The sequence below is a fragment of the Nocardioides dokdonensis FR1436 genome (genome assembly GCF_001653335.1).
Taxonomy (GTDB): domain Bacteria; phylum Actinomycetota; class Actinomycetes; order Propionibacteriales; family Nocardioidaceae; genus Nocardioides; species Nocardioides dokdonensis.
In genome coordinates, this window is sequence record NZ_CP015079.1 from 1815758 (window position 1) to 1873428 (window position 57671).

Annotated in this window: 52 protein-coding genes and 1 pseudogene; 34 read left to right on the plus strand and 19 right to left on the minus strand. The window is 66.0% G+C overall.

Going from position 1 to position 57671, the window contains the following annotated elements; translation table 11 throughout:
• Positions 1-65 precede the first annotated feature (65 nt).
• From I601_RS08600 to I601_RS21355, 21 genes are all read left to right on the plus strand, one after another.
• On the plus strand, positions 66-563 hold the full coding sequence (locus I601_RS08600) for a DUF4395 domain-containing protein (RefSeq protein WP_068108253.1): 498 nt from the start codon (positions 66-68) through the stop codon (positions 561-563).
• A 66-nt stretch (positions 564-629) separates the two neighbouring features.
• Positions 630-1490, plus strand: coding sequence for a sulfurtransferase (locus I601_RS08605; RefSeq protein ID WP_068108254.1), 861 nt, complete (start codon positions 630-632; stop codon positions 1488-1490).
• Positions 1490-1786, plus strand: coding sequence for a DUF1416 domain-containing protein (locus I601_RS08610; protein ID WP_068108257.1), 297 nt, complete (start codon positions 1490-1492; stop codon positions 1784-1786). Before I601_RS08605 ends, I601_RS08610 begins: the two co-directional genes overlap by 1 nt.
• A 251-nt stretch (positions 1787-2037) precedes the next feature.
• Complete coding sequence (locus I601_RS08615; protein ID WP_068108258.1) at positions 2038-2598, plus strand: hypothetical protein; 561 nt, start codon at positions 2038-2040, stop codon at positions 2596-2598.
• Positions 2595-2903 carry a hypothetical protein gene (locus tag I601_RS08620; RefSeq protein WP_157519987.1) on the plus strand — a complete coding sequence of 103 codons (309 nt, stop codon included), beginning with the start codon at positions 2595-2597 and terminating at the stop codon, positions 2901-2903. Before I601_RS08615 ends, I601_RS08620 begins: the two co-directional genes overlap by 4 nt.
• The gene (locus I601_RS08625; RefSeq protein ID WP_068108262.1) at positions 2900-4660 is read left to right on the plus strand and encodes an alpha/beta hydrolase; all 1761 of its coding nucleotides are present in this window, start codon (positions 2900-2902) and stop codon (positions 4658-4660) included. Before I601_RS08620 ends, I601_RS08625 begins: the two co-directional genes overlap by 4 nt.
• Positions 4657-5211: a hypothetical protein gene (locus tag I601_RS08630; protein ID WP_068108269.1), complete on the plus strand. Its 555-nt coding sequence runs from the start codon at positions 4657-4659 to the stop codon at positions 5209-5211. The genes I601_RS08625 and I601_RS08630 overlap by 4 nt, the downstream gene beginning before the upstream one ends.
• A gap of 248 nt (positions 5212-5459) precedes the next feature.
• Positions 5460-5756, plus strand: a complete 297-nt coding sequence (locus tag I601_RS08635; RefSeq protein ID WP_068108272.1) for a GIY-YIG nuclease family protein — start codon at positions 5460-5462, stop codon at positions 5754-5756.
• Between the two features lie 558 nt (positions 5757-6314).
• Complete coding sequence (locus I601_RS08640; protein ID WP_068108275.1) at positions 6315-7601, plus strand: O-acetylhomoserine aminocarboxypropyltransferase/cysteine synthase family protein; 1287 nt, start codon at positions 6315-6317, stop codon at positions 7599-7601.
• Between the two features lie 20 nt (positions 7602-7621).
• Complete coding sequence (gene metX, locus I601_RS08645; protein WP_237089586.1) at positions 7622-8728, plus strand: homoserine O-acetyltransferase MetX; 1107 nt, start codon at positions 7622-7624, stop codon at positions 8726-8728.
• A gap of 337 nt (positions 8729-9065) precedes the next feature.
• The gene (locus tag I601_RS08650; RefSeq protein ID WP_068108283.1) at positions 9066-9464 is read left to right on the plus strand and encodes a hypothetical protein; all 399 of its coding nucleotides are present in this window, start codon (positions 9066-9068) and stop codon (positions 9462-9464) included.
• A gap of 448 nt (positions 9465-9912) precedes the next feature.
• Positions 9913-10311, plus strand: a complete 399-nt coding sequence (locus I601_RS08655; protein WP_068108286.1) for a hypothetical protein — start codon at positions 9913-9915, stop codon at positions 10309-10311.
• Between the two features lie 128 nt (positions 10312-10439).
• On the plus strand, positions 10440-12182 hold the full coding sequence (locus I601_RS08660) for a DUF4012 domain-containing protein (RefSeq protein WP_068108290.1): 1743 nt from the start codon (positions 10440-10442) through the stop codon (positions 12180-12182).
• Between the two features lie 85 nt (positions 12183-12267).
• Positions 12268-13284 (plus strand): polysaccharide biosynthesis protein, encoded by a 1017-nt coding sequence (locus tag I601_RS08665; protein WP_068108294.1) that lies wholly within the window; start codon positions 12268-12270, stop codon positions 13282-13284.
• Complete coding sequence (locus tag I601_RS08670) at positions 13284-14243, plus strand: MraY family glycosyltransferase (protein ID WP_157519989.1); 960 nt, start codon at positions 13284-13286, stop codon at positions 14241-14243. Before I601_RS08665 ends, I601_RS08670 begins: the two co-directional genes overlap by 1 nt.
• Positions 14240-15466 carry a glycosyltransferase family 4 protein gene (locus I601_RS08675; protein ID WP_068108299.1) on the plus strand — a complete coding sequence of 409 codons (1227 nt, stop codon included), beginning with the start codon at positions 14240-14242 and terminating at the stop codon, positions 15464-15466. The genes I601_RS08670 and I601_RS08675 overlap by 4 nt, the downstream gene beginning before the upstream one ends.
• An 11-nt stretch (positions 15467-15477) precedes the next feature.
• Positions 15478-16398 (plus strand): NAD-dependent epimerase/dehydratase family protein, encoded by a 921-nt coding sequence (locus I601_RS21970; protein WP_418303095.1) that lies wholly within the window; start codon positions 15478-15480, stop codon positions 16396-16398.
• Positions 16395-17513 (plus strand): polysaccharide biosynthesis C-terminal domain-containing protein, encoded by a 1119-nt coding sequence (locus I601_RS08685; protein WP_068108305.1) that lies wholly within the window; start codon positions 16395-16397, stop codon positions 17511-17513. The genes I601_RS21970 and I601_RS08685 overlap by 4 nt, the downstream gene beginning before the upstream one ends.
• Entirely contained in the window at positions 17510-18631 is a 1122-nt protein-coding gene (gene wecB, locus I601_RS08690; RefSeq protein WP_068108308.1) for a non-hydrolyzing UDP-N-acetylglucosamine 2-epimerase, read from the plus strand. Before I601_RS08685 ends, wecB begins: the two co-directional genes overlap by 4 nt.
• 383 nt (positions 18632-19014) lie before the next feature.
• Positions 19015-19884 carry an O-antigen ligase family protein gene (locus I601_RS20755; protein WP_169834677.1) on the plus strand — a complete coding sequence of 290 codons (870 nt, stop codon included), beginning with the start codon at positions 19015-19017 and terminating at the stop codon, positions 19882-19884.
• Positions 19885-21045: 1161 nt separating this feature from the next.
• Complete coding sequence (locus I601_RS21355; RefSeq protein WP_169834678.1) at positions 21046-21627, plus strand: glycosyltransferase; 582 nt, start codon at positions 21046-21048, stop codon at positions 21625-21627.
• 239 nt (positions 21628-21866) lie between these two features.
• Here I601_RS21355 and I601_RS08695 read toward each other — a convergent pair whose 3' ends face one another.
• The 12 genes and pseudogenes from I601_RS08695 to cysD form a co-directional block, all read right to left on the minus strand.
• Positions 21867-22883, minus strand: coding sequence for an IS3 family transposase (locus tag I601_RS08695; protein WP_084527363.1), 1017 nt, complete (start codon positions 22881-22883; stop codon positions 21867-21869).
• 66 nt (positions 22884-22949) lie between these two features.
• Positions 22950-23750 (minus strand): IS21-like element helper ATPase IstB, encoded by an 801-nt coding sequence (gene istB / locus I601_RS08700; protein WP_068108315.1) that lies wholly within the window; start codon positions 23748-23750, stop codon positions 22950-22952.
• On the minus strand, positions 23747-25072 hold the full coding sequence (istA, locus tag I601_RS08705; RefSeq protein WP_068108317.1) for an IS21 family transposase: 1326 nt from the start codon (positions 25070-25072) through the stop codon (positions 23747-23749). Before istA ends, istB begins: the two co-directional genes overlap by 4 nt.
• Positions 25073-25154: 82 nt before the next feature.
• Positions 25155-25308: pseudogene (locus tag I601_RS21975) on the minus strand (transposase); the annotation flags it as partial.
• Between the two features lie 992 nt (positions 25309-26300).
• Positions 26301-27545: a lipopolysaccharide biosynthesis protein gene (locus I601_RS20770; protein ID WP_084527367.1), complete on the minus strand. Its 1245-nt coding sequence runs from the start codon at positions 27543-27545 to the stop codon at positions 26301-26303.
• A 331-nt stretch (positions 27546-27876) separates the two neighbouring features.
• Positions 27877-29040 (minus strand): glycosyltransferase, encoded by a 1164-nt coding sequence (locus I601_RS20775; RefSeq protein WP_084527369.1) that lies wholly within the window; start codon positions 29038-29040, stop codon positions 27877-27879.
• Positions 29041-29268: 228 nt separating this feature from the next.
• On the minus strand, positions 29269-30555 hold the full coding sequence (locus I601_RS08715; protein ID WP_068108320.1) for a nucleotide sugar dehydrogenase: 1287 nt from the start codon (positions 30553-30555) through the stop codon (positions 29269-29271).
• Positions 30552-31565: a Gfo/Idh/MocA family protein gene (locus I601_RS08720; RefSeq protein WP_068108323.1), complete on the minus strand. Its 1014-nt coding sequence runs from the start codon at positions 31563-31565 to the stop codon at positions 30552-30554. Before I601_RS08720 ends, I601_RS08715 begins: the two co-directional genes overlap by 4 nt.
• A complete protein-coding gene (locus I601_RS08725) occupies positions 31565-32653 on the minus strand; it encodes a DegT/DnrJ/EryC1/StrS family aminotransferase (RefSeq protein ID WP_068108326.1) in 1089 nt (362 codons plus the stop codon). The genes I601_RS08720 and I601_RS08725 overlap by 1 nt, the downstream gene beginning before the upstream one ends.
• Positions 32654-32661: 8 nt before the next feature.
• Positions 32662-33258: an acyltransferase gene (locus I601_RS20780; protein WP_084527371.1), complete on the minus strand. Its 597-nt coding sequence runs from the start codon at positions 33256-33258 to the stop codon at positions 32662-32664.
• A gap of 423 nt (positions 33259-33681) precedes the next feature.
• Positions 33682-34932, minus strand: a complete 1251-nt coding sequence (locus tag I601_RS08730) for a sulfate adenylyltransferase subunit 1 (protein WP_068114610.1) — start codon at positions 34930-34932, stop codon at positions 33682-33684.
• 44 nt (positions 34933-34976) lie between these two features.
• Complete coding sequence (gene cysD, locus I601_RS08735; RefSeq protein WP_068108329.1) at positions 34977-35891, minus strand: sulfate adenylyltransferase subunit CysD; 915 nt, start codon at positions 35889-35891, stop codon at positions 34977-34979.
• A 255-nt stretch (positions 35892-36146) separates the two neighbouring features.
• Here cysD and I601_RS08740 point away from each other — a divergent pair, with 255 nt between their 5' ends.
• Positions 36147-37982 carry a polysaccharide biosynthesis protein gene (locus I601_RS08740; protein ID WP_068108332.1) on the plus strand — a complete coding sequence of 612 codons (1836 nt, stop codon included), beginning with the start codon at positions 36147-36149 and terminating at the stop codon, positions 37980-37982.
• Between the two features lie 579 nt (positions 37983-38561).
• On the opposite strand, the gene I601_RS08745 is transcribed toward I601_RS08740, so the two are convergent.
• From I601_RS08745 to I601_RS08755, 3 genes are all read right to left on the minus strand, one after another.
• Entirely contained in the window at positions 38562-40019 is a 1458-nt protein-coding gene (locus I601_RS08745) for a tyrosine-protein kinase domain-containing protein (protein ID WP_068108335.1), read from the minus strand.
• 93 nt (positions 40020-40112) lie between these two features.
• On the minus strand, positions 40113-40475 hold the full coding sequence (locus I601_RS08750; RefSeq protein WP_068108338.1) for a phosphomannose isomerase type II C-terminal cupin domain: 363 nt from the start codon (positions 40473-40475) through the stop codon (positions 40113-40115).
• 88 nt (positions 40476-40563) lie between these two features.
• Complete coding sequence (locus tag I601_RS08755; RefSeq protein ID WP_068108342.1) at positions 40564-40854, minus strand: DUF2516 family protein; 291 nt, start codon at positions 40852-40854, stop codon at positions 40564-40566.
• 300 nt (positions 40855-41154) lie between these two features.
• Between I601_RS08755 and I601_RS08760 the strand changes: the two genes are divergently transcribed.
• On the plus strand, positions 41155-42291 hold the full coding sequence (locus I601_RS08760) for an IS110 family RNA-guided transposase (RefSeq protein ID WP_237089559.1): 1137 nt from the start codon (positions 41155-41157) through the stop codon (positions 42289-42291).
• 128 nt (positions 42292-42419) lie between these two features.
• Here I601_RS08760 and I601_RS08765 read toward each other — a convergent pair whose 3' ends face one another.
• The gene (locus I601_RS08765; protein WP_237089588.1) at positions 42420-43358 is read right to left on the minus strand and encodes an asparaginase; all 939 of its coding nucleotides are present in this window, start codon (positions 43356-43358) and stop codon (positions 42420-42422) included.
• Between the two features lie 83 nt (positions 43359-43441).
• Between I601_RS08765 and cysC the strand changes: the two genes are divergently transcribed.
• On the plus strand, positions 43442-45301 hold the full coding sequence (gene cysC, locus I601_RS08770; protein ID WP_068108349.1) for an adenylyl-sulfate kinase: 1860 nt from the start codon (positions 43442-43444) through the stop codon (positions 45299-45301).
• On the plus strand, positions 45301-46344 hold the full coding sequence (locus I601_RS08775; protein WP_237089589.1) for a sulfite exporter TauE/SafE family protein: 1044 nt from the start codon (positions 45301-45303) through the stop codon (positions 46342-46344). The genes cysC and I601_RS08775 overlap by 1 nt, the downstream gene beginning before the upstream one ends.
• Here I601_RS08775 and gmd read toward each other — a convergent pair.
• Positions 46309-47364: a GDP-mannose 4,6-dehydratase gene (gene gmd / locus I601_RS08780; protein WP_068108352.1), complete on the minus strand. Its 1056-nt coding sequence runs from the start codon at positions 47362-47364 to the stop codon at positions 46309-46311. The genes I601_RS08775 and gmd overlap by 36 nt on opposite strands.
• Positions 47365-47525: 161 nt before the next feature.
• Here gmd and I601_RS08785 point away from each other — a divergent pair, with 161 nt between their 5' ends.
• Both I601_RS08785 and I601_RS08790 read left to right on the plus strand, forming a co-directional pair.
• Positions 47526-50123, plus strand: a complete 2598-nt coding sequence (locus I601_RS08785; RefSeq protein ID WP_068108357.1) for a reprolysin-like metallopeptidase — start codon at positions 47526-47528, stop codon at positions 50121-50123.
• 182 nt (positions 50124-50305) lie between these two features.
• Positions 50306-50896 (plus strand): rhomboid family intramembrane serine protease, encoded by a 591-nt coding sequence (locus I601_RS08790; protein ID WP_218917776.1) that lies wholly within the window; start codon positions 50306-50308, stop codon positions 50894-50896.
• Positions 50897-50902: 6 nt separating this feature from the next.
• Here I601_RS08790 and I601_RS08795 read toward each other — a convergent pair whose 3' ends face one another.
• Positions 50903-51364: a VanZ family protein gene (locus tag I601_RS08795; protein ID WP_084528070.1), complete on the minus strand. Its 462-nt coding sequence runs from the start codon at positions 51362-51364 to the stop codon at positions 50903-50905.
• A gap of 54 nt (positions 51365-51418) precedes the next feature.
• On the minus strand, positions 51419-51541 hold the full coding sequence (locus I601_RS21845; RefSeq protein ID WP_257735093.1) for a hypothetical protein: 123 nt from the start codon (positions 51539-51541) through the stop codon (positions 51419-51421).
• Between the two features lie 128 nt (positions 51542-51669).
• Here I601_RS21845 and I601_RS08805 point away from each other — a divergent pair, with 128 nt between their 5' ends.
• From I601_RS08805 to I601_RS08835, 7 genes are all read left to right on the plus strand, one after another.
• Positions 51670-52440: an enoyl-CoA hydratase-related protein gene (locus tag I601_RS08805; RefSeq protein WP_068114612.1), complete on the plus strand. Its 771-nt coding sequence runs from the start codon at positions 51670-51672 to the stop codon at positions 52438-52440.
• Between the two features lie 105 nt (positions 52441-52545).
• Complete coding sequence (locus tag I601_RS08810) at positions 52546-53235, plus strand: dihydrofolate reductase family protein (protein ID WP_068108369.1); 690 nt, start codon at positions 52546-52548, stop codon at positions 53233-53235.
• Between the two features lie 122 nt (positions 53236-53357).
• Positions 53358-53741 carry a hypothetical protein gene (locus tag I601_RS08815; protein WP_068108371.1) on the plus strand — a complete coding sequence of 128 codons (384 nt, stop codon included), beginning with the start codon at positions 53358-53360 and terminating at the stop codon, positions 53739-53741.
• 33 nt (positions 53742-53774) lie between these two features.
• Complete coding sequence (locus I601_RS08820; RefSeq protein WP_068114614.1) at positions 53775-54308, plus strand: class III extradiol ring-cleavage dioxygenase family protein; 534 nt, start codon at positions 53775-53777, stop codon at positions 54306-54308.
• Positions 54305-55240, plus strand: a complete 936-nt coding sequence (locus tag I601_RS08825; RefSeq protein WP_237089590.1) for a glucosyl-3-phosphoglycerate synthase — start codon at positions 54305-54307, stop codon at positions 55238-55240. Before I601_RS08820 ends, I601_RS08825 begins: the two co-directional genes overlap by 4 nt.
• Before the next feature lie 37 nt (positions 55241-55277).
• Positions 55278-56375 carry a PAS domain-containing sensor histidine kinase gene (locus I601_RS08830; RefSeq protein WP_084527376.1) on the plus strand — a complete coding sequence of 366 codons (1098 nt, stop codon included), beginning with the start codon at positions 55278-55280 and terminating at the stop codon, positions 56373-56375.
• A gap of 68 nt (positions 56376-56443) precedes the next feature.
• Complete coding sequence (locus I601_RS08835; protein WP_068108380.1) at positions 56444-57397, plus strand: esterase/lipase family protein; 954 nt, start codon at positions 56444-56446, stop codon at positions 57395-57397.
• Positions 57398-57671 lie beyond the last annotated feature (274 nt).

Here is a 57671-nt window from a genome sequence, read left to right on the forward strand (position 1 = left end):
GCCGTGGACCCGGTCGTGACTGACCGCTGTTCCCGCCCCCCGGCGCCGCCATCCTCAGGAGAGACATGTCCAGCACGCTCGCCCAGCACACCCCGGCCACCACCGCCCGCGCGACCAGCGCGCCGGCCGCCACCGCCGCTCCCCGCACCGGCATCGACCCGCGCGGCCCGCAGTTCGCCGCCGGCGCCACCGCCCTGGTGCTCATCGCCGTCCTCGGCCTGCCGCCCACCGCGGCGCTGGCCCTGACCGCCGTCCAGGCCGCTCTCTTCGCGCTCGGCGCCGCCCGCGGCGTACAGAAGACGCCGCACGCGTGGGCCTTCCGCCGCTTCATCCGGCCCCGGCTCGCCGCGCCGACCGAGCTCGAGGACCCGGCCCCGCCGCGCTTCGCGCAGAGCGTCGGGCTCCTCTTCACCGTCGTCGCCCTCGTCGGGTACGCCGCCGGCCTCACCGTCCTGGCCCAGGTCGCGATCGGCTTCGCGCTGGTCGCCGCCACCCTCAACGCCGTCTTCCGCTTCTGCCTGGGCTGCGAGCTGTTCCTGCTGGTCAAGCGCGCCACCGCCTGACCCACCCAGCAGCCAGCCCACCCGCTCCACCGACCGACTTCCTGCATGCCCACGAAAGGCCACACCATGACCCGCGAGACCAGCCTCGTCACCACCCAGTGGGTGGAGGAGCACGCCCACGACGCCGACGTCGTCCTCATCGAGGTCGACGAGGACACCACCGCCTACGACAAGGGCCACATCGCCGGCGCGATCAAGCTCGACTGGACCACCGACCTGCAGGACCAGGTGCGCCGCGACTTCGTCAACAAGCAGCAGTTCGAGACGCTGCTCAGCGAGAAGGGCGTCGGCAACGACCACACCGTGGTCCTCTACGGCGGCAACAACAACTGGTTCGCCGCCTACGCCTACTGGTACTTCACGCTCTACGGCCACAGCGACGTCAAGCTCATGGACGGCGGCCGCAAGAAGTGGGAGCTCGACTCGCGCCCGCTGACCGACGAGGTGCCGACCCGCGAGAAGACGTCGTACGTCGCGCAGGAGCAGGACCGCTCGATCCGCGCCTTCCGCGACGACGCGATCGCCGCGATCGGCGTGCAGAACCTGATCGACGTGCGCAGCCCCGACGAGTACGCCGGGCGCCTGCTCGCCCCCGCCCACCTGCCGCAGGAGCAGTCGCAGCGCGCCGGGCACGTGCCGACCTCGCTGAACGTGCCGTGGAGCAAGAACTGCAACGACGACGGCACCTTCAAGTCCGACGAGGACCTGAAGAAGCTCTACGCCGACGTCGGCATCGACGACTCCAAGGACACCATCGCGCTGTGCCGCATCGGGGAGCGCTCGTCGCTGACCTGGTTCGTGCTCAAGGAGCTCCTCGGCCACCAGAACGTGAAGAACTACGACGGCTCCTGGACCGAGTACGGCTCCCTGGTCGGCGTCCCGATCTCGCTCGGCGACGAGCCCGGGTCGGCCGAGGGTGACTCCTGATGTGCGGCGCCACTGAGGGCGGGCTCTCGCTCGACGGCGTGAACGTGGCCAAGGAGGCCGTGGTGCAGGGCCAGGTGCTGCGCGACGGTGAGCCGGTGGCCAGCGCCTACGTGCGCCTGCTCGACCGCACCGGCGAGTTCACCGCCGAGGTCCCCACCTCCGCCACCGGGCACTTCCGGTTCTTCGCCAGCGACGGCGAGTGGACGCTGCGCACCCTGGCCCCCAAGGCCGACCCGGTCGACCGCAAGGTCGTCGCCAAGGTCGGTCAGGTCGCCGAGGTCGCGATCAGCGTCTGACGCACCTTGCCCCACCCGTGAGACCCAGCAGGCCCCCGTGCAGCGGCGCGGGGGCCTGCTGCATGCCGACCCGGCCCAAATATCACCGTGACCCGGCGCAAATGTCACCGCGACCCGGCCCTGATGTCACCACGACCCGGCCCAAACGTCGCGCTGGCAGGGTGCAGAACTGACTGGTCGGTGGTGCAGAAGTGACTGCTCGTCGGTGGGGTGGCCGGTTACGCGGGAGTGGGAACGGGTAAAGAGAGACCGTGCCCGACGAGACGCCCGCTGATCCCGCCGCGACGGACCCGTTCTGGGGGCCGGTGCGCCGCCGGCACCCCGATGTCGACATCGTCCTGCTCCCCTCCGAGCGGCCAGTAGAGCCCGACCCCGAGCCCACCGGGCCCACCGAGCCGGCCGAGCCGGCCGAGCCGATCGACCCCGACCAGCTGGCCCGTGACGCCGAGGCCGCCCTGGCGGCGCTGTGGGCGCAGGCGGTGGGGGAGTGCGACCCGACGGAGCAGCAGAGCCACTGGCTCGCGGGGGAGCGCCCGGGGACGCTGCGCCACGAGGCGACCTGGACCCTCGAGGGAGTCACCCCGGAGCAGAGCAGCGTCGCGCTCCAGCGGGTCGCGGAGAGGCTGGGCGCCGACGGGTGGCACGTGCTCACCCCGCCCGACGGCCTGCCCCGGGTCCAGGCCGGCCGCGCCGACGGGCTCGACCGCGCCGAGGTGCTGCTGCTCGTCGTACCCGCCTCCGCCCGCCTCGTGCTGCGCCACCGCACCGGCTCGCACCCCGCACCCCCCGCGCCCGAGGGGGACCCGCAATGAGCCAGATGGGCATGGAGTACAACGCGCTGCGCGCCGGCAGCCGGCGGTGGGCCGCGCTGGGCGAGCTGCTGGACGAGACCGCGAAGGACTTCGGCGCCGCCCCCGTCGCCGGCCTCGCGCCCGACTGCCAGGGCGCAGCCACCAGCTTCCTGAGTGCCTGGCAGGGCTACGCCGGCGAGAGCGCCGCGATCGTCGAGGGCTTCGCGACCGCGCTCGAGGAGGTCGTGGGCAGCACCACCGAGACCGACAGCGCCACCGGGAGCGGGTTCGAGACCCTCGACAGCAGGTTGGGGTCGGCCCGATGACGACCATCACCGTCCCGGCCTCCGAGCCGGAGATCCGCGAGCCCGAGGGCACCCCCGCCGGCGCCGAGCAGCTCGCGGACCAGCTCTTCACCGCGGTCGGCCGCTACGACGAGGTCGCCACCGAGGCCGGCCAGCTGCAGGACCTCACCGGCTGGTGGGGCGAGGCCTACGACGCCTACCGCCAGGCCGCGTCCACCGCCGGTGCCGAGCACGACGCGATGGCCACCACGCTGCGCCGGGTCGCGCGGGCGGTGACGTCGTACGCCGACGACCTGCGCACCCACCAGAGCACCGCCGAGGAGCTGATCGGGCGCAAGAGCGACCTCGACGCCAGCCGCGCCGCGCTGATCGCCGAGATCAACGCGACCGCCGACGCCACCGCGCAGGACATCGAGGCGCTGCGCGGGCGCGCCGCCGACCTGCGCCTGGCCTACCGCAACCTCGTCGACGACCACTCCGACCTGCAGCGCCGCGTCCGCGAGAACGAGCAGCGGCTGCGCCAGGCCTTCGAGGCCGGTACGTCGCTCAGCGACGCCCTCTCCGACACCGGCGGGGTGAGCGACGCCGCGCGGGAGGCGATGAACCGCCCCGGCGCCCCCGGCTCCGGGTCGAGCCCGGAGGAGGTGCAGCGCTGGTGGGCCGGGTTGACCGAGGCCCAGCAGCAGGCCGCGCTCGCGGCGTACCCCTCGCTCCTCGGCTCGGCCGACGGGCTGCCCGCCGACGTGCGCGACGAGGCCAACCGGACGCTCCTCGACGACGACCTCAGCACCCTCGCCTCCCAGGCCGAGGACGGCACGCTGAGCGAGGAGGAGGCGCAACGCCTCGAGAACGCCGAGCAGACCCGCGAGGCGCTCGAGGACGCCGACGCGTTCACCGACGTCGCCAGCGGTGAGCAGCCGGGCGGGCGGTTGTGGCTCTACGACCCGGGTGCCTTCGACGGCGACGGCCGGGTCGCGGTCGCGATCGGCGATCCCGACACCGCCGACGACGTCGCCGTCTCGGTGCCCGGCATCAAGACCGAGACCAACGACGTGGTCGGGGGCGTCCACGACGCGATGAACCTGTACGAGGCGACCCGGTTCAACGGCGACGGCTCGAGCGTGGCGACCATGTTCTGGCTGGGCTACAACACCCCCGAGAGCGAGACCGACTGGGACACCTTCACCAGCGGCCGCGCCGAGGACGGCGGAGAACGCCTGGCCGACTCGATCGCCGGCCTGCGCGCCTCCCGCTCCGGCGATGACGCCCACCTGACGGTGATCGGGCACAGCTACGGCTCCACCACCACGTCGTACGCCGCCGCCGAGCACGGCCTCGACGTCGACGACGTGGCCCTGATCGGCAGCCCCGGCGCCGGCCCGGCGCGCACCGCCGACGACTTCAGCGTCGGCGAGGACAACGTCTGGGTGGGCCGCAACAGCCGCGACGCGGTGACCTTCTTCGGTGACGAGGGCTGGCTGCACACCCCCGGCGGGCTGGGGATGGACCCGTCGTCGGAGGACTTCGACGCGCACCGCTTCGAGGCCGAGTCGGTGCTGCGCGGGGACCACCGCAACTTCGACGACCACAGCCGCTACTACGACCACGACTCCGAGTCGCTCCACAACCTGGGCCGCATCGTCGACGGCCAGCACGACGCGGTCAACGAGGCGGGGCAGAGCCACGACCCGTGGTGGCGCTGGGCCGACGACCCCGAGGGTGAACGTGACCCGACCACCTGGGAGCCGGGCCGCTCCGAGACGAGGAGGCAGCCGTGAGGCCGCTGGTGCTGGTCGCGATCGTCCTGGCGCTGGCCGTGACCGCCGGGTGCGGCGACGACTCAGCGGGTGGCGAGCCCTCCCGGGAGGGGGCGGTCGCCGACCTCGAGGCGCTCGCCGACGACGTGATGACGACCGGGGGAGAGGTCGTCGAGGTCCTTGAGGCGACCGGGCTCGAGGTGGCCGGCGCCCGCGGCAAGGGCGACTACTGCCAGTCCACCCCCCGCCCGGGCTTCACCTTCGCGCTCGGCGGCGAGCTGGCCGCGGGGGCGGCGTACGACGAGCAGGTGGCGACGGCGCGCGAGGCCCTGCTCGACGCCGGCTGGGAGGTCGAGACCGAGGGAGAGGTGACCCGCACCGGCGATCAGGAGCCCGAGGCATGGGTCAACCTGGTGCGCGACGACTGGCGGCTCACGCTGCGCCGCAGCGGCCCCGAGGGCTCCGGCGCCCTCGTCTTCGGCCTCACCGGGCAGGACGCCTGCATCGCCATCCCCGACACCACCACCCGCGTCCCCGACGACCTCGAGGAGGTCACGTTGGTCGAGCAGTGACGAGCGCCAGCGAGGAACGCCCGTCGAGACCGGTGAGGTGCCCACTGTCGTACGCCGATCGGCGCGGCGGGACTGTGGTCCAGCGGGGGACTGAGCCCCAGGGTGCCCAGCGTCGTGGGTCGAGCAGTGACGAGCGCCAGCGAGGAACGCCCGTCGAGACCCAGTGACAAGCAGACTTCCGCGATGGCTCATCCACAGGCAGACCCACCCCGGGTGTCAGTGGCGCCGCGACCGGGCAGCAGCCGCTCATGGCATGGACCTACATCCTCCAGTGCGCCGACGACTCGTTCTACGTCGGAAGCACCGTCGACCTCGAGCGCCGCATCAGTCAGCACGACAGAGGTGAGGGCGCGACGTACACCCGACCTCGCCGCCGACGCCCGGTCCGGCTGGTGTGGGCCGGAGAGTTCAGCCGCAAGGACGACGCGTTCGCTTACGAGAAGCAGATCCAGAAGTGGGGTCGAGCCAAGCGGATCGCGCTGATCGAGGGTCGGTTGGGCGATCTGCCTGGATTGGCGAGGGGGCGGAGCCTGCCGCCGGCGTAGTCGGTGGTCGAGCAGTGACGAGCGCCAGCGAGGAACGTCTGTCGAGACCCGGTGAGGTGACCGCGGACCTGTACGCCGTGTGCTTGCGGGGTCTCGACGGCGCTCGAGCCTTCGGCCCTCGCTGCTCGACCGACGGCGTGGGTTGTTGGTCGAGCAGTGACGAGCGCCAGCGAGGAACGTCTGTCGAGACCCGGTGAGGTGACTCCGGGCCTGTACGCCGGTGGGTTGCGGGGACTCGACGGGCGCTCGAGCCTTCGGCCCTCGCTGCTCGACCGACGGCGTGGGTTGTTGGTCGAGCAGTGACGAGCGCCAGCGAGGAACGTCTGTCGAGACCCGGTGAGGTGACTCCGGGCCTGTACGCCGGTGGGTTGCGGGGTCTCGACGGGCGCTCGAGCCTTCGGCCCTCGCTGCTCGACCAACAACGCCGCTCTCGCTGCTCGACCGACGGCTCAGCCCACCAACCGGACACACCCCGGCGGCTGCACCGGACCTGCCTAGGCTCGACGCACGTCGCAGCAGCCGCTGAACGACAGCAGCCACCTGAGCAGGAGCACCCTCATGACGCACAGCCCCGAGACCCTGGCCGTCCACGCCGGCCAGGAGGAGGCCGACCCGACGACCAACGCCCGTGCGGTGCCGATCTACCAGACGACGTCCTACGTCTTCAACGACACCGACCACGCGGCGAACCTCTTCGCGCTGGCCGAGCCGGGCAACATCTACACCCGCATCATGAACCCGACCCAGGACGTCTTCGAGCAGCGGATGACCCAGCTCGAGGGCGGCGTGGGCTCGCTGGCCACGGCCAGCGGCTCGGCGGCGACGACGTACGCCGTGCTCAACCTCTGCTACGCCGGCGACAACATCGTGGCGCTCTCGACGCTGTACGGAGGCACCTACGCGCTGTTCGCCCACACGCTGCCGCAGTTCGGCATCGAGGTGCGGTTCGTGGACCCGGAGAAGCCCGAGGACCTCGCCAAGCACGTCGACGAGAAGACCAAGATGGTCTTCGGCGAGACCGTCGGCAACCCCAAGATCAACGTGATCGACCTGCCGGCCTGGTCCGAGGCGGCGCACGCCCAGGGCCTGCCGTTCGTGGTCGACAACACCGCCCCGACGCCCTACCTGGTGCGCCCCTTCGACCACGGCGTTGACGTCGTGGTGCACGCGGCGACCAAGTTCATCGGCGGCCACGGCACCTCGATCGGCGGCGTCATCGTCGACTCGGGCAACTTCGACTGGGCGGCGCACTCCGACCGCTTCCCGGGCCTGACCAAGCCCGACCCGGCCTACCACGGTGCGGTGTGGACCGACGCCGCCGGCCCGGCGGCGTACATCATCCGCGCCCGCACGGTGCTGCTGCGCAACACCGGTGCCGCGATCACCCCGATGAACTCGTGGCTGTTCCTGCAGGGCCTCGAGACGCTGCACCTGCGGATGGAGCGCCACAGCTCGAACGCGCTCAGGGTCGCGGAGTACCTCTCCGCGCACGACGACGTCTCGTGGGTCAGCTACCCCGGCCTGCCCGACAGCCCCTACAAGGAGGTCGCGGACCGCATCCACACCGGCAAGGGGTACGGCGGCCTGCTGAGCTTCGGTGTGAAGGCCGGGCGCGAGGGCGGCAAGAAGTTCATCGAGGCGCTCGAGCTCATCAGCCACCTGGCGAACATCGGTGACGCGAAGTCGCTGGCGATCCACAACGCCTCCACCACCCACAGCCAGCTCAGCCCCGAGGAGCTCGAGGGCGCCGGCGTGCCGGAGGACATGGTGCGCCTGTCGGTCGGCATCGAGAACGTCGACGACATCATCGCCGACATCGAGCAGGCGCTCTCCGCCACCAAGTGACCGGTCCTCTCCTCGACGCCGTGACCCAGCGGGTCGTCCTCGCCACCGAGGACGACCCGCTGCGGTTGCGGGGCGGCAAGCACCTCGACCACGTCGAGGTGGTCTACGAGACGTACGGCGTGCTGTCGCCGGCGCGCGACAACGCGGTGTTCATCTGCCACGCGCTGACCGGTGACGCGCACGCGGCCGGCCACCGCCGCGGGGAGGACCCGCACACGGCGAAGCCGGGCTGGTGGGACCGGATGATCGGTCCCGGCAAGCCGGTCGACACCGACCGGTTCTTCGTGATCGCGCCCAACATCCTGGGTGGTTGCTCGGGCAGCACCGGCCCGATGTCGCTCGACCCGGCGACGGGGGAGCCCCTCTACCTCGACTTCCCGCTGCTGCACGTCGCCGACCTCGTCGCCGCGCACCGCCGGTTGCTCGACCACCTCCAGATCGAGACCCTGTACGCCGCCGTGGGCGGCTCGATGGGCGGCATGCAGGTCCTGCAGTGGGTGATCGACGAGCCGCAGCGCATCGAGCGCGCCGTCGTCGTCGCGGCCTCGGCGAAGCTGACCGCGGAGAACATCGCGTTCTCCTCGGTGGCCCGCCAGGCGATCATGGCCGACCCCGAGTTCCACAACGGCCGCTACGCCGAGCACGGTGTCGTCCCCCGTCACGGGCAGAAGGTGGCGCGGATGATGGCCCACATCACCTACGTCTCCCCGGAGTCGTTGCAGAACCGGTTCGGCCACGAGCGCGACTCGGTCGGCGACGACCAGTGGCGCCTGGAGCCCGACTTCGAGGTCGAGCACTACCTCCAGCACCAGGGCGAGACCTTCCTGGGCCGCTTCGACTCGTTGTCCTACCTCTACCTGACCCGGCTGATGGACTACTTCGACCCCTTCGCCGAGGAACCCGTCGCCGAGCGCCTCGCCGGCTGCACCACCCGCTTCCAGGTCACCTCCTTCAGCTCCGACTGGCGCTTCGACACCGCCCAGGCCACCCGCCTCACCGAACAGCTGCAGAAGCACGGCGTCGACGCCGACCACGCCGAGATCCAGAGCCCCTACGGTCACGACTCCTTCTTGTTGGATCCCCCGGGCTACTTAGACCGAGTAGCCACGTTCTTGGGGACGCCGTAGGTCGAGCCCGCCGTCGGTCGAGCAGTGAGGGCCGAAGGCTCGAACGACGTCGAGACCCCGTGAGGAACCCCACTTCCGTACGCCGCGCCCCACCGCCGTAGGTCGAGCAGTGAGGGCCGAAGGCTCGAACGACGTCGAGACCCCGTGAGAGACCCACTTCCGTACGCCGCACATCCACCGTCGGTCGAGCAGAGAGGGCCGAAGGCTCGAACGACGTCGAGACCCCGTGAGGAACCCACTTCCGTACGCCGCGCCCCCACCGCAGCGTCGGGACGTACCCTTCGCCCATCCGCCAAGACTGAAGCGCCACATGCCGAGACGAAGAGAGTCACCCCTGATGAAGAAGATCCTGGCGGCGTCAATCGGCGCCGCTCTGCTCGTCCCGATCGCGGCCACCAGCGCTTCCGCCCAATACTCCTCCAACAACACCGATGTCGCGTTCAAGGCTCCGCGCAAGGTCCAGGTGGGCGAGACCATCAAGGTCCGGGTCAAGGCCAACACCTTCGGCGACGCTGGTTCGCACTGCACGGGTGACTTCGTGCTCATCGTGAAGAACCAGGACAGAGAGATCGTGAAGCAGGCCCGCAAGCCGGTCCGCAACCGAGAGACCTTCTCGTTCAAGCTCCGCCACAAGGACGTGTACCGGGTGGCGGTCAAGTACGAGCGCGGGGAGAACGACTCCTGCGGCACGAGCCGCACGGCTCGAGACCTGCGCGTTGTGAAGCGCATGGCCTGATCCAGCAGCCGTCGTTGAGCAGTGATCCCGAGCATCGGATGGCGCCACTGACCTCGGCGAGTTCGGCGAGTTCGGCGAGGGGCGAACGGGCCGGACAAGGCACCGGCCATAGGCGCCGACCCCCTCGACCGAGATCAGAACCGAATGGTCACCCCCGATGTCCAGAGACATCGCACGGGTGAACTCGGCGCATTCACTTGGTCTCAAGAGTCAGGACCACCCGTCCAGCCACCCCGGCTTATCGCAGTTGGGGGAGCAGCAAACACGCGGCATCCCTCACATGAGGGCTTCTTGCGAGCGCGTCAGCGTTGGTCACCCGCTCAAGTCGCTCACCCTCACGGTCCGGATCTCAGTGAGATGTAGGCCCGGCGCTCATCGTGTGGCATCCTTTAACTCGTCAACCACTGTCTCTGACGCCGTGCGCGTCTCTATGGGGAGTCTCAGCCATATGAAGAAGCTCATCGCCGCGTCCGTTGGCGCCGCTCTGCTCATCCCGGGTACCGCCACTAGCGCCTTCGCCTACCCGGTGACCACCCCGACCGACACCTCGACGCAGGCCCCGAACAAGGCCAAGATCGGTGAGAAGATCCGCGTCAAGGTGAAGGCCAACACCAACGGTGATGCTGGCGCGATCTGCACCGGCGAGTTCGTGCTGATCATCAAGAACAACCGCGGCGAGGTCGTCAAGCAGTCGCGCAAACCTGCTGACGACGTCAAGAACTTCCGCTTCAAGCTCCGCAGCGCGGGCAAGTACCGCCTGGCGGTCAAGTACCAGCGCGGCCAGGACGACCCCTGCGGCAAGTCGCGTAGTGGCCAGGACCTGCGCATCCAGAAGCGCAGCAACTGACCTCTCGGTCACAGCTCCGTCAAAGGACCCCCGAGCCCGGCTCGGGGGTCTTTGCTGTCCAACTCGCGGTACGTCCAGTTCATGAGGCTGGCCACTCCCCGACACCACACCCTGGATAAGGTCCCCGCATGTCGCGTCTTCGCCTGATCGTGCTCGCCGTTGCCGGTGTGGGCGTCCTTCTCCTGATTCTGGCAGTCCTCATCGGGTGGCAAGGCCTCAAGGTCAACAGTTCCTTGCAGGAGGCAGTCGACGACGCCGCGACCCTGCAGGCGTCGTTGCAGGGCGAGGACAAGGATCAGATCGACGCCGATCTGGCAGCCCTCCAGGAGTCCTCTGGAGAGGCTGCTGAGCGAACCCAGGGGCGGATCTGGAGCTTGGCTACGATCCTGCCCGTCATTGGCGATGATGCCCACGGAGTCAAGGTCGCGTCGAGCGTGATCTCCGATCTCAGCAACGACGGGTTGGAGCCACTTGCCCGCACAGCGACCCAGCTAGACGCCGTGCTCCCGCAGGACGGGCGAATCGACCCCGCGGTCATCGAGTCGTTGCATGACCCGATTAGCCGGGGCGCAGGCGCGCTGGCCGAGGCAGCGTCCACGCTCGAGGCCGAGGATTCCTCGGGATACGTCGAGCGCTTCCGTACCAAGTTTCGCGAGCTGCAGCAGCAGATCGGCGACGCCGCTGACGCAACGGATGCCGCGGCGGTCGCCCTCGAGGTCTTGCCAGCTCTCCTGGGGCAGAACGAGCCGAAAAACTACCTTCTTGTCTTCCAGAACAACGCCGAGATCCGAGCCACGGGCGGTCTTCCCGGCGTTGTGTCCGTGGTCTCCACTGACGACGGAGACATCACGCTCGGGCGCCAAGAATCGGTCGGTGGGTTCGGTGAACGTGCCACCCCGGTGCTGCCGCTAACCAAGGACGAGAAGAAGGTCTTCAGCGACAAACTTGGGACCTTCTTCCAAGACGCCAACTTCACCCCTGATTGGCCGCGAGCCGCCGAGCTGATGCGCGCGCGCTGGCAGGAGTTGTACCCCGAGCAGATCGACGGTGTGCTCACCGTCGATACCGTCGCCATGTCCTACCTGCTGGAGGCTATCGGGCCGATCGAGGTCGGCGGCTACACGATCAACGCTGACAACGCAGTGGACATCCTGTTGCACCAGGTGTACCTCGACATCGCGGACTCAGCTGGGCAGGACGCCCTCTTCCAGGAGGTCGCCTCGACGGTGTTCGATCGGATCTCTGGTGGCGAGGTCGCGGAGCCAAGGACGCTGCTGCGAGCGTTGGTCCGGGCCGGCGACGAAGGCCGAGCCTATGTCCACCTAGCCGATGACGACGAGCAGGCCTTGTTGCTCGGTCGCAGGATCACTGGTGCCACGCACGACGCGGACGGTCACGCCTCAGCCATCGACGTCACACTCCTCGACGGCACCGGCTCCAAGATGTCGTACTTCCTCCGAAGCCAGGTCCGCGGGACAACGACGGGCTGCATGGATGGGCGGATGCAGGTGGAGGTTAACGCGCGCCTGGTCTCGGACGCTCCAGAGGACGCGGCTTCGCTTCCTGACTACATCACCGGCGGCGGGGGCTACGGCGTCGAGCCGGGCAAGCAGCTGATTGCGGTCGGCCTGTTCACCCCGTCCGGCGGCGAGATCACTCAGCTCAGAATCCAGGACAAGAAGTACGACGGCGATAGTGACACGCTGGGAGATCGCGAGGTCAGTACGGCGTTCGTGCTCCTCGAGCCTGGCAAGCCCCAAGATGTGTCGTGGACACTCAACATTTTGCCCACGGATGTGGCAGTGCCCCTCCGCGTCACCCCCGGCATTTTCCCGGACAACGCGTCGTCCACTGTGGCGCGGGGGTGTTGAGTCAGCATCACTCCGTTCCGCCGTCGCGATAGTCCCTGCACTGACCTAAGATCAGCTCAATTTGTTAATTGAAAGAGGCTCACGTATGCAGACCGACCAGTCAACCGTGCTGGTGACCGGAGGCACAGGTTCCTTCGGCTCGACGATGGTCCGTCGGCTATTGGATTCCGATGTCCGCGAGATTCGTGTTCTAAGTAGAGACGAGCTTAAGCAACACGAAATGCGAACCGTGCTCTCGGACTCGAGGGTGCGGTTCTACATCGGCGACGTCCGAGATGAGGACAGCGTTCACCGGGCTACGCGAGGTGTTGACTTCGTCTTCCACGCCGCCGCCCTCAAGCAGGTCCCCAGTTGCGAGTTCTTTCCGATGGAGGCGGTGAAGACCAACGTCATTGGAAGCGCGAACGTCATCGAGGCGGCCAATGCTAACGGGGTTCACAGTGTGGTCTGTCTGGGGACGGACAAAGCTGCCTACCCCGTCAATGCCATGGGCATCAGTAAGGCCATGATGGAGAAGGTCGCTCAGGCGTTTGCTCGCAACAATCCGACCGCCACCACGACGGTATCTACCGTCCGTTACGGCAACGTCATGATGTCGCGTGGGTCCGTTATCCCGCTTTTCGTGGCCCAACTGAGGGCGGGCCAACCACTAACACTGACGGATCCACGAATGACCAGGTTCCTGATGTCGCTGGAGGAGGCAGTGCTGTTAGTCGAGTACGCCTTCGAGAACGCTCACCCTGGTGATCTCTTTATCCGTAAGGCGCCGGCCAGCACGATCGAGGATCTGGCTCGCGCCGTGGCGAAGGCTTTGGGCGTGGCGCCCGAATTGAAGGTCATCGGCACACGTCACGGAGAGAAACTGTACGAGACGCTGGCCACGCGCGAAGAACTCGTACGATCGGAAGACCAAGGCGACTATTACCGGGTCGCGGTAGACGCTCGCGACTTGAATTACTCAGAATACTTCGACGAAGGCGACGAAGAGGAGTCGTCCACTGATGACTACCATTCGCACAATACTGCGCGCCTCGATATCGATCAGGTAGTCGAGTTGCTATTGGGACTCTCAGCCTTTCGAGCGCTCGTGGGCGACGGGTGATGAACAGCTTCTTTATAAGTTTGGCTTTGACCCTGATTTTGGTGGGCGTGTTCATCCTGCTGCTGAGAGACAACTTCGTCGACGTGCCAAACGCCAGATCCTCGCATCGACGGTCGATCCCGCGGGGCGGGGGGGTGGCGGTGGTGGCCGCCATCGCGGGAGTGTCCGCTTTGACGGTCGACCTCGGCGCGGGCATGGTCGGGCTCGTTACGGCTGCCTGCGTGCTCGCGGCCGTAGGTTTAATCGATGATTGGCGCTCATTGCCGAGCTCCATTCGACTATTTGCCCAACTTATGACCACGAGTGTGCTGGCGGTGCTTCTCGTCGCATCAGGGGAGGCTTCGTGGTGGCTCGTGCTGCCCCTGGCGGTCGGCATGACGGGTTTCGTGAATGCCTTCAACTTCATGGATGGCGTCAATGGCATCTCTGGACTCAATGCAGCGGCGATCGGCCTCTGGTGGGCCTGGGCGGGGAACGCCGAGGGCCAGTCCGCAATCGCAGCGCTCGGTCTGATCCTCGCTGGGGCTGCCATCGGTTTCTTGCCATGGAACATCCCGAAGGCCAGAGTGTTTCTAGGTGACGCGGGGAGCTATGGGATCGGGGTTCTTATTGCTGGATTGAGCGCTCTTGCTGTCGTGGAGGGACTTCCATGGTGGTGGGCCCTCGCCCCCCTGGTCGTTTACGGTGCCGACACAGGCTGGGCGCTGGTGAAGCGTGCGCGGGCGGGTAAGCCACTCGCCGAAGCGCACCGCGGGCACGTGTACCAGCGGCTCGTGGACGGTGGCTGGCCTCATATAGCGGCAGCCACCGCATGCGCGGGGGCAACCATTCTTGTGTGCCTTGCCGCTGGTGCGGCTCGGGTGTCACTTGCGTGGTGGGCCGTCGCACTGGTCGCTTTGATTGTCATGGCCTACTTGAGTTCAGCTCGCCTCGTTGAGACCGCGCGGAGGGGCTCGTGAAAATTGCATTCATTACCCAATGGTATGACCCGGAGGTAGGTTCAGCTGCGCTGCCGGGGGCAATTGTCAGAGCGCTCGTCAGGCGCGGCCACTCGGTTGAAGTGATTACAGGCTTTCCAAATTATCCGACAGGGGAAATCTACGCGGGCTACAAAGTGCGTCCTTATAGCCGTGAAGTCATTCGCGGTGTCACGGTTCATCGTGTTCCGCTGTACCCGAGCCACGACGGGTCCGCTCTCCGCCGCGTACTGAATTTTCTCTCCTTCATGTTATCGGTCAGCAGCCTGGGTGCTTTGCTCGCAAGGCGAGGGCAGGTTGCCCTCGTCTACTCCACTCCCGGCACGGTGGGTATGGCGGGGCTCGTGCTTCGCCGACTGCTGGGCCGGCCATTCGTACTGTTCATCCAGGATGTTTGGCCAGACACAGTCACGGCCACCGGCATGTTGCCTGCTCGTTTCGTTAAGCCTTCCGAATGGCTCCTTCACCGCTTCTGCAATGCTACCTATCGAGCCGCCGGTCACATCGCTGTGATCTCGCCAGGTATGAAGACGCTGCTTCTTAAGCGAGGCGTGCCGGCAGATAAGGTGAGCGTCGTATTCAATTGGGTTGACGAGGAAGTCTTCCGGCCGCGTCACGGTAAGGCTCGCGAGGCTTCCAGCCCCCTGGAAGTGATGTATGCCGGCAATATCGGGGACGTTCAGGGGCTCGATACCGCCCTGCGTGCCGTGGCAGCGGCGTCAGCACAGGCGGACATTGTCCTGCGGATTATAGGGACGGGCGTTGCGCTCGAGTCCCTCATTGCGTTGGCCGCCGAGCTCGATATTTCGGATCGTGTCCGCTTTGAGGGCCCTAGGTTGCTCGACCAGATGGCCGAGGTCATGGCAAGTGCTGACGTACAACTGGTGTGCCTCAAGGACGACCCTCTCTTCGCCCTAACGATGCCCAGCAAGATCCAGGCGATACTCGCCTGTGGGAGGCCGATTCTGACCTGTGCGCCGGGAGATGCCGCCGCGCTTTCCGTGGAGTCTGGCGCAGGGTGGGCATGCCCGGCAGGCGACGTGGAGGGATTGGCGCGACTGATGGTTGAAGCCAGTCGTCTTTCAGCGCGCGCTCTTGCTGATAGGGGGCGCGCGGGCAGGCAATTTTACGAGTCGCACCTGTCGGCAATTGCTGGCTCTGAGTCGCTTGAAATCGCCCTTTCGAAAGCACTGGAGACCGCGTGACGACCAAAATCGTGCTTGTCGGTGGTAGCGGGTTCGTTGGATCGGCTGTTGCAGTAGCACTTGGCGACGCCTGCGAGGTGCGACTAGTGCCAGCGCCCCGATTGAGCACCACCGCCCGAGATGAGAGCTCGCTGGCTCGAGCAGCTCGTGAGTTCCCAAAGCCGCCTATGTTGGTCGCTGCGTTGAGTGATGCTGACGTCTTGGTCAACGCCGCAGGCAACCCAGACGCCTCGTCCCAGGACGAGGATTGTCTGTTTGGGGCCAATGCTTTGCTGCCCGCCATACTGATACGCGCCGCGCTCGACGCAGGGGTAAGTCGTTTCGTTCACGTGAGCTCAGCAGTCGTGCAGAACGACAGGCCCATGCTCGACTCCACCGAGGAACTGCGGGAATTTTCGCCCTACTCGTCATCCAAAATCATGGGCGAGGTGTTAGTGCGGAATTTGGCCGAGGGCATCGAGGCGGTGCGGTACAGACCGCCGTCCGTCCACGCGCCGAGCCGCAGAGTCACGCGAATGATACGCCGAATCGCGGGTTCATTTGCTTCAACGGTGGCCAGCCCGGGTACCCAGCACACGCCGCAGGCGCTCTTGCCCAATGTGGCCTCCGCCATCGCCTACCTGGCAACCGTGAAGGGTCCAATACCGAGCGCCGTTCATCACCCGTCCGAGGGGGTCACGGTGACGTCGTTGATGCAAGATCTATCCGGAGGACGGAAGCCAGTGCGCATTCCCCGTTGGCTCGCAGTGGTCACAGTCCGAACCGCCAGAGCGGTCGGGCGCCTACACAGGCCCACGGCCGCGAACGCGCGCCGTCTTGAATTGTTATGGCTGGGTCAAGAGCAGGCCGACAGTTGGTTGACCGAATCGGGGTGGCGCCCGCCGGTGGGGCGGCACGGCTGGAAGGCCTTAGGACTGGACGAATCAGCATGACCGTCGCGATCACCGGCGGTTACGGATTTCTTGGCTGGCATACCGCCTGCCGCCTGCGTGCCCTCCATGGTGACGAGCCGGTGCGCCTCGGGCGGGAGGACTTTGCCGACCCAGAACTTCTGCGTAGGCGGTTGAGCGGGGTGAATCGAGTGATCCACATCGCCGGCGTCAACCGGGCCGAAACCGACGAAGCGGTTGAGCAAGGCAACGTGCAGCTGGCGCGGAGGCTAGCTAACGCGCTCACTGCGCTGGACCGCCCTGTCGATGTCGTCTTCGCCAACTCGGTGCAGGCCGATCTAGACAACCCCTACGGCCGGGGCAAGCGGGCCTCGGGTGACCTTTTGCGTGAGGCCGTTGGCGATCTGGGTGGCCGCTTCGCGGATCTCCTGCTTCCGAACATCTTTGGTGAGCACGGTCGTCCCGGGTACAACTCGTTCGTCGCGACCTTCGCCCACGAGGTGGCCGCCGGGCGTGCACCGGTCGTATCCGGTGACCGCTCGATCGAGTTGTTGCACGCTCAGGATGCAGCCGCTGCGTTAATCGGCGCCTTGGGCTCCGACATTCGTGAAATTGTGAGTGGGGAACCCATCGAGATTACGCGTGTTCTCAAGTTTTTCCGTGAGTTTCACGCGGTCTACCGCGACCGAGGGGAAGTGCCGAACATTTCCTCTCCGATGCGTCGTAACCTATTCAATACCTACCGGGCAGCCACTTTTCCAGCAATGTGGCCGATTTCTCCGCGCGTGCACGCTGACAATCGTGGCGATCTGTTCGAGACAGTACGATCTCATGGCGGCCCTGGCATGGCATTTGTGTCCACAACCTTTCCTGGTCAGAAGCGCGGGGAACACTACCATCTCCATAAGGTAGAGCGGTTCTTCGTGGTGAAGGGCGAGGCTGAGATTGAGTTGCGTCGTCTGTTGCACGACGACGTGGTCACGTTCCGTCTCAGTGGCGATGAGCCATCATTCGTAGACATGCCAACATTGTGGGTTCACAACATCCGGAACGTGGGTAGCACCGAGCTGGTGACCATGTTCTGGGCGGACCAATTGCTCTATCCGGACAGCATGGACCAGTACCCCGAGAGCATAAGCCAGGAGGCACCCGCATGAAGGTCATGACCGTCGTCGGCACCCGCCCCGAAATTATCCGTTTAGCACGCGTGATCCACCGACTCGACCACACTGAGGGCATCGAGCACGTGCTCGTGCACACCGGTCAGAACTACGACCACAACCTCAACGAGGTCTTCTTCCAGGACTTGGGGCTGCGAGCACCAGACCATTACATGGGAGTGGACACCTCCAGTCTGGGCACGGTGCTAGGCGGTGTGCTGATGAGGACTGAGAAAGTACTGCTGGAAGAGAAACCCGACGCGATGCTGGTGCTCGGAGACACAAACTCTTGCATCGCGACAGTGATGGGTAAGCGGATGCGCATTCCGACTTATCACATGGAGGCGGGTAATCGTTGCTTCGATGAGAACGTGCCGGAGGAAACGAACCGTCGGCTCGTTGATCACGTCGCCGATTTCAACCTTGCCTACACCGAGCATGCACGCCGCAACCTATTGGCTGAGGGACTGCATCCCCGGCGCATGATGGTGACCGGCTCGCCGATGCGGGAGGTGCTCGAAACGTTCCGCGCGCAGATTGACAGTTCCGATGTCTTGAAAAGGCTCGGCCTTGCATCGAGGGACTACTTCCTCGTCAGCGCACATCGCGAGGAGAATGTCGACCTGCCCGACCGTCTCGAGAAACTACTGGCCTGCCTTGTGGCCGTGCGCGAAACGTTTGGCAGGCGCATAATTGTGTCTACGCACCCTCGAACCCGCAACCGTCTCGAAATGTTGAAAACCGAACTGGAGTTGTCAGGAATTGACTTTATGGAACCTTTCGGCTTCCACGACTATAATAAGTTGCAGATCGAGGCCGCTTGCGTTCTTTCCGATTCAGGGACGATTGCAGAGGAATCGTCGATCCTAGGATTCCCCGCTGTAACGTTGCGTGATTCTATCGAGCGTCCAGAAGCGCTCGATAGTGGCTCAATTCTTATGTCCGGCCTTGAAATCAGCGATGTAGTGCGTTCGGTCGGACTCGCGATGGCCGACGGAGCCATCACTTCGTCGTGTCCCGCCGGGTACGAGGTCCATGACACCAGTCGCCGAGTAGTGCGCTTTATTTCGTCGACCGCGGGACGGCATCATCAATGGGCTGGAATTCGTAGGTGAGTCACGCTCGTCAATCTCCAGCTAGGTTAGCGCGAGCTTCCTGGTCGGCTTGGGTTTTCGCAGTCGTACTGTTCAGTGACGGCATCTTTTTCGGGGCTTATGGAGCATTGGGAACGACGTATCTAGGCGAGGGGCCTAGTTACAAGGCTTATAAAGCAGTTCTAGGCTTGGTTTGCGTATTGATTCTGATTCGAGCCTCCGTGCGCGCCTGGACGCGGCACTATAAGGTTACAAGGCGTGACCTTGTCGCAGTGGCGATCTTCAGTTTCGTTGCGTGTTCTGTAGCGGTTGGGGTAGTGAGGTATCCAGGGTCGTACGCAATGGCGCGTTTTGCTTGGCTCTTCTTAACCATTGCAGTCCCATCGGTAGCTCTTGGGATGAGCATGCGACGACGGGACATTACGCTGCTACCGCACCCGTTGATCGTAGTCAGCAGCATCTCAACGGTATTCATGGTTGTAGCGGGGGCGCGAGATTCGGGGGCTATCGCAGAGACTTCTGCCGCCGGAGTCGGCGGCGCCTCACACCTTGCTATCGGTGCATCAATGGTCGTGACCTTTGCCATTCATTTGGTCATGTTGAGCAAGGCCCAGCGCGTGAGTTGGAGGACTTTGCATATAGCAGCCATGCTCGTGTCTGTTTACTTAATAGTCGATTCGGGATCCCGAGGGGGACTTATTGCCGTAGGTGTTTGTTCGCTAGCGGTATTCTTTGGTGGAGGGGTACTGCGGACTCGTCCAATTTTGACCATCCTCTTCATCGGATCGACTGTGGCGGCCTGGCGGTTTGTGAGCGCCTTGGAAGTTGAAAGTGTGGGCGTGGCAAAGATTCAGGGTTCGCTCGGCCAAGACGAAGCAAGAACCTACTTGTATACGCAAGCGTGGGACCAGTTCCTCGAACATCCTATATTCGGTAGCGGTGTCGGAAGTTTTTCTGCAAGGTTGGACTACTTCATTTACCCTCACAATTTGATTCTCGAATTGATTGTAGATTTTGGAATTTTCGGCGCCTTGGCGCTGGTGTGGGGTGCCATTTGGAGTACGCGCGCGTTGCGTCGTGGATTTTCTAGCAATGAACTCGGAGGCGCAATGCTGGGGGGGATCTTTACAGTAATTCTTGCGAGCTTGATGTTTTCCGGCAGTTACCTGACGGTTGGGAATCTTTGGTTGGTGGGCATCGCTCTCCGTCTGATCGGTGACCGCGAAGTGAATGTGAATGACATCTCACATACAGGTGCGAAAGTCGGCCCGTGATCTAGCGCCACAAAAAGCGGAGAGGTAGATGTAGCCAAGGTGCTATCTGAACTGCCCCAGCATATCTGGAGCCCTTGGTCTGCCTCGTTCCGCGGAGCCGGGTTCCGTTGGTCTCATGCCAGGGTGGTGATGCGGTTATTTCGAACTTTATCGGCGTGAGCCATCCGAGGGGTCTGCTGCAGAAACTGGTGACAGGTTGACCTGCCCCACCAGAAAGGTTCCAGTTTCGGTGGCTAAGTGACTGCCTTCACCGAAGGCTGAACGCCGTGCCCGGCTCCTCCCGTGCCTAAGCACCGATGACGGCTTAGAGTCGCGCTATGCCAACACGATAGAAGTGCCGGTTGTGGACCTCAGTGGCCATACTCCGGAGAGCGCGAGCCAATGCCCTCTGAACAACGGACGAAAGGCTAAACTCGTGTCCTCGCCCACAGCAAGGCTCACTGCCTCACAATCCAGCGACGCCCATAGGATCCTATAAAAGGATGATCTGACTTGAAGATTCGTTTCATCTTTCCAGACCTCACCTGCCCCCCGGAGAACGGGATGCATGAGCAATTTCTTGTGCTCATGCGGCAATTGCATCTAGCTGGACATAGCGTGGAGGCGATAGGGGGCATAAGAGATAGCAAATTGTTTGACGTTGAGCGAGCGACTCGTGAAACAGGAGCCTCCTTCGTCGTAATGCCCTTGCCGAAGGGTCTGAGTCTTACGGCGCTTGCGGCTTTGAATTTCACCCGCCTGGGTGTTTTTGTCTACCCTCGGCTTTACTTTCAATTCCGCAGAGCCTTGCGTGGCGGATCAGCTAATGTTGTGCACTGCGACGGCGCTGCCATTTGCGCGCTACGACGACATGGCGACGAATCTCCCGTCGTGTTAAGTCTGGTGGATCCTGGCTCGCTCAGGCAGGCTAGGATGGGGGCTAAGACGAGTGGGCGACAGAAGAAGTTCGTACATTGGGTCGCTGCGAGGATGTACGCCCAACTAGAGGGCCGGCTAACCCGTGAACCTCGGAACGTCTTGCACGTCGTCTCGGCAGCAGACGCTGCGTATCTGCGACGCGGCACTGGCCTCGCAACAGTGCGCTCGGTCCCTGTGATGCTGCCTCCTAAAGTTGCAACGGGTGACGAGTCGACCGCCAAGCATGAGCAACAAGGAAGGAAGATGACGATCTGGGCTGACTTAACACAGGGCCATCAGCAGGACGCCGTGAAGGACCTGCTCACCCTGGGATTCCAACCGCTGTCGAACGTTCTCCATAACGAGGGAATCCACATAGTGGTTCTCGGGCGAGCCCCAGCCACCCCGGCATTGGTCGAGGCCGCTGAAGGCTTGCCGTGTGTGTTCGTAGATTGGGTGACGGATTTACAAGCAGCGCTCTCGTCGTCTGACGTAATACTCCTTCCCGACACAGTGGGCACCGGACTCAAGAACAGGTCGATACAAGCTTTAGGCAGCGGAGCCTGCGCGGTCGGCACCACGGTCGCTTTCGAGGGAACCGATGTTTTAGACGGGATTCATGCCGTCGTCCGGAATGCCCCTCACATGCTGGCTGAGTCCGCTCTGGCTCTGACTGTCGAGAGCCACGCTCACAGAGCCGCCCTGTCACAGGCGGCGCGAAAGTTTGTTGATGCGAATTATTCGCCGGAAGGAGTTCTTGATCAGTGGGTGGAGCTTTACCGTGAGGCAATGCATCTGGCTGAGCAATACGGACAGGGGTCACCACCCCGCCAGTCGGTGGTGTAACTCCTTAGGTCGGCGCCCTTGGGAAAGTACTGGCGCAGGCCGTTGCTGTGCTCGTTGGTCGGTCACTGCCAGGGCTTGCCGGCGTGCGTGAAGTAGACACCGTCGCGAACAGGTCCGCGACCGAGTTGTGCGTGTCGACGCTCCCCGAAAACTAGGCCAGTAGCGCTCCCCGAAAAGTAGGCCACCCGACCACGATGGACTGGGTGAAGTGAATCGCTCCGGGTTTCGTGGAGGCTCGATTACTTGGAACCAGCCCCGGTCGGGACGGGTGTTTCAGGGTAGTTCTCTGGCGTGATCCTGGTCTGCCGTCGTGCCCAGTGGGTGGTCTCGTACTCGGCTGGTGGGACGAGCCCGATCTCGCCGTGAAGGCGTCGGTGGTTGAACCAGTCGACGTACTCGGCGACGGCGATCTCGACGTCACCGACGCTCTTCCAGCCGCCCTTGGGTCGCATGACGGGGTTGCGGATGCACTCGGCCTTGAACAGCGAGTTCAACGCCTCAGCCATCGCGTTATCGTAGGAATCGCCCTTCGAGCCGACCGACGCAACGGCCTCGGCTTCGGCCAGCCGCTCGGTGTAGCGGATCGCTCGATACTGGACTCCTCTGTCCGAATGGTGCACGAGACCGGTGACGTCGTGGCCGGCCCGCTGTCGGGTCCACAGCCCCATGTCCAGGGCATCTAGGGCGAGGTCGGTGCGCAGGCTGGTGGACACCTGCCAGCCCACGATCATCCTGCTGAAGACGTCGAGGACGAACGCGACGTAGGTCCACCCGGCGTGCGTGCGGACGTAAGTCAGATCGGCCACCCACAGCTGATTCGGACCGGTGGCGACGAACTTGCGGTTCACGAGGTCCTCCGGACGCTCGGTCTCCGCGCCGTCACCGAACGTGGTCTTGCGGGTCTTCTCGCGCGGGATCCCGCGCAGGCCCTCGGCTCGCATGAGGCGCTCGACGGTGCACCGTGCCACCCGCACGCCTTCGCGGTTGAGCTCGGCGTGGATCTTGCGGGCACCGTAGACACCGAGGTTCGCCTTGTGGGCGGTCTTGATGTCCTCGCCCAGGTCAGCGTCACGAACCGCACGTGCCGAGGGTGGCCTCGTCTTGGCGGCGTAGTAGCTGCTCGGGGCGATCTGCACGCCGGCTTCCTTGAGTGCAGCGCAGATCGGCTCGACCCCGACCTCGCGCCCGTCGACCACGTCGTGGCGGTGGGCGTCGAGGTAGGCGACTACTTGGTGGTGGGGCGGTCGAGCTGTCAACGCCGGCCGAAAACTGACCCTCTTTTGCCGATCGAAAGTTGACCCCCTTCGAGCGGTTCGTTGGTGCTAGATGGTCTTGGTGCGCGTGGCCGGGGGTGGCCCGGTTCGGTGTCCGCGGGTGCGGTATGACTCGCCGTCCAGGGCGATGACCTGGGCGTGGTGGACGAGGCGGTCGATGGTGGCTGCGGCGACAACGTCGTCGCCGAGGGTCTCGCCCCAGCGTGAGAACGCCAGGTTCGAGGTGACCACGACCGAGCCGGTCTCGTAGCGGCTGGCGATGAGCTGGAAGAACAGCGACGCGGCGGCGGTGTCGAAGGGCAGGTAACCGACCTCGTCGATCACCAGCAGCCGGTAGCGGTTGAGCTTGCGCAGCTCGCGCTCGAGGTGGCCTTGCTCGTGGGCAGCGGCCAGGCGGGTGATCCACCCGGTCGCGGAGTCGAACGCGACCGGGTAGGAGGCCTCGGCGGCCTTGATCGCCAACGCGATCGCCAGGTGCGTCTTCCCGGTCCCGGGCGGCCCGAGGAGCACGACGTTGTCGCGCTTGGCGATGAACGTGGTGGTGGCCAGGTGCGCGACCAAGTCGCGGGTCGCGGCAGGGACGTGGTCGAAGGTGAAGTCCTCCATGGTCTTGATCGCGGGGAAGTGCGCCGCCGCGATCCGCATCCGGGTCCCATTCGCGGTGCGTGAGGCGACCTGGCGGCCCAGCACGGCCGCGAGGTACTCCTCGTGCGACCAGCCCTCGGCGCGGGCCTGGTCGCCCAGGACAGCGAAGGTCTCGTTGATCACCGGGGTCTTGAGCTCACGAGCCAGGAACGCGACCTCACTGAACAGGTCGCTGCCCCTTACCTTGCCGGTGGGTGTGGTCATCGCACGACCTCCAGTCGCGCACGCGCGGCCACAGCGACCTCGTCGGTGACTGCCGGGGCCAGGTCGAACAGCGCGTCGTAGTCGCTCAACGCCCGCACGCCGACGACCGCACCGAGTCCGGACACCGGCCTTGTGGCGGGGCCACGCATGCCAGCGGTGCGGGCTTGGAACGCGGTGCGTAGCCCGGCAGCAGTGTCCACGTGGACCGGGTCGGTGATCGTCTGGTGGGTCGACCAGCACCGCTGGTGGACTCCCACGCTGGTGCCGGCGCAGGTGATCGTGACGGTGTCCAGGCCGGCGTGGACATCGACGAACCGGCCGATCACGCCCGGGTCGACCGAGTAGTCGTTCCCGGCGATGCGCACGTAGTAGTCGCGGCCCAGCCGGACCCGGACCGTGGTGCCCACCGACGGCGCGATCGGCGGCAGTGCCCCCATCGCGGCGACATCGGCCGTGACCCGGACGCCGGGCTGCTGGCCGGTGCGGCGCAGCATCCGAGCATTCGCGCGCGGCAGCCAGCTGGTGAGCTGGGTGTTGTAGTCGTGCGGGGAGTCGAACTCGCGTCCAGGCATGAAGGAGGTCTCCAGGAATCCGTTGGCCCGCTCGACGATCCCCTTGGCTTCGGGGTCACGTGCCGCGGTCTGATAGATCCGGGTGCCCAGCGTGCCGGCGAACGACCTGGCGCCCAGGGTCAGGCGGTGGTGCTGGCCGATGCCGGCCTCGTTGTCCCACACCAGCATCTTGGGGACCCCGCCCAGGCCCGTCAGGAGCTGCCACATCCCGGCCACCAGATCGCCGGTCTTCCTGGACGGCAACAGCGTGGCCATGATGAAACCCGAGAACGCCGCGACCATCGTCAACACCGGCAGATCCACCGCGGGCCGCCCGCCGACCCAGGTCGCGGTCTTGGACCCAGCGTGGACATCGACAGGGATGCCCTTGCCGGGGAACCACAGGTCGCACTGCACGATCTCTCCCGCGACATAGCTCGTACGGTCCGCGGGATCGCTGGGGGCATACAGCGGACGCAGTTGGGCGACTTTCGCCCGCAGCACCGAGGACGAGTTCGCCCACCCGATCCGCTCGGCGATCACCGTGGCCGGCATCGAGGGGAACTCCGCCAGCAAAGCCCGGATCCGTGGCTCGTAGGCGTCGAGCATCGACCCCACCGCAGCCCGCTCGTACTTCGGCGGCGTATCCGAGGCCAACGCGGCACGCACCGTGTTCCTCGCCAAGCCGGTCTTTCGCACGATGGCCTTGATGCTCATCTGCTCCGACTTGTGCAGCCGTCGAATCTCAGCCCAGTCCTCAGTCATGATCACTCCCTCACAGTGCCGAGGGGGTCAGGATTCGATCGGCACCAGGGGGTCAGGATTCACCCGGCAGCGACACGAGCTCCGCCGCGAAGAATGCCGAGGCCGTCCTCAAGATGTGGTTGGTCCGACGCAGCTCGCGGTTCTCCCGCTCGAGCTCGGCCAGCCGCTGCGCGTCGCTGGTCGTGGTCCCGGGGCGGACACCGCCGTCGACCTCGGCCTGCCGAACCCACCCCACGCAGCGTCTCGCGGTGCATGCCCAACTGCTCGGCCACCCGAGCGATCGCGCCCTGCTTCGTGGCCGGGTCCTGCCTGAACTCCACCGCCATGCGAGTGGCCCGCTCACGCAACTCCTCGGGGTACTTCCTGGGTGCTGCCATGACTCTCATCCTCCATGGATTGAGAGCCTCCATCAGACCCGGGGCGATTCAGAAGACAGTGGAGGACTGGGCTGAGATCCGGCGTCTGCATGTGCAGGAGCAGATGTCGATCCGGGCGATAGCCAGACATCTGGGATCGCGCGCGTAACGGTCACTAGGGCGGTGAATCCTCCGACCCCGCCGCGATAAGTCCGGCCGAAGGCACCATCGACGTTCGACGTCCACGAGCCGCGGGTGCGGGAGCTGTTGAAGGAGTCCCCGGCCATGCCGGCGTCGTCCAACGCGACCCCTTTCCCAGTTCAGCCTCGAGCTCGGCGATCCGCTTCTTTGCCTTGGCCAGCTCGGCGTTCTCGGTGGTGCTTAGCCCTGCTTGAAGGCCGCAGTCGATCCGGTCCTGGCGTCGCCAGCTGTAGATCGTCTGGTCGCTGATGTCGAGATCGTGCAGCAGTCCCTGGCGACGCTCTTGCCGTCCTCGAGCAGGTCGAGGACCTTGCGTCGAAACTCTGCCGGGTAGCCCCGTCGTCCCATCTGTCCTCCTGGTGTCAGGCACCAAAATCCAGAAAATCAGACTCCGTAGGACCAGGGACACACCAGAGCCTCCATCAGACCCGGGCGATTCAGACCTCAGCGTTTCGGTCATCCTGACTCCATCTCGCCACCCAGCGGGTCAGCGTGTCGAGCCACTCACAACATTGTCCGGACAGCCCCAGCCAGGGGGCTGGCGTTCGCGAAAATCTACCACGGAGGGTGAGCAGCCAAACTTGGCCTTCTCAAAGCCCCAGTGGAGCCGCCGGGTCGATGCAAGTTCTGGCCTTGAGTTCGGGGCGTTACGTTGAGCGGGCGGGGCAGGCGGCCATCTAGTCAGGTACCGGGTCCGCGTGCCTCTCGTCCCAAACACGGGCACTTCTCCATCCTGCCCATATCGTAAGGATGTAGTTGACGCCTTGCGCAATTGACATGGCTAAGACAACGTTTATGGCAGAAAAATTGTATTCGCGGGCAACTAACGCAGCACCAAGGACCATTGCGACCCGTGATGCGTCAAGACCCAAGTTTACAGCGCCCCGAGCGTTCGCCACTAGAACCTGTTGTAGCGGTGCCGCGATGAAGGAGAAACCGAAAACAACAGACGTCGCTCTTATGTAGTCGCTCACGCCTGCCCATTCTTCTCCCAACATCCAATCCGCTAGGGGCGCGAGTACGATGGCGGCTAGAGTGATCGCCGCCCCGATGGGAATTAGTATCGCCAGAATACTGCGCGTCAGAGTGCCCTGATCGGGCTTGGATGATCGACGGATCTCAGCTAGCTTCCCGAGGAACACTTGGCTGATAGCGAGTCCGACTACCGCGGCCGGGATGACGAGGACGCGCTGCGCCACACCCAAAAGTCCGGCCGCTTCGGCACCGAACCAAGCAGCAGTCAGCAGCAGTGGCAATTGGCTGCCGGCAATATTCAAAAGTGCCGCAGGCGTGAACAGAACGGGATACTGCCACAGGCCCGGAATTCGGATCGCCCGGGAGAATGGAATGCTTCGGCCGCGCCCACGCGGAGGGGCGGCCATTACGGAGATTGCCGCGATACGGCCAAGTATTTGACCCGCTATCAATCCAATGCCCACGCCAGCCACCCCTAGGAGGAGGCTGGCCAGGGTCGCGACCAGGCCCTGCCAGAAGGACCTCCAACCCAGTAGGCGAAACTTGCCCTCCCAGATGAAAAGCTGACTCAGGATGACAAACGCACTCGTGAGAAGTGTGCACAATATCGTCCAACGCAGATAATGGGTAGATAATGCCAACGAAATATATGAACCATCATACATGTATCCGACGACGAGGAGCAACGTGGCAATGACTCCCGAAACGCACAAACCGAGGCGCGCCAAGGCCTTGGCGTGCGCGGCATCGAGCGCATTGGCGATAGCGGCCTCAAGTCTCAATGTCATTATGCTGGACAGCAGCATCGACACGGCAACTACCACAGATAAAGCCCCGAACGCCTCCGGCGAGTAAAGCCGTGATAGAAGAGGCAATGCAAGGAGCGCCAGCACCTGTGCCGAAACGTTTCCTCCTGCAACCTGGACCACAGACTTTCCCCGTCGCATGCCACGCAGCCGCGAAAGCCTGGCTCGCAAGCGCGTCTGCGGGAAGGGACTCTTAGATCTCACGTGAAATCACTGGACTCGAAGTGCTTTGCTTCTGGACGAGTAGTAAATGGTTGCATGATTGTGTCACTTTCCCCGTGCAGAGAGAGCAGAAATATGAGCGGCCCTCATGCCAGGTTGAGTGAACGTAGAGGAATACCGCACTGGGCCTTCAATGGCCCGCTGGAGATGAGAGAAGCAAGTCCAAGTGGGTGCAGGCGATTGTATCCTCGCACCCTCTGGAACCAGCACGAGCCACTCACCGACTTGTCCCATCCGAGACCCAAAAGATTCATGGTCCCTCGACAGCATCGGCCAACGCGACTCGCCTGAATAGCATTCTGAAATCCAAATGATTCTCTGCAACATAAAACGAATGAGTTGACATAGACTCCAGAACATGACGATCCTGGGATATGGCGCGAAAAATATGCGTCAGCGAGGCTGCTGACTCAACTAGGAATGCGTTATCCTTGCAAAGGTCCCTATAAATGGGATGGTTCCCTACGACAACCGGGAGACCGCAGCAAATCGCCGTTTGAGCGGTCTGCGAGACCGTTCCGGGCTGTAGGTACACATCGGAGCCGCAGATACTTTTCACGAGTTCCGCGCCGGATAGGAATCCGAGATGGATTATTCGTGGATCGAGTTCAATAATACGCGACGCGCTGGCCTCTATGCTGGGCGAGAGGGTGCCAGCTAGAACTAGCCGAAAATCTGGGTCTTTTGCGTCATGGAAAGACTCGAGCAACTGCACGGTCTGCTTTCCTGCATCAAACTTTCCGGCATGCAGGTAGACGATCTCGGTGTCTGTAAAATCATGACGGTCCCGAAACTGTTTGCGAGAAAGTCGCCGCGACTCCACAGGGAATACTTCCCCGGGCAGTGGTAAAAATGACAACCGATGTGCCGGAATGGCATATACTTGACAAAGGAACGCGAGAGACTCGGGTGCAGCATAGAACAATTCATCAATGTATGGCAGAGCCACTTTCAGCCATCGGCGGTAGAGCATGCCGTGTTGTATGCGCAGGGAGATGAAGTTCCGGCCACTGTTGTCATACGTGGTGGTGAAGTGACAGACTATCCGAGTTTGACTGTTCCTGGCCTTGAGTTGTTTCGCTAGTTTGATACCGGGCAACTGTGCGGTGTTGAAGTACACAATATTGGGTTCGTGCGCCAATAAAATTTTTCGTAGAGTCGGCGCATAGCGTAGCTTCTCGGTGACCCGTCGAGGGCCCATCTTCCTAAAGGGGATTCGGAAGAGTTTGTAGCCATGTTCGATTGAGACGCGCGGAACAGGAAGTCTTCGGCGCTTTCCCTCATGCCATTCTAGATCAGACGCAATGACGATCACGTCATGGCCGTCCTCTACGGCGGCACGGATCATATAATTCTCTTTATACAACATGCTGACTGTGAATGGGTCCCCAATACAGACGAAGGCAATCTTCATCTATGGCCTCTCGCTATAATTGTTTGATCGATTGGGGGATTGAGTGAAGGACTCCGACCAAGTCGGCAGGATTCGAGCTGACTGCGTTGTACAAGGTTCAGGCACTGCATTCGCTTTAGGGGAATGCCTGAGGATTGGGACTACCATCTATTAGGGGGGAGGTGCCGCAGAATGTCCTCAACCCTGTCCGTAGTGCCGGCAGAGCAACGTCCTTGAATAAGTCAGTGGTCAGGGAGTTCCTATAACGTGGACCGGACATTCAAACTTGCCCGCCGCTATGGCTGCGCGGCCGTCAATAATTTGGCGCACGTTGGGCAAGTCGTCGCGCGTCAATAGTCTATATTCGGGATGGTCGGTGTGCAGTACAGCCGCGTCTACGCTCTCCCCAAACGTATGAGGCGTGAGCCCCAGCCCTGTCAATTCAGGTTGTGTGTATAGGGGATCATGGACGCTAGCAATCGCGCCCACCTCCCCGAGGTGCCGAACTAAATCGAAAACACCTGAGAAGGCCGTCTCTTTGACGCCGGCCCGGTAGGCTGCGCCCAGCACAACGACGCGAGCTCCAGTTAAATCGCCGTATTCGACTTGAAGCCGGGCAATTGCATGGGCCGGCATCTGAGTATTGGCCTCGCGGGCCGCCCGAACGATTGTGGCGTCCGGGTCATTGGAAAGGTAAAGGCGTGGGTATACGGGAATGCAGTGGCCGCCGACGGAAATGCCTGGGCGGTGGATGTGGCTATAGGGCTGCGAATTCGACGCTTCGATCACCTGATAGACGTCAATGCCGGCAGTCTCGGCGAACTTTGCAAACTGGTTGGCCAGGCCGATATTGACATCGCGATATGTCGTCTCGGCGAGTTTCGCCATCTCAGCGGCCTCGGCCGAGCCGAGATCCCAGACCCCGTTACCGCGCTCGAGGTCTGGGCGCTCATCGAAGTCGAGCACCTGCTCATAGAAAGCGACAGCCCGCTTGGCGCCTTCGGAGCTAAGCCCGCCGAGGAGCTTCGGGTACTTGCGGAGGTCCTCAAAGACTCGTCCAGTGAGAACACGTTCGGGAGAGAACACGACGTGAAAGTCAGTCCCTTCGATCAGTCCGCTGCCGTGTTCGAGCTGTGGCTTCCACCGAGTGCGCAAAGTGCCAACGGGCAGGGTCGTTTCATAGGCGACCAAAGTGTCCTTGGTCAGGTTAGCGGCCAGGTCAGCTGTCGCTTTGTCCATCCAGCCGAAGTCGGGCCTGCCGTCGTTGTCCACGAAGAGTGGGACGACCACGACTACTGCGTCCGCTTCGGGGATTGCGTCGGCGTAGTTCGTGGTGGCACGCAACTTCCCTGCCGGCACCAAGCGAGTCAGGTATTCACCCAACTGTGCCTCGCCAGGGAATGGTGCTACAGCTTCGTTAATTGTCGCGACGGTGCTGGGGGCTATGTCGACGCCGACGACGGTGTGGCCCTTGTTGGCGAACTGTGCTGCTAGGGGCAAGCCGATTTTGCCGAGGCCGATGACAGCGATCTTCATGGTGTTGTGGGCGCTCCGCTTTCGTCTATAACGATGGTGCGGCCTTCATTGGCCGCCAAAATGCAGGCATCGGCAACTGCGACGGTGGCCATACCTTCGCGCATGGTCACGATATCTGTGCCCGAGCCCAATACGGCATCACGGAAGTTTTCGTGTTGCACGCGCAAGGGCTCGGGTTTAGGGATCGCGTAGCGTGTGCTGTTGCCCTCAGTGACGCCGCGGAAGTTTCGCACTTGACCCCACTCAGTGTCGATAACCCCGTTCTCGTGGAAGACGAGATCACCGGTCAGTGTGTCGACAACGAACGCACCCTTTTCGCCGGTGACGACTGTAACGCGCTCTTTAAGTGGGGAAAGCCAATTGACGAGGTGGCTGGCAACGGTGCCGTCCTGCATCTTCGCGGTGATCGAGATCAAGTCTTCGTGTACCCTGCCGCTCTTGTGGGCAGTGTAAGCAGCTACTTTCGCATAAGGCGACTGGATGACCCACGCCGTTAAGTCGATGTCGTGGGTAGCGAGGTCCTTGACCACTCCTACGTCGTCGATGCGGTTCGGGAAAGGTCCTTGGCGGCGGGTGGCTACCTGGTAGATCTCGCCAAGGTCGCCGTTTTCCAGGCGAGACCTCAATGACCGCAGTGCCGGGTTGCAGCGTTCAATGTGACCGACGGCGTTGACGAGGCCAGCGCCCTCAAAAGCGTCGACCAAGGCGGCCGATTCCGCACTGTCAGCTGCCAAAGGCTTCTCGATCAGTGTGTGTACACCCGCGTCTGCCAATTCGAGTCCCGCGGCGAGGTGGAAAGCTGTCGGTACGGCAACAACTGCCAGGTCGACGCCGACCTCGATCATCTCGCCGATCGAGGTGACAACCTTAGCCTCGCCGGCCATCCCATGCTTGTCACCTGCTGGATCGGCAACCGCTGTGAGTTTTAGACCCTCGATAGAGTTCAGTACACGGGCGTGATTCCGACCCATCATGCCGATGCCGACCAGGCCAACGCGAAGGTCCGCCATCAGGCGCCGGCCTTGGCTAGGTTGTTAACAGCAGTCACGATGCGCTCCATTTGATCGCGGGTTACCGACGGGTGAACGGGGAGTGAGAGGCACTCAAGAGCTGCCAACTCTGTACGGGGCAAGTCGACCTCGGCCTGGAAAGGCGCGAGCCGGTGGTTCGGGATCGGGTAGAACATTCCCGTCCCGATGTTGTATTCATTCTTCAGAGCTGCAGCCAATCCGTCTCGGTCATCTGTGACCCGCACCGTGTACTGGTGGTAGACGTGCACAGCTTCTTCGGCGACCGGAGGGGGAGTCACACCCTCCAGGTGCGCGTTGAAAAAGGCTGCATTATTCTGTCGCTTGGCGGTCCAAGCGTTCACCTTGGTCAACTGGACTCGACCGATGGCTGCGTGAATGTCGGTCATGCGGCTATTGAAACCGACGACCTCGTTCTCATACTGCCGCTGCATGCCCTGGTTTCGGTAGAGGCGCATTAGTCGTTCGATCTCGCCGCTGGCCACCGAGACCATGCCGCCCTCGCCCGAGGTCATGTTCTTTGTCGGGTAGAGGGAGAACATGCCAAACGACCCGAAGGCACCGACCGGCGTACCGCCCAGGGAGGCACCGTGCGCCTGAGCCGCGTCCTCGAGGACCTGCAGCCCGTGCCTGTCGGCAATCGTTTGGAGAGCGGGCATGTCGGCCGGGTGGCCGTAGAGGTGTACCGGCATGATCGCAGTGGTGCGGTCGGTGATCGAGGCCTCAACGCTGGCCGGGTCGAGGCAAAATGACTCGCGATCAATGTCCGCAAAAATCGGCGTTGCGCCGGCCAAAGCCACCGAGTTGGCCGTGGCTGCAAAGGTGAAAGAGGGCACAATGACTTCGTCGCCTGGCTTGATACCTGCGGAGAGCAGCCCTAGGTGAAGCCCCGAGGTCCCCGAGTTGACCGCAACGCATGCTCGGCCTAGCCCGAAGTGTCGGGCGAACTCGGTTTCGAAGGCCAACACCTCGGGGCCTTGGGCGATCATGCCACTTCGCATGACGCGATCAACCGCTTCGCGTTCTTCGTCGCCGATCAGTGGCTTGGCGGGGGGAATGAACTCGTCCACAGTTTCCTCTACTCCTTGGCGACGGCGAGGCTGCCGTTCGTTTCTAAGTATCGTGAGTTGGCGGCGGGGCAGTACCACGCGCCGTCCGGCTCTTCGATGAGACGCTGCCCGGAATGGCCGACCCAGCCAATCTGCTTGGCTGGAACGCCAGCTACAAGAGCGTGATCCGGCACATCTCGGGTGACCACAGATCCGGCCGCGACCATAGCCCAGGCGCCGATGGCTAGAGGGGCCACACAAACGGACCGTGCCCCGATTGATGCGCCGTCTTTGATCGTGACGCCGACGGCTTTCCAATCCAAAGCGGACTTCAGATCGCCGTCAGCAGTTACTGCCCGCGGGTAGGTGTCGTTGGTGAGCACGACTGCGGGGCCGATAAACACACCGGCGCCTAGATTGGCCGGCTCGTACACGAGGGCATAGTTCTGCACCTTGCAGTTGTCGCCTAGCTTGACGCCGCTCCCGATGTAGGCGCCCCGTCCAATCACACAGTTCTCACCTACCTCGGCGTGCTCCCGCACTTGGGCGAGATGCCAAACCGAGGAGCCATCGCCTATGCGGGCACGTTCATCCACGTCGGCGGAACCGGCGATCTTAACTGTCATGCCAACACTTTCTAGACGTGCTCCGGACGGCACCCCGAGCCGATCCATCTTGGTCGATGATGGTCCAGGTGCCGAATATTTTTTGCGACCAAGGTGACCGAAGTCCGCTAGATGGCAGGATCTCAATGGCGCTGGTCACCTACAGGTGTCTGACTGAGGAACAGAAGTATCGGGAGGTCGCCGTGCAGTCGCGTCGTTGACGACCCGCTTTCCCAGCGCGGTTTTTGATTGCTGCAAGGTGCTCGCTCGAGCCCCGGCGCCGGTTAGAGAATGTGAACTGGCCCCATTCGACACGACCCCCGGCCAGTTTGTGGCGATTACTCGAAGGTTCTCCTGGTGCTGCATTCATCGTTTACATCGGGCTCTGAAGAGGGCGGCGCCGGTTTTGCGGATGGCCACCGCCCATGGCTCAAGAGCGGAACTTCAGTTTCCGCTGTTCACCATTCCAGCGCCAACGGTAGCGCCGGTTGCCTCGTCAATAAGAATGAACGAACCGGTGGCGCGATTCTGCGAGTACGGGTCGCAGAGCAGTGGGATTGTGGTGCGCAACTGTACCCGTCCGATCTCGTTAACGCCGAGCTCGTTGCTTTCCAGGTCGCGGTGCAATGTGTTGATGTCGAGTCGGTACTGAATGTCCTTCACCAATGCCCGACCGGTGCGGGTCGTGTGCTTGATGGCCAGCTTCTGGCGCGGCTTCAGCGGCGCCGTGGTCATCCAACAGATCATCGCGTCGATGTCCTGGCTGGGCTTGGGCGCGTTGCGGATTCGAGCGATCATGTCGCCGCGCGACACATCGACGTCGTCCTCGAGGCGGACGGTCACCGACATTGGCGGGTAGGCCTCGGTGAGCTCCCTATCGAAGAGGTCGATGCCGGCGATCTTGCTGGTCATGCCGCTGGGGAGCACTACGACCTCGTCGCCCGGCTTGAGCACACCGCCAGCCACCTGTCCGCCGTAGCCCCGGTAGTCGTGGTGCTCGTCCGACTTGGGGCGCACGACGTACTGCACAGGGAAGCGGGCATCGATCAGGTCGCGGTCGGAGGCGACGTGCACATGCTCGAGGTGGTGCATGAGCGTGGGCCCTGAGTACCAGTCCATGTTCTCGGAGCGGGTGACGACGTTGTCGCCCTGCAGTGCCGAGATCGGGATGACCTGAAGATCAGGGATGTTGAGCTTGGTGGCGAACTGCGTGAACTCGGCGTGAATCTTGTTGTAGATCTCCTCGGAGAAGTCGACGAGGTCCATCTTGTTCACGGCGAGCACCAGGTGGGGGACCCGCAGCAGCGAGAGGATCACCGCGTGGCGGCGGGACTGCTCGGTGAGGCCCTGGCGAGCGTCGACGAGCACGAGCCCCAGGTCGGCGGTGGAGGCGCCGGTGACCATGTTGCGGGTGTACTGCACGTGGCCCGGAGTGTCGGCGATGATGAACTTGCGGTTGGGCGTCGCGAAGTAGCGGTAGGCAACGTCAATGGTGATGCCCTGCTCGCGCTCGGAGCGCAGACCGTCGGTCAGCAGCGCGAGGTCGGTGTAGTCGAAGCCCTTGGACAGGCTGGTGGCCTCGACCGCCTCGAGCTGGTCCTCGAAGATCGCCTTGGAGTCGAGCAGCAGGCGCCCGATGAGCGTCGACTTGCCGTCGTCGACCGAGCCTGCCGTGGCGAAGCGGAGCAGGTCCATGCCAGCGGTGACTGCGGCGCCGGTGTCGGTGGGGGTGGCGTTCATCAGAAGTAGCCTTCCTTCTTGCGGTCCTCCATGGCGGCCTCCGAGAATCGGTCGTCGCCGCGGGTGGCGCCGCGCTCCGTGACGCGGGCGACGGCCACCTCCTCGATGATCTCCTCGACGGTGCTGGCGGTGCTCTCGACGCAGCCAGTCATGGTCAGGTCGCCCACGGTGCGGAACCGCACGGTGCGCTCAGACGCGATCTCGCCGTTCTTGCACGGGTTGTGCTCACTCTCGGTGAGGAGCATGCCGTCGCGCTCGAAGACTCGGCGCTGGTGGGAGAAGTAGATGTTGGGAATCTCGATGCCCTCGCGGCCGATGTAGTCCCAGACGTCGAGTTCGGTCCAGTTCGAGATCGGGAAGATCCGCATGTGCTCGCCCTGGTGCAGGCGGCCGTTGTAGAGGTTCCAGAGCTCGGGGCGCTGGTTCTTCGGGTCCCACTGGCCGAACTCGTCGCGGTGGGAGTAGATGCGCTCCTTGGCGCGGGCCTTCTCCTCGTCGCGGCGACCGCCACCGAAGGCAGCGGTGAAGCCGTTCTCCTCGACCGCGTGCAGCAGGGTGCCGATCTGAAGCCGGTTGCGGCTGGTCTTGCCGTCATCGACCACGACGCCGGTGGCGATCGCCTCCTCGACGCTGGCGACGATCATGCGGACGCCGAGGCGGTCCACCCAGCTGTCGCGGGTGGCGAGGACCTCGGGGAAGTCGTACCCGGTGTCGACCTGCAGGACCGGGAACGGGATCTTCGCCGGATAGAACGCCTTCTCGGCCAGGCGCAGCATCACGATCGAGTCCTTGCCGCCCGAGAACATCAAGACGGGCTTCTCGAATTCGGCCGCGACCTCGCGGAAGATGTGGATCGACTCCGCTTCCAGCTGGTCGAGCTGGCTCAGCCGGTAGTCGGCGTGTGTGTCGGTCATGCGTAGAGGACCTCTCCAGTAGGGGGGCGCGGGCCATCGTAGACCGCAGCCACGTGGACAGTTCAACCGCAGTTGGATTGCGAAGCTCTCCGCGGCGCCTCTGACTTGGTCGGGAGCGTGCGGTCTTGACCAGCGGAGCCGCGCATGTGACTTCCCTTTACATTGGATCTATCGTTTGCAGGTCGTCCGACACGCACATCGCACTGCTCATCGGGGCCCCGCCACCCACGGGGCCCTGGGACATGGGGTCATTTCGTGGAACTTGCCGAGCGCATACGCCGTCACCGTCGTCCGGTGACACTCGCCTATGACCTTGGGGCTTGGGCCTTGGCCTACTGGGGCTTCGCGCTGCTGCGCTATCAGCCGACCGACGGTGGCGTCGTTCCCTGGCTCACGCTGACCGCTCTCGCGGTGGTCTCCTGGGTGATCTACTGCCTGATTGGTCTCAGCTTCCGCTTGCACGCCGGGCGCGCCAGGACGGGCAGTTTGGAGGAGGCGATCGCGATCGCGATCAGCATCGGGCTTGCCGGGGGAGTGATGTTCTCGGTCAACCTGGTGATCCAGGTGGTGCCGCGCACAGTTCCGGTAGGGGCGTCTTTGCTGGCCATCGTCGTCGTGGCCTGGGCGCGCGCCCTCTGGCGCCGCCTGCAGGAGCGTCGTTGGGAGGCGGTCTCCGGCCCTGGGCGGCGTGTGATCGTGCTCGGCGCCGGCCAGGCCGGCGCCGACCTGATCGCCTCGATGCTGCGCGACCCCTCTCGTGCGTGGACTCCGGTCGGGCTCCTCGACGACGACCCGATGAAGCGTCAGCGTCAGATCCGTCGCGTACCGGTGCTTGGTGGAACGGCACAGATGGGCGAGATCGCGCGAGCCCACGGTGTGGCGCACGTAATCCTGGCGCTCCCGAGTGCCTCTGCGGAAGTAATCGAGAGGCTGCGCGCGCTCGCGGTCCATGAGGGCCTCATCGTCAAGGTGCTGCCGGCCGCGACCGAGCTCATCGGGGAGCGGGTCGACATCCGCGACATTCGCGACATCGACCTCAAGGACGTGCTGGGGCGCAACCAGCTGGACACTGATATCTCCGCCATCGCGGGCTACCTGACCGGCCGCCGCGTGCTGGTGACCGGTGCCGGCGGCTCGATCGGCTCCGAGCTCTGCCGCCAGATCTCCCGGTTCGACCCGCTTGAACTGATGATGCTCGACCGCGACGAGTCGGCGCTGCACGCGGTGCAGCTGTCGCTCAACGGGCGCGCTCTGCTCGATTCCGACGACGTCGTGCTCTGCGACATTCGCGATGCCCAGCAGGTCCAGATGCTGTTCCGCGAGCGCCGTCCCGAGGTTGTGTTCCACGCGGCAGCGCTCAAGCACCTCCCGATGCTCGAGCAGTACCCCGCCGAGGCCGTCAAGACCAACGTGATCGGCACCCGCAACGTCCTCGATGCTTGCGACGCCATCGGGGTGGAGCGGTTCGTCAACATCTCCACCGACAAGGCGGCCAACCCGGCCAGCGTCCTCGGCTACTCCAAGCGGGTCGCCGAGTGCTTGACAGCGCAGCGCTCGCAGATGGTCGAGGGTTCCTACCTCTCGGTCCGGTTCGGCAACGTGTTGGGCAGCCGGGGCTCGGTGCTGACCGCGTTCGCCCAGCAGATCGCCCGGGGCGGGCCGGTCACGGTCACCGATCCCGATGTCACTCGCTATTTCATGACCATCGAAGAGGCTTGCCAGCTCGTTATCCAGGCCGCCGCCATCGGGTCCGCAGGCGAGGCCCTGGTGCTCGACATGGGCGAGCCCATCAGCATCCTGGGGGTGGCCGAGCGGCTCATCGCGCAGTCGGGGCGCGACATCCGTATCGAGTTCACCGGCCTGCGCCCCGGAGAGAAGATGCACGAGGAGCTCTTCGGCGACTGCGAGCCCGAGAACGTGAAGCCGTCCCACGACAGTGTGAGCCACGTGCCAGTGGCTGGTGTCAGCGAGGCCGAGGTGGCCAGCCTGCCCACGGTCGGTGATTCACGTGAGGTGTGCCGCGCCTTGGAGGAGCTGTGCGCGACCGCTCTAGACCGTCAGCGCGACGTGGTGGAGTGGGTCGAGGCCTGACCGGGCGGCGCCACCTGCTGGGCAGAGAACTGAGGTCCGGCAAGTCGTCAAGTCGATCGCTCGGTGGCACGGTGCAAGGTCGTCGTGTGCGGTGACCCGACGGCGCGCGCTGCATCCGGGCCTAGCCGCTGTTCGACGCCGCGCGCTTGCGCATCTTCCTAGACGCCACCGACCCCAGGGCCGCCGGCCCGGCGCAGCTGATAGCACCGAACGCGGCCACATCACCACCGCGCAGCCTGGGGCGTCAATCTGCAGTACGCCGCTTTGGCGCACTTGCCCTCAGTCACGTTCGCCGTGCACGCGGCGTGGCAGGCTGCAGCGATGGCGTTCGACCTGACCTACGCTGCCGCAACCAACACCTGAAGAGGCCTGGCCAAGACAACAACCACGACGCTTTTCGGCAGGGGCTCGTTCGGTGATGCCGGTTCCAGGCGCGGTGTAATCGCCGGGCGTCCATGCTTGCGGTGGTTCGTTCCGTATATGTGGCCACGCGTCCGACGATCCGAGCGAAGCCACGGTTCGCGTCTTCCGGTAGCGGAGCGGCGGATCAGTTGAGCCGGTCCCCAAGCGGGCACTAGATCAGTCGGCGGCCTTGTCGCTACCGCGGCGGCGAGAGCGGTCGCTGCGGTGAGGCTTGGTGGGCTCGGGTGCGGAAGGGGCGTAGCCGTAGCCGTAGCCGTAGCCGTAGCTGGCCCCGTATCCGCGACCACGTCGCGAGGGGGTCATGTTGAGCACCGCGCCCACCAGCGCCGCGTCGACGGCACCCAGGCGCTGGGCGGCCTGCGCGAGCTGGTCCTTCGTCGTCCTGCCATGCGCCACGACCAGGATGGCGCCGTCGGCCTGGGTCGAGAGCAAGGCTGCGTCGGTGACAGGCAGCAGCGGCGGCGCATCGATGATGATGGTGTCGAACTGTTCCCGGCATCGTGTCAGGAGCTCGGTCATGGCGCGGGACTGAAGCAGCTCTGCCGGGTTGGGCGGTATGGCTCCGCTGGCGAGGACCGCCAGGCCGGTGGCTGCGTACTCCTGCAAGGCGTCCTCGAAGCTGACCTTCCCGAGCAGGACGGTCGTGACCCCGACGGAGCTATCGAGATCGAGGGCAGCGGTCGCCTTGGGGCGACGCAGGTCGCACTCGATCAGGAGCGTCTTCTGTCCAGCTTGCGCCAGCGTGAGAGCCAAGTTGACCGCCGTGGTGGTCTTGCCCTCGCCCGGTAAGGCCGACGTGACCACGAAGACCTTGGTCGCTGCATCGACGTCGACGAACTGCAGATTGGTGCGCAGCACCCGGAAGGCTTCGGCCCTCGGTGCGTGCGAGTCCAGAGTGCTGACGAGTGGCTCGGTCTTGACCGAGGCGTCATAGGCGATCGAGCCGAGCAGGGGGGCCTCGGTGGTCGTCGAGACGTCCTCGACGGTCTTCACGCTCGTGTCCAGCAGCTCGCGGGCGACCGCCAGTCCGAAGCCGAGCAGCAGGCCGAGCACGAACGCCAAGCCCAGGTTGCGGACGGGCTGAGGGGTGACCGGGGACGAGGGGAGCGAGGCATCATCTTCGACGCTGGCCTTGATTAACGGGTCGTCCGCGCCGGCAGGCGTCTCCAGCTTGCGGACGAGATCGCTCAAGCCCATCGCGTAGGCCTGCGCAATGGCCTGTGCCTGGACGGGGTCGGCGTCCAGCGCGGACAGTTCGATCAGGACCGTCTCGGGCGAAACAGTGGCCGAAACCTTGCTGCGCAGCTCGCTGGCCGACAGGCTGAGGTCGAGGTCCTCGACGACGCTCTGGGCAAGGCTCTCGCTCTTGCCGACGAGCACGGCGTACGACGAGACGCGCTGCTGGCTGAAAAGGCCACCCTGGTAGGCGCTGCTGACGTCGCCGCTACCGCTGCCGCCATCTCCGTAGGTGGAGACGAAGAGCCGGGCCGTCGACTGGTACTGCGGGGTGGCAGTGAACGTGAAGGCAGACGCGGCCCCGACGACGATCAGGGTCGACGCGACTACCATCAGCCACCGGCGCCTCAGGATGCGCAGATAGTCCTTCAGTTCCATGCCGGGGCTCCCATGATCGATGTGACCATGGAACCCTAAGTGAAAACCCCGTCTAGACGTGCTTTGTCCCTGATCGTGACCTCAAGGACTCATCTACGAGGTGGCGACCGGCGTCCGCCCGTAGTCGTCCTCGAGGCGGCAGATGTCGTCCTCGCCGGTATAGGTGCCCATCTGCACCTCGATCACCACCAGCGGGAAGTCCTCCTGGTTGGTGATGCGGTGGGCCTGGCCGACCTCGACCCAGATCGATTCGCCGGGTCCGGCCACGACAGTCTCGCCATCGATGACGGCGGTGCAGCGGCCGGCGGCGATCACCCAGTGCTCGGCTCGGTGCTCGTGGGTCTGATAGCTCAGTCGGGAGTGTGGGTCGACGTGGATGCGCTTGACCTTGAAGCCGTCGCCCTCGTCGAGCACGGTCCACGAACCCCACGGGCGGTTCTCGCTCTCACCGATCATCTGCAGACTCCCCTGTGTCCACGGCCAAATGCCGCACGCAGACAATCGTAAAGGCTGGAGGTCGGTCGCGGAGAACTGTTACCAAACGTTAGCGACGTCGTAGACCTGCCATGGCAGGACGAACGTCGACGAGATAGACCAATGCAGCAATGGTGAGGATGAGATTGAGGATGCCGATGGGGCTGTTGAGGAGCAGGACCTGCACAGCGACTGCGATGCCCAGGATGATCGTCCAGGCCGGCTTGGTGAGCTTGCCGGCCGCTTCGTAGGACTCGGACGAGAACATCAGCGAGTTCACGAACGCGAAGATCTTCACCGCGAGCAGCACGAAGGCGAGCAGGGCGTAGAAGCCGAGCTCGAGGGAGTAGACATCCAGCACTCGCTCAGCGTACGGGCCCCGCGGTGCTCACGGGGTCTCGACGTCGCTCGAGCCTTCGGCCCTCGCTGCTCGACAGTGACGATACGAATGGAGTGCCTGGTGGCAGGTCGTCCTGACTCGCTGCTCGACTGACCATGGTGTCCATCGCTGGATCTGTCGGTCGGTCTGCTGCCGGGTGCTGCACCCAGCCAGGCGGGGGCCTCGTGACTTCATAGGAGCTTGTGCCCAGCCGTCACTGATCACTGTCCTGTCCGCTGCCCTCGCCTGGCTGGCGCCACCGCCACCACAAGAGGAGACGGCATGACCACCATGACATCTGCACCACCCGTATCGCACTGCACCCACGAGGAGACCAGCGCTGCCTTCGGTGATCCGCCGTCGCCACGGGTCGGGGTGATCGGCGGAGTCGACACCCACCGCGATCAGCACGTCGCTGCCGCCCTCGACTCACTGGGACGCCTGCTAGGCATCGAATACTTCGACGCTGACACATCCGGCCATCGGGCCCTGCTGGCCTGGCTGGAATCGTTCGGACCGGTGCTGATGATCGGCATCGAGGGCACCGGCGCCTACGGCCTAGGACTCGCACGCCACCTGGCCACAGCCACCACCGCCGACCTGATCGAGGTCGATCGACCAGATCGACGCACGCGCCGGCTCAAGGGCAAGTCCGACCCCATCGACGCCGAAGCCGCCGCCCGCGCGGCGTGGTCGGGAGCGCACACCGGCACTCCCAAGGCCCGCGACGGACGCATCGAAGCGCTGCGCAACCTGCGTGTCGCTCGACGCTCAGCAGTCCAGCAACGCGCCGACGTCGTGCGCCAGATCAAAGCACTGATCGTGACCGCCGAGGACGACCTACGCCACCGCCTGCGTCACCTAGACACCCCCACATTGGTGCGCACCTGCGCCGCACTGCGACCCGACCCCGCGCACATCGCAGAGCCCCTGCACGCCACCAAGGCCGCCCTGCGCAGCCTCGCCCGCCGTCACCGCCACCTCAGCGAGGAGATCACCGACCTCGAGGCGCTGATCCACCCCCTGGTCGAACAGATCAACCCCGCCCTGATGGCCATCAACGGCATCGGACACGACTGCGCCGGACAGCTCCTGGTCACCGCCGGCGCCAACCCCGAACGCATCCACACCGAAGCAGCCTTCGCGATGCTCGTCGGCACCGCGCCGGTCCCGGCCTCCTCAGGCCAAACCCACCGCACGAGGCTCAACCGCGGCGGCGACCGTCAGGCCAACGCTGCCATCCACCGCGTCCTGCTCTCACGAATGCGCTGGCACAAACCCACCAAGACCTACCTCGCCCGCCGCGTCAACCAACGCGACCTCTCCAAACGCGAAGCAGCCCGCATCCTCAAGCGCTACATCACCCGCGAGATCTACCCCGCCCTGATCAACCCCCACCACGGACTTGACCATCCATAGGAGCATCCAGCGATGCGGCGGCGCCGGGGCGCCTCCCTGCTCGACCAGCGGTGGTTGCGGGGTCTCGACGTCGCGCGAGCCTTCGGCCCTCGCTGCTCGACCAACGATGGCTCCCGTCGCGGTTCGGCTCAGAAGCAGGCGCGGATCTCACCTACGGGTCGACCCCCGCCAAGGAGGACGTGCTCACCGGTCTTGCGGACGGCGTCTGCATCCACCCACTCTTCGGAGGTGACCCCGGACCGCTCAAGGGCGGCCGCCATCATCACCGGCCTCGCGCGGGCCGCGCCGTCGTCGGTCTTCATCGCGAATGCGCGGCCGTCGGGCAGGGCGACGGCGTAGACGGACTCCGCACCTGCCTTGCCGATCGAGCCGGGCATGGCGGTCAACAGTGCCCGCTCGTCGCGCGCGGTGCCCGACACGTACTCGGGGTGGGCGCGGATCGCCTCGGCGATCCGATGCTCCGGACCGTCGGTAGCGACCGCCAGCTTCGAGAATGCACGGGCGAGGCCGGTCACCGAGCAAGACAGCAGTGGGGCGCCGCAGCCGTCGACGGCGACCTGGGCAGGTTCGCCGGTCATCCGTTCGAACGTCGCGAGGATCGCCTGCTGGAGCGGGTGCTGAGGGTCGAGGTAGGTGGCGGTGTCCCATCCGTTCTGGACGCAGGTCGCGAGCATCGCGGCGTGCTTGCTCGAGCAGTTCATGGCGATGGGGGACTTGCTGTCTCCGTTGCGGAGCAGCGCTTCGCGCGCGTTGTCGTCCAAGGGCCAGTCGTGCGGCGTCTGCAGCGCCGACTCGTCCAAACCAGCCTGCTTCAGGATGCGGCGGGCGCCGTCGAGATGGATGTCCTCCCCGGAGTGCGAGGCGCACGCGAGCGCCAGTAGGTCCGGCGGCAGGTCGAGACCCTGCTCCACCATGGCCAGCGCCTGGATCGGCTTGTTCGAGGAACGCGGCAGGATCGGTGAGTCCACGTCGCCCACCGACCAGTCCACGGACCCGTCTGGGCGCAGGGCTACCACCGAGCCGTAGTGGTGCCCCTCCACGATCCCGGAGCGGACGATCTCGGCCACAACAACAGGTCCAGTCATGCCAGGCACCGTAGGCGGCGCGCGCGGCGAGCGTGAAACTCGACTGAATCTGTCAAGATACTCGGGTGAGTTTTCCGCAGCACTGTCCTTCGCCCCGCGAGCTCGACGACCTGGAGCTCCTCGTCTCGGGTGCGCTGGCCCCGCTGACCGCCTTCAACGAGCCGGGCAGCGTCGTGACGCTGGACCTCCCGGCACCGGTCCGCGAGCAAGCGACCAGCGCCGGCGCGGTGGAACTCGTCGACCCCGAGGGCCTGCCCCTGGCGCGGGTGAGCGTGCCGGGCGGCGCCGTCGAACCGCTGACGCACGCGCAGTACGGGCCCTTCCGGGACCGCTACCTCACCCCGGCGCAGGTCCAGGATCAGCACCCTCGTCGCACGGTGGTGCCGGTCGTCGACGCGCTCACCGAGCAGCAGATCGCCGAGCTGTCCGGTCTGGGGCCGCTCGTGCTCCTGACGCTGGTCGGCGCCGGCACCCCCGACCTGTCAGCCACAGCCCTGATCCGAGCCACGATGCTGGCCGCCCAGCGGCTGACCGACGCCGTCGTGGTCGCCGTCCCGCTCGCGAGCCACGGCGATGTTGACGCTGACCACGCGCTCGGTGTGCAGGTCGCCCACAACTATGCGGGAGCTGGCCCGGTCGTGGCCGTGCCATATGCAGCCGACGACGACGCATACGCGGACGACATCGCGGCGATCGTCGACCGGGACCGCCCGGCGGCCGACGAGCAGGGCCTGGTTCTCTTCTTCACCGGCCTGTCCGGCAGCGGCAAGTCGACCCTCGCTCGGGCGCTGATGGACCGCATCCTCGAGCAGGGCACCCGCACCATCACCTCCCTCGACGGCGACGTGGTGCGCCGCAACCTCTCCGCAGGGCTGACGTTCTCCAAGGCGGACCGCGAGACCAACATCCGCCGCATCGGCTGGGTGGCCGCCGAGATCTCCCGGCACGGGGGGCTGGCGGTGGTCAGCCCGATCGCGCCGTTCGACGAGACCCGTCAGCAGGTGCGCGCCATGGTCGACGAGGCCGGCGGAGCGTTCTTCCTCGTCCACGTCGCCACCCCACTGGAGGAGTGCGAGCGCCGTGACCGCAAGGGTCTCTACGCCAAGGCACGCGCCGGCGAGATCCCGGAGTTCACCGGTATCTCCTCGCCCTACGAGGAGCCGCAGGACGCCGACGTGGTCGTCGACACCACCGGTCGCACGATCGACGACGCCCTCGGCGACGTCATCGGTGCGCTCGCCGAGTCCGGCTACCTCGACCTCCGGCCCTCATCGCTGTTGGTTGAGCAGACCCCGCCCCCATGGTTGGTTGAGCAGGGAGGAGCGCCAGCGACGACCGCCCGTCGAAACCCGGTGACCGGCGCAACCGCCGCAGCCCAAGACGCGGGGCCCCTCAAGGTCCTCTTCGTCTGCACCGCCAACATCTGCCGCTCGCCGTACATGGAGCTCACCGCCCGACACCTCGCGGCGGGCGATCCGACGCTCGAGTTCGCCAGCGCCGGCACCCACGGCCTGGTCGACGAGCCGATGAACCAGCCGATGGTCGACGTGCTCGCCGACGAGGTGACCGGTCACGAGCCCTTCCGCAGCCGGCGCCTCACCACCGCCGAGCTCGAGTGGGCCGACGTCGTGCTCACCGCGGAGGCCTCGCACCGCCAGTTCATCCTCGACGACAACCCGGCGTTGTTCCGCAAGGTCTTCAGCCTGGGCCAGTTCGTGGAGACGGTCGGTGACATCGGGGCTGGCGTACACGGCCGCGACCTGCTCGCGGCGATGCAGCACCGCCGGGGGCCCGCCTCGACCGAGCTCGACGTCGCCGACCCGTACCGGCGCGGCGACAAGGCGGCTCGCACCGCCGCCGACCACGTGGACCGCCTGCTGGTGGTCGCGATCCGAGCACTCTCGACCGCACCGAAGGCGCCCTGATGGACATCCTGACTCTCACCGCCCTGTCCATCCTCGTCGCCGGATTCGTCGTCGGCGTCGTCGTCGGCCTGACCGGCATGGGCGGCGGCGCCCTCATGACGCCGGCGCTGATCTTTCTCGGTGTCGGCTCCGGCGAGGCGGCCACCATCGTCACCGCTGACCTGACCGCTGCGGCCGTCTACAAGTCCGGCGGCGCTGTCGTGCACGCGCGCCAAGGCTCACCCAACTTCGAGCTGGCGAAGTGGCTGATCATCGGGTCGGTGCCGATGGCCTTCCTCGGGCCCTACATGGTGAAGATCTTCACCAGCGACGCTGAGCAGCTGGACAAGGTCCTCAAGCTCAGCATCGGCTTCGCACTGCTCTTCGCAGCCGCCACCTACGCGCTGCGGCTCTACATCAACCTGCGCGCGGTGCGCTCCGGCGGCCACGCCGGCGACCCCGACCCCAAGATCAAGGTGCTTCCGACCCTGCTGGTCGGCATGCTCGGCGGCCTGCTGGTGGGCATCACCAGCGTCGGCTCCGGCTCGGTCATCATGATCGCGCTGCTGATGCTCTACCCCGGCCTCTCCGCGGTGAAGCTGGTCGGCACCGACCTGGTGCAGGCCGTCCCGCTGGTGCTCGCCGCTGCCATTGCCAACATCGCGATCCACGGGCTCGACTGGAGCATCGCCATTCCGCTCATCATCGGCTCGGTGCCCGGCACCATCCTCGGCAGCAAGATCGCGCCCCGGGTGCCGCAGTCGTTCATCCGTCGCGGCATCGTGGTGGTGCTGACGATGTCGGGCGTCGCGCTGCTCGACAAGGCCGGCTGGGCGCCGCTGGGCCGCGAGGAGACGCACCCGGTGCTCATCGTCGTGGTCGGTCTCGTGGTGGCCGTGCTGGTCCCGCTCGTGTGGGGCGTGCTGCGCAAGGAGCAGGGGCTGCCCTTCATGGGCGCACCTACCGTCAGCGAGCTGGACAACTGGACCTACGGACGCTCCACGCACACGCCTCGGCAGAGGAAGGACTCAGCGACCGATCGGGTGGACGGGCCAGTCGACTAGCGACGGCTGGTCCACCCAGTCGGGGCCACCGGCGAGCCGAGCGATGTCGGCGTCCACCATCAGGCGCGCGAGGTCGAGGCCGGCGACGCTGGCCTTCCAGTCCAGCTCGCGGGCTGCCTTGCCCGGGTCGCCGATCAGCTCGTCGACCTCGGTGGGGCGCAGGTAACGGTCGTCGTACCGCACGTGCTTCTCCCAATCGAGACCCGCGTGATCGAAGGCCGTGGTGACGAAGTCACGCACGCTGCACGCCACCCCGGTGGCCAGCACGTAGTCGTCGGGGGAGTCGGCCTGCAGCATCTGCCACATACCCTCGACGTACTCCGGCGCGTAGCCCCAGTCGCGCACCGCATCCAGGTTGCCGAGGTAGATGTGCTCCTCGAGCCCGGCCTTGATCCGCGCCACTGCGCGGGTGACCTTGCGGGTCAGGAACGTCTCGCCCCTACGGGGCGACTCGTGGTTGAAGAGGATCCCGCTGACGGCCCACATGCCGTAGCCGTCGCGGTAGTTGCGGGTCATCCAGTGCGCGAAGACCTTGGAGACGCCGTACGGGGAGCGGGGGTGCAGCGCCGTCTCTTCGTGCTGCGGCGGGTGCGTGGCGCCGAACATCTCCGAACTGGAGGCCTGGTAGACCCGCGCCGGCACCTCGGCCATCCGCAGCGCCTCGAGCACCCGCAGGGCACCCATCCCGGTGACGTTGCTGGTGTGCTCGGGCTCGACGAAGCTGACCCGCACGTGCGACTGGGCCGCCAGGTTGTAGACCTCGTCGGGCTCGATCCACTGGAAGAGGTAGGTCAGACGGCCGACGTCGGTCACGTCACCGTGGTGCAGCACCAGCCGGACGTCCTCGTCGTGCGCGTCTTGGTAGAGGTGGTCGATGCGCGAGGTGTTGAACGTCGAGGCGCGCCGGATCAGGCCGTGCACCTCGTACCCCTTGCCGAGCAAGAGCTCAGCGAGGTAGGAGCCGTCCTGGCCGGTGATGCCGGTGATGAAGGCGCGTCGACGCCTGACCTGCTCGCTCATGGGTCGGATTCTTCCTCATCGGCTGCGCGCTGCGAGACCGGTCCACGACAGGGGAGGCCGAGGGACCGGCCGGTGGCGCACCGCGAGGCGATCGCGCAGACTGGGCGCGCGGCTCCGGACGGTCCTCGGGGGAGCCCTCAGCCCTTCACGAGACGGACACGATGACTCGCTCCCGCCTGGCCGTGCTGGCCGCCACCGCATTGGCCGCCAGCATGCTGCCCGCGTTCACCCTGACGGGCTCGGCCACCGCCGCGCCGGTCGTCCCCGCGGCTCGCCAGGACGGAGGAATCTTCGCCCCCTTGCCCGGCTTTGAGCCCGAGGGCGACCGGGTCCGCGTGGACGCCTCGGACTTCGCGGCCGTGCGCGTCGACCTCGGCGCGGCCCGCGCCGCACTGGCCTCCGCTCCCACTCGCGTCGCTGCGCGCGGCACGGTGCTCGCGCTGCCCACGCCGGACGGGGACGCCGAGCGGTTCTCGGTGCACGCCACCTCCGTCATGGAGCCGGACCTGGCGGCCGCGCACCCTGAGCTGCGCACCTACGCCGGCCGGTCCCTGGACACCCCCGGGCGCAGCGTCGTCCTCGACGTCACGCCGCTCGGCCTGCACGCCTCCGTACGCGGCCCCGGCGGTGACTACCTCGTCGACCCGGCCTACGACGCGCGCGGCACCCGGGAGCACCTGAGCTACTACGCCGCCGACGCCGCGACCCCGGTGCCCGACCTGCTGGCCCAGGAGGAGCCCCGCGACATCACCGGCGCGGCTGTGCGCAAGCCGGCCGACGGGCAGGCCGGCGCGCTGGTGAAGCGACGTACGTATCGGCTGGCGCTGGTCAACGACCCGTCGTACGCCGCGTACTTCGGCACCGCCAACGTGTTGGCAGAGAAGGTCACGCTCATCAACCGGGTCAACCAGGTCTACAACGACGACCTCGGCATCCGGCTGCTGCTCGTCGACGACTCCGACCGGCTGAACCTGGACTCCGCAGCCAAGGCCGAGGGCGCAGATGGTCCGTGCGGCTCGGCGCCGTGCTTCGACCCGGCCGTGGGCGACCCGGAGAGCGAGGGCGGCGAGCCCGGCATGCTCGACTACTGCAGCCCCGGCGCCCTCGGGCGGATGCGCACCGTGCTCGGCCAGCTCATCGGCGCCGACGCCTACGACCTGGGCCACCTCGTCCTCGGCGTCAACGGCGGCGGCGTCGCCTACCTGGGCGTGGTGGGTCAGGACTACTCCTCCGGCGGTTGCACCGGCCTTCCCGAGCCCCGCGGTGACTTCTTCGCCATCGACTACGTCGCCCACGAGATCGGCCACCAGTTCTCCGGCAACCACACCTTCAACGGGACCAAGGGCGCGTGCGGCGGCAACATCTCCGAGGCATCCGTCGAGCCGGGCTCCGGCTCGTCGGTGATGGCCTATGCGGGCATCTGCGGGGTCGACGACCTCCAGCCGCACACCGATCCTTACTTCTCCCAGCTCACCATCGGTGAGGTCACCCGCTACGTGACCTCGACACAGCGCCGAGCCATCGAGGTGCAGACCGTCTCGCTGCGTGGCTTCGACACGGACGGGGACAGCATCGAGGTCGCCTACGGCGACAAGTCGCGCACCCTGACCCGCGGTGAGAACTACACCAGCGCTGGTGTCGAGGCCGCTATCGAGGCGGTCACCGGCATCAATGTGCGGATCGCGAAGTGGGGTTACGACGCCTACGGCGACTTCAGCCAGGCAATCGCCCCCCCGGGCCGCCCCATCGACGCCGGCTTCCAGGTGATCTTCAACGACAAGCTCGACCCCTTCGACACCGGCAAGGCGCCGCGCAAGAACCTGCGCTCGCTGTCGGTGACGGGAGGCAGTGGGGTGACCGCGTCCGTCGGCGAGACCGCCAAGGGCGGGGCTGTCGCCAACGGCGGCGACCAGGTCGCGACCACCACCAACCACAAGCCGGTCGTCAACGCCGGCAAGAACCGGGTCATCCCCGTGCAGACCCCCTTCACGCTCAAGGGCGCGGCCAAGGACGCCGATGGAGACGACGTCACCTTCGTCTGGGAGCAGAACGACACCGGCGTCGGCACCAGCCTGGTCGACAACCGCAAGATCTTCGGGCCGCTCTTCCGGATGTTCAGCGACAACGCGGTCGTGACCAACGAGGCCGCACAGCAGTCCCCGTCGCCTGGGCAGAACACCGCCACCACGTCAGCCAAGCGGAGCTTCCCCGACCTGGCGCAGGTGCTGCATGGCGCGACCAACGCCAAGACCGGCCGCTGCCCTGCCTTGTCGCAGTCGGGTGACGGGGGCGCAGCGCCGACCGACCGCCAGCTCGACTGCTACTCGGAGTTCCTGCCCACCAAGCAGTACAAGGGCAGCAGCGACATCGGCAAGCGCAAGATGCACTTCCGGCTCACCGGCCGCGACGGGTTCACCGAGGGTGGAGGCACGTCGTACGACGACGTGGTCGTGCGGGTCAAGCGCAAGGCCGGCCCGTTCCTCGTCAAGACCCAGGATGACGGCCAGGCGCTGCGCGGGGGCAAGAAGGTGCGCGTGGCGTGGGACGTCAACCGCACGCGGTCGCTGGCCAAGAAGGTGCGCGTCAAGCTCTCCGTCGACGACGGAGCGAGCTGGAGCAACGTCGCGCTCAAGACCAGGAACGACGGTGCGGTGCGGGTGAGGCTGCCGAAGGTCACCGCAGAGAAGGCGTGGTTCATGATCGAGGCGCGGGGGAACATCTTCTTCGACACCAACGACCAGGCCTTCTCGATCAAGTAGTCGGCCTCCGTCGAGGTCCCGTGGGTGTGGTCTATGCCTTGCTTGCGGGGTCTCGACGACGATCGGCGCTGGGGCGCCTCTCTGCTCGACCGGCAGTGGGTCCGGAACCAGAGGCCGGAAGGTCACCGCCTTCGGCCCACGGGTGTTGAGCCCCATGCACACCGACCTCCTAGGCTGAGATCGTGAGCGACACGAGGACGACCGGGCTCGGCACCTGGGTTCCCGCTGCCGTGCTCTCCGTCGGTTTCGTTGTCCTGCTGTGGCTGATCGAGATCGCCGACCAGCTCACGCCCAGCGGGTCATTGGACGACAACGGCGTGCGTCCACGCACCGACGAGGGGCTGCTCGGCATCCTGATCGCCCCGGTCCTGCACGGCGGCTGGGACCACCTGGTCGGGAACTCCGGGCCAGTGCTGGTGCTTCTGTTCGCAGTCCTGGTCGGCAACCTCGCCCGTGGGCTGACCGTGACCGCGGTGGTGTGGGTCGCCTCCGGGTTCGGGACGTGGCTGGTGGCCGGGTCCCAGACCTCGCACATCGGCGCCTCGGGCCTAGTGTTCGGTTGGCTCGTCTATCTCGTCCTGCGCGGGTTCTTCGCCCGCAGCGCGCTCCAGATCGGGGTGGGCGTGGTCCTGTTTCTGGTCTACGGATCGATCCTGTGGGGCGTACTGCCCGGGCAGCCGGGCATCTCCTGGCAGGGGCACCTCTTCGGTGCTGTCGGAGGAGTGGTGGCTGCCTGGCTCACCGCGAGGTCGAGGGTCGCTCGCCGAGGCTGATCCCGGTCAGGTGGTCTCGTGCGGGGAGCCGTGGCGAGCAGCGCGGAGGGTGACTGCGACCAGCAGGGCCCCCATCAGTCCCCCCAGCGTGTTGGCACAGACGTCCACGAAGGTGGCGGAGCGATCTGGCAGGAACAGCCCCTGGATGAGCTCCACCGAAGCGGACGCCACGAACGCAGCAGCCGTCCAGTCCCGCCAGTTCCAGCGGGGCCACAACAGACCTCCGAGGGCGCTGATGGGGACGACCATCAGCGCGTTGAGCCCGAACTCGATCCGGGCGCCGGCGGTGAGCCGGGCGGGCGTGCCCATGGCGTCGGCCAGCCCGGCAACGTGCGTCACCACGGCTGAGGGGACCGCGCCCGTGGGGAGCAGGACGATGGCCGCGATGAAAAGGCAGTACGCACCCAGTGCGACAGCGAGCCGACGCCTGGTTCGGTTCGACGGCTCGGTCGCAGCATCCAACGGCATCTGCCGCGACCAGGTCCGCTTCACAGCAGGACTTTAGAGGGCCCCCGTCGAGGCTCAGCGGGCGCTCTGCGCCGCCGTGCTCGCCGACTCGGGTGCGAGGTCGAGCGCGAACTCGACCATCGACTCGTCCATGCCCATCCATTCCATGATGTCGGCGGGCAGCGGCTCGGCGCTCATGCGGTGAGTGTCTCGCTCCACACTGGGCCAGGGCAGGAGCGCCGTGGCCAATTCATCCATTTGAGGTACGCGTTCACAAGGCGGGCGGGCCAGTGCCGGTCGTGCTGGGGCGCCGTACGCTCACGGCCGTGAACGAGGAGACTCCCGACCTGCTGGTGACCCGCACGGACGGCGTGGTGGAGGTGACCTTCCACCGGCCGCACCGGCACAACGCGTTCACCCGCGACATGTACGCGGCGCTCAAGGACCTGTGCGCCGAGCTGCGCGAAACCCCTGATGTGCGGGTGTTGGTGCTGCGTGGGGCGGGTGGTCGTGCGTTCGCCGCGGGCAACGAGATCTCTGACTTCCTCGAGCAGGACCCGGTGGCCTACGAGGACTGGATCCGCGAGCTGCTCGAGTCTCTGTTCTCGCTGCCTCAGGTCACCATCGCTGCCGTCGACGGTGTCTGTGTGGGTGGGGGACTGGCCGTGGCCACGCACTGCGACCTGCGGATCGCCACCGCCGGCTCCCGCTTCGGCTACCCGATCGCCCGCACGCTCGGCAACGCGCTCGCCGCCTCGATGGTCTACCGCTGCGCCACCGTCTTCGGGGAGCCCATCACCCGAGAGATGCTGCTCGCGTCCCGCCTCGTCGGTGCGGACCGTGCGTACGCCGTGGGTGCGGTGATGGCCGTGACGGAGGACCTCGACGCCGAGCTGGCCACGCTGCTCGACGGGCTGCGGGCGGCCTCGCCGGTCACGCTGCGGGCCACCAAGGGCCAGCTGCTCGACCGTGCTCGCCTGCTCGAGGCTTCTCCTGCGGGGGATGTCGACCTGCTTCAGGAGGTCTACACAGGACCTGACTTCGCTGAAGGCGTGCGGGCGTTCCTCGCGAAGGAGAAGCCGGCCTTCGGGCGCTGAGGCCGTCGCGCACCCACCCTGCTCACGGTGGCTGAGAGAAGCCTGAGACAGTAGGCACGCGTCGACGCGCCGGTCGGCGTGCAGCCCTGGGGGATGGAGACGCACATGCGAGTCCTGATCGGTGCCGATCGCAACGACGATGTCAGTGACGACGACCTGACGAAGCTCTACACGGCCGAGGCCAGCGCCGCGAAGCCGTGGATGCGCTGCAACATGGTCAGCACCGTCGACGGCAGTGCCACCGGGGTGTCTGGTGACTCCGGCTCCATCAACAACGACGCCGACGGCCGGGTCTTCCACACCCTGCGCGCGCTGGCCGACGTGATCATCGTGGGTGCCGGCACCGCCAAGGTCGAGCAGTACGGCCCGGCCGACGTGCCGATCGTGCTGGTCAGCCGCAAGGCCCAGGTGCCCGAGTCGCTGCGTGGCGCTCCCGCCGGCTCGGTCTACATGGCCACCTGCTCGCGCTCCGACGGGATCGACTCCGCGCGCGAGATCCTCGGCGAGGAGCACGTGCTCACCCTCGGCTCGCACCGCGTCGACCTGCCGCTGCTCAAGCGCGAGCTCGCCGAGCGCGGCTGGGTCAACCAGCTCTGCGAGGGCGGCCCGCACCTGCTGCGCGACCTGGTCTTCCAGGGCTGCGTCGACGAGCTGACCGCCACCACCGTCCCGCAGATCGTCGGCGGGGCCAACGGCCGGATCACCGAGGGCGCACCGGTCGACACCGCCCTCGAGCTCACCTTGCTGCTCGAGGACGCGGGCACGCTGCTGGGCCGCTGGCGGGTCAAGAACTGACGCGTCCCTCCTCGACCGCTGCGGAGGGGGCTCCCTGGCAGCGTCGTGCTTGGATGGCAGTGACAGCGCGGCTGGTGGTGAGGCACTCGGCCAACGCCATGGCTCGGCAGCGAGGAACCCACGTGAAGAAGCTCATCATCAGTCTCGTCGCGGCGCTCGTGCTGCTCGCGCCGACCGCCCCGTCCGCGGCAGCGACCCACACCCACTACGGGGAGTCGGCACGCGAGGTGGCGGCTGAGATCGGCTGCAAGCGCTTCGACCGCAACGGCGGTGGCGCCCTCAACAAGGACTCCGGCGTGTGCTGGCTCAAGGGCAAGCGGGTCAACGTCATCACCTTCCGCGGGCATCGACAGCAGCGCGACTGGAACGACGGAGCGAAGGCGGCGCTGCCGTCTGGTCACTGGTGGGCCAACGGCAAGGGCGCGCTCGTCACGGCACGCAACGGCAACAAGGCCGCCGCCAAGATCGGCGCCAAGCTGCTGCCCGGCGTCCTGAGGCATGCGTAGCAGTCAGGCCCGATCCCTAGGATCGTGGACGTGATGAGTCCCGGGGTCAAGGTCGCGCTGGTGCCGGGTGTGCTGGCGCTGCTGCCGGCGTACGCCGGGCGGATCGATCCTGTTGCTGAGCTGCGGGCTGCTTGTGTCGAGGCGGTGCGGTGGCTGGGGAATGACTTCGCGGTGGTTGCTGATCCGCAGGGGATGCGGGTGGTTGAGGCCCTGCGTCGGTCACTGGGTCTCGACGGGCGTTCGGCCGTGACCGGCCTCTCTGCTCGACCAACGGCGGTGCTGGTGGTGGGGAACGGGTCTGCTCGGCGGTCGGAGAAGGCGCCGGGGCACCTGGACGAGCGAGCCGTCGCCTACGACTCGGAGCTCGAGAAAGCGTTGCGTGGCGGCGACGTCGAGGCCCTGCGGGGCCTGGACCGGGGTCTGGCCGCGGAGCTGATGGTCGGGCACGTCGACGGCTTCGCCCGGCTCGCTGAGCTGCTGATACCCGGGGCCGCGGCCGAGGTGGACTACGCCGACGACCCTTTCGGGGTGCAGTACTGGGTGATGCGCTGGAGCCTGCCGGCGTGATCGCCTGCGCACGGTGGGACGACTGGTCGCTGGCCGAGCTCGTCGAGCGCAAGGGTGCGCACCGGGTCAGCCTGGTGGTGCCGGCGCGCAACGAGGAGGGCACCGTCGGAGACGTCGTCACCCGCACCCGCGAGGCGCTGATGGAGACGGTCGCGCTGGTCGACGAGCTGGTGGTGATCGACTCCGACTCCACCGACGCCACCTACGCGGTCGCCACCGACGCGGGCGCAGCGGTGCATCGCTCCAAGGACATCCGCCCCGACCTGGGCAGCCACCCCGGCAAGGGCGAGGCGATGTGGAAGTCGCTCTTCGTCACCACCGGCGACCTCATCGTCTTCATGGACGCCGACCTGCTCGACTGGGACACCCACTTCGTGCCTGGCCTGCTCGGGCCCCTGCTGACCCGGCCGCAGGTCTCGCTGGTCAAGGGCTTCTACGAGCGCCCCGGCGCCGACGGGCTCCAGGGCGGGCGGGTCACCGAGCTCGTCGCCCGGCCCTGGCTCGCGCTGCGCCACCCCGAGCTGTCCGGGCTCGTGCAGCCGCTGGCGGGAGAGTGGGCCGTGCGCCGCTCGCTCTTCGAGTCGCTCCCTGTCCCGACCGGGTACGCCGTCGAGCTGGCTGCCCTCGTCGATACCGCCCGGCTGCACGGGGTCGAGACGATCGCGCAGGTCGACCTCGGGCTGCGCTCGCACGACCACCAGCCGCTGCTCGACCTCGGTGCGATGGCGACCCAGATCCTGGCCGCGATGCTGGCCCGCGAGCCGGGTCTTTCCGCTGGGGAGGTCGCGGGCGAGGTGGCGCTGCGCCAGTTCCGCCCCGGCGAGGCCGCGATCGCTGCGGAGGCACGCGTCGTACCGACCCTCGAGCGGCCGCCGGCTCAAGATTTCACGCATTCCTTCGGCACTCCCGCCCCACGGGACGCGACGCGCTGACAGACTGCCTCGGTCCGCCCGGCCGGAGGGAGCCAGGATGCGATCGATGCACGGCGACCTCGTCGCCGGCAGCAACGCGCTGCTGCGCGCGACCCTCAACGCCGTGCCCGATGCCGTCGTCGTGGTCGACGAGCGCGGCGTGATCACGGCCGCCAACATCCAGGTCGAGGCCGTCTTCGGCTACCGCCCCGACGAGCTCGAGGGACAACGGATCGAGGTGCTGGTGCCGCCCCGCCTGCGGACCGGTCACCCGAGGCGACGCAACGGCTACAGCCACCGCCCGATGGGGCTCCTGCAGCTGCCGGCGTACCGCCGCGACGGCGTGGAGTTCCCGGCCGAGATCTCGCTGGCCCCCATCGCCACCGACGAAGGCCACCTGACCGTGGCCACCGTGCGCGACATCAGCGAGCGGCTACGGCTGGAGGCGGAGGCGGACCGACTGCGCGACGAGCTGCTGGCCACGATCAGCCACGAGCTGCGCACCCCGCTGACCTCGATCATCGGCTACACCGAGCTCCTCGAGGACCTCGAGCGCGACGCCATGAGCCCGCTGGGGCGCGACATGCTCGCCAAGGTCCGCCGCAACGCCGGCCGCGAGCTGCGCCTGGTCGACGACCTGCTCACCCTCGCCGTCGACAACCTCGGCCACATGCACCTGCGCCTCGGGGACGTCGACCTGCTCGTGCTGGTGGGGGAGGTCGTCGAGGACCGGCGCCACGAGGCACGTCGGCTGGGCCTGGTCATCACGGTGCACGGCGACGCCGACACGCTGCGCGCCGTACGCGGGGACCGGCACCGGCTCACCCAGGCCCTCGACAACCTCGTGGCCAACGCCGTGAAGTTCACCGCGACCGGCGGACGGGTCGACGTCCACGTCTCCGGGCTCGCCGACAGCACCGTCGTGACCGTCACCGACACCGGTGCCGGGATCTCCTCGGCCGAGCAGAAGCGCGTCTTCGAGCGGCTCTACCGCGGTCGCGACGCCTCCCACCAGGCGGTGCCCGGCACCGGGCTCGGGCTCGCGCTGACCAAGGGCATCGTCGAGGCGCACCAGGGGAGCGTGACGCTGCGCAGCGAGCTCGGCGTCGGCACCACGGTGACGGTGCAGCTGCCGCACCGCCCACCGCGCGACTGAGCCCCACCATCACGAACAGGGGTCTGGATCGTTGGTCCAGCGTCCACCACCGAGAGGCCCTCATCATCATGCGTCGCACCCGCTCCACCCTGCTCGCGCTCGTCGCCACCCTGGGCTTGGTCCTCGGGCTGGTGCTGGGTGGCGTCGGTGCCTCGACCGCGGGGGCCGCGGAGAAGTACCCGGTGCCCTACAACTTCCTGCCCAGCGCGATCGCGGGCGGTCTGCAGAGCGACGCGCCCGGCACCAACGACTGGGACTGCCGGCCCAGCAAGCGGCACCCGCGCCCGGTGGTGCTGGTGCACGGCACCTTCGGCAACCAGAGCACCAACTGGCAGACGTACGGCCCGCTGCTGGCCAACAAGGGCTACTGCGTCTTCGCGCTGACCTACGGCACCGAGCCGGCCCTCGGGCCCGGCAGCGGGTACGTCGGCGGGCTGGGCAAGATGCAGCGCAGCGCCCGCGAGCTGAAGGCGTTCGTCGCCGAGGTCCGTGCCGCGACCGGGGCCCGCAAGGTCGACCTGCTCGGGCACTCGCAGGGCACCCTGATGCCGGCCTGGTACCTGAAGTTCCTGGGCGGGGCGACGCACGTCAAGCGCTACGTCTCCCTGGCCCCGCTGTGGCACGGCACCCAGGTCGCCGGCGCTGCGGCGATCACCGCCGCGGTCTTCGGCGTCCCCGTCGACAAGGCCGTGCCGCTGTGCGTGGCGTGCGGCCAGTTCTCGCCGGACTCGACGTTCCTGCGTCGCGTCCGCGCTGGCGGCGTCGCCCAGAAGGGCGTCCGTTACACCAACATCATGACCGAGTACGACCAGCTCGTCGTGCCCTACACCTCGGGCCGCGAGAAGGGGATGCGCAACATCGTCGTGCAGGACGGCTGCGACACCGACTACACCGAGCACTTCCAGATCGCCGCCGACCCGGTCGCCGCCGGGCACGTGCTCAACGCCCTCGACCCCCAGCACCGTAAGCCAGTCACGTGCCAGCTGGTGCTGCCGTTCGTCGGCGGGCCGCCACAGCCCTGAGACCCGGAGTCCTCAGAGGCAGGCCCAGACGCAAGGACACCGGGCCCGACGCCACTGGGGGGTGTGTACGCGCCGGGCCCGGCGTCAGTAGTCAGGTTCCCCGACCGCCGCGGGTTCATGCATTCCTTTCACAACTGTTTCACCAGGTGGACCGGCCTGGGTGCGATGGACTGCGGTCGCTGGTCCGGTCGTGGTCCGGGTCGTGTGGCTGAGGACGCGCCCTGACGCGTCCCCGGGCCACGACCCGAGCCACGACCCGAGCCACGACCGGGCG

Coding starts and splice junctions, on each gene's coding strand:
- I601_RS08600 (WP_068108253.1), top strand. CDS start 66: ATGTCCAGCACGCTCGCCCAGCACACCCCGGCCACCACCGCCCGCGCG.
- I601_RS08605 (WP_068108254.1), top strand. CDS start 630: ATGACCCGCGAGACCAGCCTCGTCACCACCCAGTGGGTGGAGGAGCAC.
- I601_RS08610 (WP_068108257.1), top strand. CDS start 1,490: ATGTGCGGCGCCACTGAGGGCGGGCTCTCGCTCGACGGCGTGAACGTG.
- I601_RS08620 (WP_157519987.1), top strand. CDS start 2,595: ATGAGCCAGATGGGCATGGAGTACAACGCGCTGCGCGCCGGCAGCCGG.
- I601_RS08625 (WP_068108262.1), top strand. CDS start 2,900: ATGACGACCATCACCGTCCCGGCCTCCGAGCCGGAGATCCGCGAGCCC.
- I601_RS08635 (WP_068108272.1), top strand. CDS start 5,460: ATGGCATGGACCTACATCCTCCAGTGCGCCGACGACTCGTTCTACGTC.
- I601_RS08640 (WP_068108275.1), top strand. CDS start 6,315: ATGACGCACAGCCCCGAGACCCTGGCCGTCCACGCCGGCCAGGAGGAG.
- I601_RS08650 (WP_068108283.1), top strand. CDS start 9,066: ATGAAGAAGATCCTGGCGGCGTCAATCGGCGCCGCTCTGCTCGTCCCG.
- I601_RS08655 (WP_068108286.1), top strand. CDS start 9,913: ATGAAGAAGCTCATCGCCGCGTCCGTTGGCGCCGCTCTGCTCATCCCG.
- I601_RS08660 (WP_068108290.1), top strand. CDS start 10,440: ATGTCGCGTCTTCGCCTGATCGTGCTCGCCGTTGCCGGTGTGGGCGTC.
- I601_RS08665 (WP_068108294.1), top strand. CDS start 12,268: ATGCAGACCGACCAGTCAACCGTGCTGGTGACCGGAGGCACAGGTTCC.
- I601_RS08670 (WP_157519989.1), top strand. CDS start 13,284: ATGAACAGCTTCTTTATAAGTTTGGCTTTGACCCTGATTTTGGTGGGC.
- I601_RS08685 (WP_068108305.1), top strand. CDS start 16,395: ATGACCGTCGCGATCACCGGCGGTTACGGATTTCTTGGCTGGCATACC.
- wecB (WP_068108308.1), top strand. CDS start 17,510: ATGAAGGTCATGACCGTCGTCGGCACCCGCCCCGAAATTATCCGTTTA.
- I601_RS20755 (WP_169834677.1), top strand. CDS start 19,015: ATGCGACGACGGGACATTACGCTGCTACCGCACCCGTTGATCGTAGTC.
- I601_RS21355 (WP_169834678.1), top strand. CDS start 21,046: ATGACGATCTGGGCTGACTTAACACAGGGCCATCAGCAGGACGCCGTG.
- istB (WP_068108315.1), bottom strand. CDS start 23,750: ATGACCACACCCACCGGCAAGGTAAGGGGCAGCGACCTGTTCAGTGAG.
- I601_RS20770 (WP_084527367.1), bottom strand. CDS start 27,545: ATGCGACGGGGAAAGTCTGTGGTCCAGGTTGCAGGAGGAAACGTTTCG.
- I601_RS20775 (WP_084527369.1), bottom strand. CDS start 29,040: ATGAAGATTGCCTTCGTCTGTATTGGGGACCCATTCACAGTCAGCATG.
- I601_RS08715 (WP_068108320.1), bottom strand. CDS start 30,555: ATGAAGATCGCTGTCATCGGCCTCGGCAAAATCGGCTTGCCCCTAGCA.
- I601_RS08720 (WP_068108323.1), bottom strand. CDS start 31,565: ATGGCGGACCTTCGCGTTGGCCTGGTCGGCATCGGCATGATGGGTCGG.
- I601_RS20780 (WP_084527371.1), bottom strand. CDS start 33,258: ATGACAGTTAAGATCGCCGGTTCCGCCGACGTGGATGAACGTGCCCGC.
- I601_RS08730 (WP_068114610.1), bottom strand. CDS start 34,932: ATGGACCTGCTCCGCTTCGCCACGGCAGGCTCGGTCGACGACGGCAAG.
- cysD (WP_068108329.1), bottom strand. CDS start 35,891: ATGACCGACACACACGCCGACTACCGGCTGAGCCAGCTCGACCAGCTG.
- I601_RS08745 (WP_068108335.1), bottom strand. CDS start 40,019: ATGGAACTGAAGGACTATCTGCGCATCCTGAGGCGCCGGTGGCTGATG.
- I601_RS08750 (WP_068108338.1), bottom strand. CDS start 40,475: ATGATCGGTGAGAGCGAGAACCGCCCGTGGGGTTCGTGGACCGTGCTC.
- I601_RS08760 (WP_237089559.1), top strand. CDS start 41,155: ATGACCACCATGACATCTGCACCACCCGTATCGCACTGCACCCACGAG.
- I601_RS08775 (WP_237089589.1), top strand. CDS start 45,301: ATGGACATCCTGACTCTCACCGCCCTGTCCATCCTCGTCGCCGGATTC.
- gmd (WP_068108352.1), bottom strand. CDS start 47,364: ATGAGCGAGCAGGTCAGGCGTCGACGCGCCTTCATCACCGGCATCACC.
- I601_RS08785 (WP_068108357.1), top strand. CDS start 47,526: ATGACTCGCTCCCGCCTGGCCGTGCTGGCCGCCACCGCATTGGCCGCC.
- I601_RS08795 (WP_084528070.1), bottom strand. CDS start 51,364: ATGCCGTTGGATGCTGCGACCGAGCCGTCGAACCGAACCAGGCGTCGG.
- I601_RS21845 (WP_257735093.1), bottom strand. CDS start 51,541: ATGAGCGCCGAGCCGCTGCCCGCCGACATCATGGAATGGATGGGCATG.
- I601_RS08810 (WP_068108369.1), top strand. CDS start 52,546: ATGCGAGTCCTGATCGGTGCCGATCGCAACGACGATGTCAGTGACGAC.
- I601_RS08820 (WP_068114614.1), top strand. CDS start 53,775: ATGAGTCCCGGGGTCAAGGTCGCGCTGGTGCCGGGTGTGCTGGCGCTG.
- I601_RS08830 (WP_084527376.1), top strand. CDS start 55,278: ATGCGATCGATGCACGGCGACCTCGTCGCCGGCAGCAACGCGCTGCTG.
- I601_RS08835 (WP_068108380.1), top strand. CDS start 56,444: ATGCGTCGCACCCGCTCCACCCTGCTCGCGCTCGTCGCCACCCTGGGC.